Source organism: Pseudomonas sp. ESBL9, from assembly GCF_036668715.1.
In the GTDB taxonomy this organism is placed as follows: domain Bacteria; phylum Pseudomonadota; class Gammaproteobacteria; order Pseudomonadales; family Pseudomonadaceae; genus Aquipseudomonas; species Aquipseudomonas lundensis.
This window is the reverse complement of record NZ_JAZEVV010000005.1, coordinates 286,760-343,237: the sequence shown is the minus strand read 5'-3', so window position 1 is coordinate 343,237 and position 56,478 is coordinate 286,760. Positions and strand designations below refer to the sequence as shown.

58 protein-coding genes, 1 other RNA gene and 1 riboswitch (2 of these 60 only partly in view) are annotated in these 56,478 nt (G+C 57.8%); of the genes, 23 read left to right on the top strand and 36 right to left on the bottom strand.

From position 1 onward, the window contains the following. The 11 genes from ftsW to rsmI all read right to left on the bottom strand — a co-directional run. Positions 1–106 carry the 5' end (the start) of a putative lipid II flippase FtsW gene (gene ftsW, locus V6F78_RS16520; protein ID WP_169838967.1) on the bottom strand. Its footprint begins 1,106 nt before the window's first position, so only the first 106 of its 1,212 coding nucleotides appear in the window; its start codon is at positions 104–106; its stop codon lies off the left edge, out of view. Beyond that, entirely contained in the window at positions 106–1,452 is a 1,347-nt protein-coding gene (gene murD / locus V6F78_RS16515) for a UDP-N-acetylmuramoyl-L-alanine--D-glutamate ligase (RefSeq protein ID WP_047273784.1), read from the bottom strand. The genes ftsW and murD overlap by 1 nt, the downstream gene beginning before the upstream one ends. 5 nt (positions 1,453–1,457) lie before the next feature. Then, entirely contained in the window at positions 1,458–2,540 is a 1,083-nt protein-coding gene (mraY, locus tag V6F78_RS16510) for a phospho-N-acetylmuramoyl-pentapeptide-transferase (RefSeq protein WP_047273782.1), read from the bottom strand. Next, a complete protein-coding gene (locus V6F78_RS16505) occupies positions 2,540–3,907 on the bottom strand; it encodes a UDP-N-acetylmuramoyl-tripeptide--D-alanyl-D-alanine ligase (RefSeq protein ID WP_273416918.1) in 1,368 nt (455 codons plus the stop codon). The genes mraY and V6F78_RS16505 overlap by 1 nt, the downstream gene beginning before the upstream one ends. Next, on the bottom strand, positions 3,900–5,363 hold the full coding sequence (locus tag V6F78_RS16500) for a UDP-N-acetylmuramoyl-L-alanyl-D-glutamate--2,6-diaminopimelate ligase (RefSeq protein ID WP_094990601.1): 1,464 nt from the start codon (positions 5,361–5,363) through the stop codon (positions 3,900–3,902). Before V6F78_RS16500 ends, V6F78_RS16505 begins: the two co-directional genes overlap by 8 nt. After that, a complete protein-coding gene (locus V6F78_RS16495) occupies positions 5,363–7,105 on the bottom strand; it encodes a peptidoglycan D,D-transpeptidase FtsI family protein (RefSeq protein WP_048374480.1) in 1,743 nt (580 codons plus the stop codon). The genes V6F78_RS16500 and V6F78_RS16495 overlap by 1 nt, the downstream gene beginning before the upstream one ends. Beyond that, positions 7,102–7,395, bottom strand: coding sequence for a cell division protein FtsL (gene ftsL / locus V6F78_RS16490; protein WP_019823808.1), 294 nt, complete (start codon positions 7,393–7,395; stop codon positions 7,102–7,104). Before ftsL ends, V6F78_RS16495 begins: the two co-directional genes overlap by 4 nt. Next, entirely contained in the window at positions 7,392–8,339 is a 948-nt protein-coding gene (rsmH, locus tag V6F78_RS16485) for a 16S rRNA (cytosine(1402)-N(4))-methyltransferase RsmH (protein WP_047278903.1), read from the bottom strand. The genes ftsL and rsmH overlap by 4 nt, the downstream gene beginning before the upstream one ends. Continuing rightward, on the bottom strand, positions 8,336–8,791 hold the full coding sequence (mraZ, locus tag V6F78_RS16480) for a division/cell wall cluster transcriptional repressor MraZ (protein WP_047273774.1): 456 nt from the start codon (positions 8,789–8,791) through the stop codon (positions 8,336–8,338). Before mraZ ends, rsmH begins: the two co-directional genes overlap by 4 nt. A gap of 355 nt (positions 8,792–9,146) precedes the next feature. Further along, an RNA gene (gene rnpB, locus V6F78_RS16475) (RNase P RNA component class A) lies at positions 9,147–9,500 on the bottom strand. A gap of 140 nt (positions 9,501–9,640) precedes the next feature. After that, positions 9,641–10,513 (bottom strand): 16S rRNA (cytidine(1402)-2'-O)-methyltransferase, encoded by an 873-nt coding sequence (gene rsmI / locus V6F78_RS16470; protein ID WP_047273773.1) that lies wholly within the window; start codon positions 10,511–10,513, stop codon positions 9,641–9,643. Positions 10,514–10,731: 218 nt separating this feature from the next. Between rsmI and V6F78_RS16465 the strand changes: the two genes are divergently transcribed. From V6F78_RS16465 to V6F78_RS16450, 4 genes are all read left to right on the top strand, one after another. Beyond that, complete coding sequence (locus tag V6F78_RS16465) at positions 10,732–12,504, top strand: penicillin-binding protein activator (protein ID WP_332727848.1); 1,773 nt, start codon at positions 10,732–10,734, stop codon at positions 12,502–12,504. Then, a complete protein-coding gene (locus V6F78_RS16460) occupies positions 12,504–12,866 on the top strand; it encodes a YraN family protein (protein WP_047273771.1) in 363 nt (120 codons plus the stop codon). Before V6F78_RS16465 ends, V6F78_RS16460 begins: the two co-directional genes overlap by 1 nt. A 138-nt stretch (positions 12,867–13,004) precedes the next feature. After that, positions 13,005–13,598 (top strand): phosphoheptose isomerase, encoded by a 594-nt coding sequence (locus tag V6F78_RS16455; protein ID WP_047273770.1) that lies wholly within the window; start codon positions 13,005–13,007, stop codon positions 13,596–13,598. Next, positions 13,595–14,176, top strand: a complete 582-nt coding sequence (locus tag V6F78_RS16450; protein ID WP_047273769.1) for a BON domain-containing protein — start codon at positions 13,595–13,597, stop codon at positions 14,174–14,176. The genes V6F78_RS16455 and V6F78_RS16450 overlap by 4 nt, the downstream gene beginning before the upstream one ends. Positions 14,177–14,296: 120 nt before the next feature. On the opposite strand, the gene V6F78_RS16445 is transcribed toward V6F78_RS16450, so the two are convergent. The 7 genes from V6F78_RS16445 to rplM all read right to left on the bottom strand — a co-directional run bounded on the left by V6F78_RS16445 (position 14,297) and on the right by rplM (position 19,208). Continuing rightward, positions 14,297–14,710: a ClpXP protease specificity-enhancing factor gene (locus V6F78_RS16445; protein WP_047273768.1), complete on the bottom strand. Its 414-nt coding sequence runs from the start codon at positions 14,708–14,710 to the stop codon at positions 14,297–14,299. A 17-nt stretch (positions 14,711–14,727) separates the two neighbouring features. Next, positions 14,728–15,345, bottom strand: a complete 618-nt coding sequence (locus V6F78_RS16440; protein ID WP_016779514.1) for a glutathione S-transferase N-terminal domain-containing protein — start codon at positions 15,343–15,345, stop codon at positions 14,728–14,730. Positions 15,346–15,529: 184 nt separating this feature from the next. Further along, a complete protein-coding gene (locus tag V6F78_RS16435) occupies positions 15,530–16,309 on the bottom strand; it encodes a cytochrome c1 (protein WP_047273767.1) in 780 nt (259 codons plus the stop codon). Further along, the gene (locus V6F78_RS16430) at positions 16,309–17,520 is read right to left on the bottom strand and encodes a cytochrome b (protein WP_047273766.1); all 1,212 of its coding nucleotides are present in this window, start codon (positions 17,518–17,520) and stop codon (positions 16,309–16,311) included. The genes V6F78_RS16435 and V6F78_RS16430 overlap by 1 nt, the downstream gene beginning before the upstream one ends. Beyond that, positions 17,520–18,119 carry a ubiquinol-cytochrome c reductase iron-sulfur subunit gene (gene petA, locus V6F78_RS16425; protein ID WP_169838898.1) on the bottom strand — a complete coding sequence of 200 codons (600 nt, stop codon included), beginning with the start codon at positions 18,117–18,119 and terminating at the stop codon, positions 17,520–17,522. The genes V6F78_RS16430 and petA overlap by 1 nt, the downstream gene beginning before the upstream one ends. A 253-nt stretch (positions 18,120–18,372) precedes the next feature. Further along, positions 18,373–18,765: a 30S ribosomal protein S9 gene (gene rpsI / locus V6F78_RS16420; protein WP_047273763.1), complete on the bottom strand. Its 393-nt coding sequence runs from the start codon at positions 18,763–18,765 to the stop codon at positions 18,373–18,375. Between the two features lie 14 nt (positions 18,766–18,779). Continuing rightward, complete coding sequence (rplM, locus tag V6F78_RS16415) at positions 18,780–19,208, bottom strand: 50S ribosomal protein L13 (RefSeq protein WP_047273761.1); 429 nt, start codon at positions 19,206–19,208, stop codon at positions 18,780–18,782. Positions 19,209–19,454: 246 nt separating this feature from the next. Between rplM and V6F78_RS16410 the strand changes: the two genes are divergently transcribed. Beyond that, on the top strand, positions 19,455–20,495 hold the full coding sequence (locus V6F78_RS16410) for an NADP(H)-dependent aldo-keto reductase (RefSeq protein ID WP_047273759.1): 1,041 nt from the start codon (positions 19,455–19,457) through the stop codon (positions 20,493–20,495). Positions 20,496–20,781: 286 nt separating this feature from the next. Beyond that, on the top strand, positions 20,782–21,702 hold the full coding sequence (locus V6F78_RS16405; protein ID WP_169836400.1) for a GlxA family transcriptional regulator: 921 nt from the start codon (positions 20,782–20,784) through the stop codon (positions 21,700–21,702). 69 nt (positions 21,703–21,771) lie between these two features. On the opposite strand, the gene zapE is transcribed toward V6F78_RS16405, so the two are convergent. From zapE to V6F78_RS16390, 3 genes are all read right to left on the bottom strand, one after another. Continuing rightward, the gene (gene zapE / locus V6F78_RS16400; RefSeq protein WP_047273757.1) at positions 21,772–22,866 is read right to left on the bottom strand and encodes a cell division protein ZapE; all 1,095 of its coding nucleotides are present in this window, start codon (positions 22,864–22,866) and stop codon (positions 21,772–21,774) included. A 91-nt stretch (positions 22,867–22,957) separates the two neighbouring features. Continuing rightward, entirely contained in the window at positions 22,958–24,313 is a 1,356-nt protein-coding gene (locus V6F78_RS16395) for a tryptophan--tRNA ligase (protein WP_047278916.1), read from the bottom strand. A 24-nt stretch (positions 24,314–24,337) separates the two neighbouring features. After that, the gene (locus tag V6F78_RS16390; protein ID WP_048374468.1) at positions 24,338–24,973 is read right to left on the bottom strand and encodes an alpha/beta hydrolase; all 636 of its coding nucleotides are present in this window, start codon (positions 24,971–24,973) and stop codon (positions 24,338–24,340) included. Between the two features lie 139 nt (positions 24,974–25,112). Here V6F78_RS16390 and V6F78_RS16385 point away from each other — a divergent pair, with 139 nt between their 5' ends. Beyond that, the gene (locus V6F78_RS16385; protein ID WP_047273751.1) at positions 25,113–25,547 is read left to right on the top strand and encodes a YhcB family protein; all 435 of its coding nucleotides are present in this window, start codon (positions 25,113–25,115) and stop codon (positions 25,545–25,547) included. A gap of 149 nt (positions 25,548–25,696) precedes the next feature. Here the strand turns inward: V6F78_RS16385 and V6F78_RS16380 are convergent, their stop codons facing one another. The 5 genes from V6F78_RS16380 to V6F78_RS16360 form a co-directional block, all read right to left on the bottom strand. Beyond that, positions 25,697–26,413: an OmpA family protein gene (locus V6F78_RS16380; protein ID WP_047292152.1), complete on the bottom strand. Its 717-nt coding sequence runs from the start codon at positions 26,411–26,413 to the stop codon at positions 25,697–25,699. 100 nt (positions 26,414–26,513) lie between these two features. Beyond that, positions 26,514–27,155: an MBL fold metallo-hydrolase gene (locus V6F78_RS16375; protein WP_169840006.1), complete on the bottom strand. Its 642-nt coding sequence runs from the start codon at positions 27,153–27,155 to the stop codon at positions 26,514–26,516. A gap of 30 nt (positions 27,156–27,185) precedes the next feature. Continuing rightward, positions 27,186–28,952 carry a DUF1302 domain-containing protein gene (locus tag V6F78_RS16370; RefSeq protein ID WP_332727835.1) on the bottom strand — a complete coding sequence of 589 codons (1,767 nt, stop codon included), beginning with the start codon at positions 28,950–28,952 and terminating at the stop codon, positions 27,186–27,188. A 115-nt stretch (positions 28,953–29,067) separates the two neighbouring features. Then, complete coding sequence (locus V6F78_RS16365; RefSeq protein WP_332727834.1) at positions 29,068–30,720, bottom strand: fatty acid--CoA ligase; 1,653 nt, start codon at positions 30,718–30,720, stop codon at positions 29,068–29,070. A 103-nt stretch (positions 30,721–30,823) separates the two neighbouring features. Further along, positions 30,824–31,453 carry a LysE family translocator gene (locus V6F78_RS16360; RefSeq protein ID WP_047292148.1) on the bottom strand — a complete coding sequence of 210 codons (630 nt, stop codon included), beginning with the start codon at positions 31,451–31,453 and terminating at the stop codon, positions 30,824–30,826. Between the two features lie 80 nt (positions 31,454–31,533). Here V6F78_RS16360 and V6F78_RS16355 point away from each other — a divergent pair, with 80 nt between their 5' ends. The 3 genes from V6F78_RS16355 (at position 31,534) to V6F78_RS16345 (ending at position 34,374) form a co-directional block, all read left to right on the top strand. After that, the gene (locus V6F78_RS16355; protein ID WP_097191707.1) at positions 31,534–32,499 is read left to right on the top strand and encodes a 2-hydroxyacid dehydrogenase; all 966 of its coding nucleotides are present in this window, start codon (positions 31,534–31,536) and stop codon (positions 32,497–32,499) included. A gap of 30 nt (positions 32,500–32,529) precedes the next feature. Then, a complete protein-coding gene (locus tag V6F78_RS16350; RefSeq protein ID WP_047278928.1) occupies positions 32,530–33,528 on the top strand; it encodes a class I SAM-dependent methyltransferase in 999 nt (332 codons plus the stop codon). 49 nt (positions 33,529–33,577) lie between these two features. Beyond that, positions 33,578–33,699, top strand: a riboswitch (yybP-ykoY riboswitch). A 90-nt stretch (positions 33,700–33,789) separates the two neighbouring features. After that, complete coding sequence (locus V6F78_RS16345) at positions 33,790–34,374, top strand: TMEM165/GDT1 family protein (RefSeq protein WP_332727942.1); 585 nt, start codon at positions 33,790–33,792, stop codon at positions 34,372–34,374. 51 nt (positions 34,375–34,425) lie between these two features. Here the strand turns inward: V6F78_RS16345 and V6F78_RS16340 are convergent, their stop codons facing one another. From V6F78_RS16340 to V6F78_RS16325, 4 genes are read right to left on the bottom strand one after another with little or no spacing between them, the layout of a single operon-like run. Further along, a complete protein-coding gene (locus V6F78_RS16340; protein WP_047292144.1) occupies positions 34,426–35,247 on the bottom strand; it encodes a M48 family metallopeptidase in 822 nt (273 codons plus the stop codon). Between the two features lie 45 nt (positions 35,248–35,292). Continuing rightward, positions 35,293–35,919 carry an SOS response-associated peptidase gene (locus V6F78_RS16335; RefSeq protein ID WP_047292143.1) on the bottom strand — a complete coding sequence of 209 codons (627 nt, stop codon included), beginning with the start codon at positions 35,917–35,919 and terminating at the stop codon, positions 35,293–35,295. 44 nt (positions 35,920–35,963) lie between these two features. After that, on the bottom strand, positions 35,964–36,224 hold the full coding sequence (locus V6F78_RS16330; RefSeq protein WP_047273733.1) for a putative signal transducing protein: 261 nt from the start codon (positions 36,222–36,224) through the stop codon (positions 35,964–35,966). A 5-nt stretch (positions 36,225–36,229) separates the two neighbouring features. After that, positions 36,230–36,412 (bottom strand): CPXCG motif-containing cysteine-rich protein, encoded by a 183-nt coding sequence (locus V6F78_RS16325; RefSeq protein WP_047292141.1) that lies wholly within the window; start codon positions 36,410–36,412, stop codon positions 36,230–36,232. Positions 36,413–36,517: 105 nt separating this feature from the next. On the opposite strand from V6F78_RS16325, the gene V6F78_RS16320 reads away from it, so the two are divergent. Continuing rightward, the gene (locus V6F78_RS16320; RefSeq protein ID WP_047273729.1) at positions 36,518–37,684 is read left to right on the top strand and encodes a 1-acyl-sn-glycerol-3-phosphate acyltransferase; all 1,167 of its coding nucleotides are present in this window, start codon (positions 36,518–36,520) and stop codon (positions 37,682–37,684) included. A gap of 132 nt (positions 37,685–37,816) precedes the next feature. Continuing rightward, on the top strand, positions 37,817–38,023 hold the full coding sequence (locus V6F78_RS16315) for a hypothetical protein (protein WP_047273727.1): 207 nt from the start codon (positions 37,817–37,819) through the stop codon (positions 38,021–38,023). Between the two features lie 58 nt (positions 38,024–38,081). Here V6F78_RS16315 and V6F78_RS16310 read toward each other — a convergent pair whose 3' ends face one another. Then, positions 38,082–38,666 carry a YajG family lipoprotein gene (locus V6F78_RS16310; RefSeq protein ID WP_047273725.1) on the bottom strand — a complete coding sequence of 195 codons (585 nt, stop codon included), beginning with the start codon at positions 38,664–38,666 and terminating at the stop codon, positions 38,082–38,084. Positions 38,667–38,823: 157 nt separating this feature from the next. Between V6F78_RS16310 and V6F78_RS16305 the strand changes: the two genes are divergently transcribed. Both V6F78_RS16305 and mqo read left to right on the top strand, forming a co-directional pair. After that, positions 38,824–39,057 carry a hypothetical protein gene (locus tag V6F78_RS16305; RefSeq protein ID WP_047274279.1) on the top strand — a complete coding sequence of 78 codons (234 nt, stop codon included), beginning with the start codon at positions 38,824–38,826 and terminating at the stop codon, positions 39,055–39,057. 739 nt (positions 39,058–39,796) lie between these two features. After that, positions 39,797–41,296 (top strand): malate dehydrogenase (quinone), encoded by a 1,500-nt coding sequence (gene mqo / locus V6F78_RS16300; protein WP_047273723.1) that lies wholly within the window; start codon positions 39,797–39,799, stop codon positions 41,294–41,296. A gap of 87 nt (positions 41,297–41,383) precedes the next feature. On the opposite strand, the gene V6F78_RS16295 is transcribed toward mqo, so the two are convergent. The 5 genes from V6F78_RS16295 to V6F78_RS16275 all read right to left on the bottom strand — a co-directional run bounded on the left by V6F78_RS16295 (position 41,384) and on the right by V6F78_RS16275 (position 44,826). Then, positions 41,384–41,839 (bottom strand): hypothetical protein, encoded by a 456-nt coding sequence (locus tag V6F78_RS16295; RefSeq protein ID WP_332727830.1) that lies wholly within the window; start codon positions 41,837–41,839, stop codon positions 41,384–41,386. Positions 41,840–42,032: 193 nt separating this feature from the next. After that, positions 42,033–42,320, bottom strand: coding sequence for a PA4642 family protein (locus V6F78_RS16290; protein WP_047273721.1), 288 nt, complete (start codon positions 42,318–42,320; stop codon positions 42,033–42,035). Positions 42,321–42,371: 51 nt separating this feature from the next. Continuing rightward, complete coding sequence (locus V6F78_RS16285) at positions 42,372–42,866, bottom strand: hypothetical protein (protein WP_048374454.1); 495 nt, start codon at positions 42,864–42,866, stop codon at positions 42,372–42,374. Between the two features lie 144 nt (positions 42,867–43,010). Beyond that, positions 43,011–43,571 (bottom strand): response regulator transcription factor, encoded by a 561-nt coding sequence (locus V6F78_RS16280; RefSeq protein ID WP_094990612.1) that lies wholly within the window; start codon positions 43,569–43,571, stop codon positions 43,011–43,013. Next, a complete protein-coding gene (locus tag V6F78_RS16275) occupies positions 43,564–44,826 on the bottom strand; it encodes an ATP-binding protein (protein ID WP_047273714.1) in 1,263 nt (420 codons plus the stop codon). The genes V6F78_RS16280 and V6F78_RS16275 overlap by 8 nt, the downstream gene beginning before the upstream one ends. A gap of 270 nt (positions 44,827–45,096) precedes the next feature. On the opposite strand from V6F78_RS16275, the gene V6F78_RS16270 reads away from it, so the two are divergent. The 9 genes from V6F78_RS16270 to V6F78_RS16230 form a co-directional block, all read left to right on the top strand. After that, positions 45,097–45,816, top strand: coding sequence for an SIMPL domain-containing protein (locus V6F78_RS16270; protein ID WP_094990619.1), 720 nt, complete (start codon positions 45,097–45,099; stop codon positions 45,814–45,816). A 420-nt stretch (positions 45,817–46,236) separates the two neighbouring features. Next, entirely contained in the window at positions 46,237–47,862 is a 1,626-nt protein-coding gene (locus V6F78_RS16265) for an ABC transporter substrate-binding protein (RefSeq protein ID WP_047292192.1), read from the top strand. A 299-nt stretch (positions 47,863–48,161) separates the two neighbouring features. Next, entirely contained in the window at positions 48,162–49,760 is a 1,599-nt protein-coding gene (locus tag V6F78_RS16260; RefSeq protein ID WP_332727823.1) for an ABC transporter substrate-binding protein, read from the top strand. A gap of 166 nt (positions 49,761–49,926) precedes the next feature. Continuing rightward, positions 49,927–51,306, top strand: coding sequence for an OprD family porin (locus V6F78_RS16255; RefSeq protein WP_332727821.1), 1,380 nt, complete (start codon positions 49,927–49,929; stop codon positions 51,304–51,306). 76 nt (positions 51,307–51,382) lie between these two features. Next, positions 51,383–52,978: an ABC transporter substrate-binding protein gene (locus V6F78_RS16250; RefSeq protein WP_332727819.1), complete on the top strand. Its 1,596-nt coding sequence runs from the start codon at positions 51,383–51,385 to the stop codon at positions 52,976–52,978. A 75-nt stretch (positions 52,979–53,053) separates the two neighbouring features. Next, positions 53,054–54,064: an ABC transporter permease subunit gene (locus V6F78_RS16245; protein ID WP_047273705.1), complete on the top strand. Its 1,011-nt coding sequence runs from the start codon at positions 53,054–53,056 to the stop codon at positions 54,062–54,064. A gap of 10 nt (positions 54,065–54,074) precedes the next feature. Continuing rightward, positions 54,075–54,986, top strand: coding sequence for an ABC transporter permease subunit (locus V6F78_RS16240; RefSeq protein ID WP_047292127.1), 912 nt, complete (start codon positions 54,075–54,077; stop codon positions 54,984–54,986). Positions 54,987–54,996: 10 nt separating this feature from the next. Next, entirely contained in the window at positions 54,997–55,965 is a 969-nt protein-coding gene (locus V6F78_RS16235) for an ABC transporter ATP-binding protein (protein ID WP_047292125.1), read from the top strand. Continuing rightward, positions 55,965–56,478, top strand: the 5' portion of a protein-coding gene (locus V6F78_RS16230; protein WP_332727814.1) for a peptide ABC transporter ATP-binding protein. 458 nt of this gene lie beyond the right edge of the window; 514 of the gene's 972 nt are visible here — the first part of the coding sequence; it begins with the start codon at positions 55,965–55,967; its stop codon lies beyond the right edge, outside the window. Before V6F78_RS16235 ends, V6F78_RS16230 begins: the two co-directional genes overlap by 1 nt.

Sequence of the window (56,478 nt, the reverse complement as noted above, 5' to 3'; positions counted from 1 at the left end):
GACCCAGGCCCAGCAAGGCCAGGCAACCGGCGAGCAGCGGGAAGTCGAGGTCAATGCCACGGCCCGTGATCAGCGGTGAAGGATAGGGTTTGAGGACGCCGAAGATCATGCCAGGGCCCCCACTGCACGGGCGAACAACTGGCCGCGCTCTTCGTAGTTTTTGAACATGTCGAAACTGGCGCAGGCGGGCGATAGCAAGACAGCATCACCGGGCTGGGCCAGCGCGCGGCATTGGGCAATGGCCTCATCCAGCGAAGCGGCGCGTACTTGAGGCACAGCATCGCCCAGTGCGTCGGCAATCAGGTCGGCATCCCGGCCGATCAGTACTACGGCACGGCAGTAACGCGTCACGGAATCACGCAGACCGCTAAAATCGGCGCCTTTGCCGTCCCCCCCGGCGATCAGGACGAGCTTGCCGTCCATGTCCATGCCCAGACCGTCGATGGCGGCCAATGCCGCGCCTACGTTGGTCGCTTTGGAATCGTTGTAGTAACTCACGCCGTCCAGCTCGCGAACCCACTGGCAGCGATGCTCAAGGCCGGTGAAAGTGCGCAAGCTCGACAGCATCGCGTCGAACGGCAACCCCACCGCATGGCCCAGCGCCAGAGCAGCCAGGGCGTTGGCCTGATTGTGGGCACCGCGCACTTTCAGCTCACGCACGGGCATGAGGTTTTGAAATTCAAAGGCGAGGTATTTTTCGCCGTTTTCTTCACGCAAGCCGAACGCTTTGAAATCCGGTGCGCCAAGACCGAATGTCCAGCACGGCAGGCCGTCACTCATCAGTGGGCGGGTCAGCGCGTCCTGACGATTGACCACCACTTGGCGGGCCCCCCGGAAGATCCGGTGCTTGGCCAAGTGATACGCGGGCAAGCCACTGTAACGGTCCATGTGGTCTTCGCTGACGTTGAGCACGGTGGCCACTTCAGCGCCCAACTGATGGGTGGTTTCAAGCTGGAAGCTCGACAGTTCCATCACGTACAACTCAACGTCGTCGCTGAGCAGGTCGAGTGCGGGCATGCCGAGGTTGCCCCCGACCGCCACACGCTTGCCTGCCGCCACTGCCATCTCGCCAACCAGTGTCGTTACGGTGCTCTTGGCGTTGGAACCGCTGATTGCAACGATGGGCGCTTTCGCGTTACGCGCGAACAGGTCAATGTCACCCGACAGCTTCACGCCGCGGGCAGCCGCTGCTTGCAAAGCCGGGGTAGCCAGCGCCAGGCCCGGGCTTACATACAGCTCGTCGGCACGGCACAGAAACTCGACATCCAGCTCGCCACAACGCACTTCCACTTGCGGGTAGTCACGGCGCAGCGTGGCCAGCTCCGGTGGGTTTTCCCGCGTGTCGGCGACGGCAAACGACACGCCCTGACGCGCCAGGAAGCGCACCAGGGACATGCCGCTCTTGCCGAGGCCGACAACGATGCGGAAGTGGTCAGAAGCGATCAGAGACACAGGTTCTACCTCAGCTTCAATGTGGCAAGGCCGATCAACACAAGAATCACGGTGATGATCCAGAAACGGACGATCACACGCGGCTCTGGCCAGCCCTTGAGTTCAAAGTGGTGGTGAATGGGCGCCATACGGAACACACGCTTGCCGGTCAGCTTGAAAGACGCGACCTGGATCACCACGGAAAGGGTCTCCATCACGAACACGCCCCCCATGATGAACAGCACGATTTCCTGACGCACGATGACCGCGATGGTGCCCAACGCGGCGCCCAGCGCCAGCGCGCCGACGTCGCCCATGAAGACTTGGGCCGGGTATGTGTTGAACCACAGAAACCCAAGACCGGCGCCGATCAACGCACCGCAGAAGACGATCAATTCGCCGGCACCCGGCACGTAAGGGATCAGCAGGTAGTCGGCAAACTTCACGTTGCCCGACAGGTAGCAGAAGATGCCCAGCGCCCCACCCACCATCACCGTCGGCATGATTGCCAGGCCATCGAGGCCGTCAGTCAGGTTGACTGCGTTGCTTGAGCCCACAATCACGAAGTAGGTCAGCACCACGAAGCCAATGCCCAACGGAATGCTGGCATCTTTGAGGATCGGCAGGATCAGGGTGGTTTCGACCGCGCTCGGTGCTGTCATGTACAGGAAGATCGCGGCGCCCAGGCCGAACACCGATTGCCAGAAATACTTCCAGCGGCTCGGAAGGCCGCGGGAGTTTTTCTCGATCACTTTGCGGTAGTCATCGACCCAGCCGATGGCACCGAACAGCAGGGTGACCAGCATCACCACCCACACATAACGGTTGCTCAGGTCTGCCCACAGCAGGGTGCTGATGGTGATGGCGGACAGAATCAATGCGCCGCCCATGGTGGGGGTGCCGGATTTTGACAAGTGCGATTGCGGACCGTCGTTACGCACAGATTGGCCGATTTGACGGTTTTGCAGGGTGCGGATCATCCACGGCCCGAGGCACAGTGACAAAGACAGCGCGGTCAGTACCCCGAGAATTCCCCGCAGGGACAAGTACTGGAAGACCGCGAAGCCCTTGTAGAACTGTTGCAGATACTCCGCTAGCAGCAGCAGCATTAATGTTTCTCCCCGCTGGAACCGCACAGCGCCGCAACGACGTTTTCCATCGCAGCGCTACGCGAGCCCTTGATCAAAATAGTGGTGTTTGTTTCGTGCTCAGCGCGAAGCGCCTTGATCAGGTCAGCCTGATTGGCGAAGTGACGAGCCTGGTGTCCAAATGCAGCGACGGCATGAGCCATCATCGGCCCCACCGCATAGAGCGCTGAAACCTTGTCGGCGGCATAAGCGCCTACTTCACGATGTCCTTGCTCCGCCCACTCACCCAGCTCGCCAATATCTCCGAGCACCAGGACGGTGCGGCCGGAAAAGGCGGCGAGTATATCAACGGCAGCGCACATTGAGGTGGGGTTTGCGTTGTAAGTGTCATCAATAATTCGTAGCCCGGACGGGGTCAGTTGAGCCACAGCCCGCCCCTTGACCGGTTGCACCGCGTTCAAGCCAGAAACGATGCCAAACAGCGAGACGCCCAGCGCATGAGCCGCCGCCGCTGCGGCCAGGGCATTGGCCACGTTATGACTGCCCAATAGGTTGAGCTGAAGGTGTTCCACGCCCGCCGGGCTGTGCAACATGAACCCCGGGCAACCCCGTGCATCACGGGTCAATTGGCTGGCATGAAAATCCGCTTGAACATTGCTCAGAGCGAACGTCAGGACCTTGCGCTCACCGGCCCGGGCCTTCCAGATACCAAATGCCTTGTCATCCAGATTGAGCACAGCAACGCCATCAGCCGCCAGCCCTTCGATGATTTCACCTTTGGCTTCGACGATTTTTTCCGGGCCGCCAAATTCACCGACATGCGCAGTGCCTGCGTTGTTCAGCACCGCCACGTGCGGGCGCGTGAGACCGACGGTGTACGCGATTTCACCCAGACGCGACGCGCCCAATTCAATCACGGCGGCTGTATGCTCGGGCGCCAGCTCCATGAGGGTCAATGGCACACCGAGGTCGTTATTCAAATTACCTTTGGTTGCCAACACGGGTCCGCGCGTGCGCAGGATGCATGCGAGCATTTCCTTGACCGTGGTTTTGCCGCTGGAACCTGTAATCGCAGCCACCGGCTTGTCATAGCCAGCACGATTCAGCGCACCCAGTTGGCCCAACGCAACGCGGGTGTCTTTGACGATCAATTGGGGCAAGGCCGACTCAGGCACTTCCCGCTCGACCAGCGCGGCAACAGCGCCCTTGGCCGCCACTTCGTTCAAGTAGTCATGCCCGTCAAAACGCGGGCCTGTCAGGGCAATGAACAATTGCCCCTTGGTAATCGCACGGCTGTCGATGCTGACACCCTTAAAGGTTGCATCCGCGTTAAGCAGATGCCCCGCGAGGGATGTGCTGACTTCGCTCAACAACAAAGGCTTAAGCATGGTCGGCCTCCCAGGCGAGCAAGGCACTTTCGGCTTCGACCAGATCGGAGAAAGCATGGCGTTCGCCGTTGATTTCCTGATAGTCCTCGTGCCCTTTACCCGCCAGGACGATTACGTCATCTGCATTGGCGCGGGCAATGATCTGCGCAATGGCTTTGCCACGCCCGGCAACGAAGGTGACGTTGGAGTCGTCGGCAAAACCGGTGCGGATATCAGCGAAAATCTGCGCAGGGTCTTCAGTGCGTGGGTTGTCGTCGGTGACCAGTACGGTGTCAGCCAAACGCTCCACCACCTCAGCCATCAGCGGGCGCTTACCGCGATCGCGATCACCGCCGCAGCCAAACAGGCACTGCAATTGGCCTTTGGCATGAGGACGCAGGGCCAGCAGAACTTTTTCCAGCGCGTCAGGGGTATGCGCGTAATCAACCACGACCAACGGCTTGGAACCGCCGCCCAAACGCTGCATGCGACCGACCGGACCTTCCAGCTTTGGCAGCACGTTTAAAATTTCATCCAGCGGGTAATCCAGCCCCATCAAGGCACCAATGGCGGCCAATACGTTGCTCAGGTTAAAACGACCGAGCAACGCACTGCGCAGCAGGTGCTCACCTTGAGCCGTTCTCACCGTGGCACGCACACCGTCATCGTCAAACGTTGCGTCGAAACAATACAAAGAGGCACTGCTGTCTTCGAGGCTATAGCTGATCAGGCGGGAGTCGTGCTGTTCAGCGGCAAGCTCGCGACCAAACGCATCATCCAGATTCAGTACCCGGCAGCGCAGGGTAGACCATGCAAACAGCCGGGCCTTGGCCTGCGCATACGCCTGCATCGTGCCGTGGTAGTCCAGATGATCGCGCGACAGGTTAGTGAGGACTGCCACATCAAATGCCAATGCACTGACCCGCCCCTGATCCAGACCATGGGAGGAGACTTCCATTGCCACCGCTTTCGCACCGGCTTTTTTCAGGTCCGCCAGCATGGCCTGTACGGCAATCGGATCGGGCGTGGTGTGGCGTCCGCTCTGCAGCGCGCCATAAAAGCCGGTGCCTAACGTGCCGACGATGCCGCAGTGCTGGCCTAACAAATCAAGCGCTTGCGCCACCAGTTGTGTAACGCTGGTTTTACCATTGGTGCCAGTGACACCCACCAGATTGAGGTGATGGCTCGGCTCGCCATAAAAGCGCCCGGCGATGTCCGACAACTGCGCAGCAAGGCCTTTGACCGGAATTAAAGGCACGGAGGTGATGGGCAGTACGGAAGCGCCATCCACTTCATAAGCAACAGCGGCCGCGCCTCGGGTCAAGGCATCAGCGATGTGTTCGCGACCATCGAGCTTGCCGCCCGGCACGGCAAGGAACAGGTCGCCCGCACGCACGTTACGGCTATCAAGGGTCAACTCGCGGATCAACAAATCGTGACCGGCGTGAGGAAAAATTTTGTTCAGGCTCAAGGACATTAGCCGCGCCCTCCTTTGGCTGCCGCAGCGGCCGCCGCTGCTTGTTGCTCTGCCGCAGTCGGCAGGTTATCGGGCGTGACGTTCATCAGGCGCAGGGTGCCGGACATAACCTTGCTGAATACCGGCGCCGATACCAGACCACCGAAGTAACCGGCTTTGCTCGGCTCGTCGATCACCACCACGATGGCGTAACGCGGGTCGTTCATTGGGCCGAAGCCTGCAAACAACGAGCGATAGGAGTTCACGGCGTAGCCTTTGACGCCGCCAGACGAAGTCTTGCGCGCCGTCCCTGATTTGCCGCCCACATGGTAAGCCGGCACTTTGGCACGCCACACACCACGGGGGTTTTCGATCACTTCCTGCAGCATGCCCTGCACTGTTTTTGCAACTTGTTCGGGCATCACTTGGGTGGACTGAACCGGTTTGTCGGTTTTAAGCAGTGTCAGGGGCGCCAGTTTGCCGTTGTTGGCCAGTGCCGAGAACGCATGCACCAGCTGAATCGCTGTCACCGACACACCGTAGCCATAAGACAGCGTGGCGGTTTCGGCTTTGCGCCATTCGCGGTAGTTCGGCAGGTTGCCTACACGCTCGCCGGGAAAGCCGAGCCCGGTGTCTTGCCCCAGGCCCATTTTCGCCATCTGACGGAAAATCGCCTCACCGCCGATATCGAACGCGACTTTACTCATGCCCACGTTACTGGAGTTGATCAGGATGCCCGTCAGGTCGAGAATCGGCCCTTCGGTACGCGATACGTCACGAATGGTGTATTTGCCGAGCTGCAACGTACCGGGATAAACCTCAACCTTGTCGGTCGGTTTCCAGCGACCGGTTTCCAACGCAGCACTCATGGAAATCGGCTTCACCGTCGAACCCGGCTCGAACACGTCGATCATGGCGCGGTTACGCATCATTGCCGGTTGCAGGTTGCGACGATTGTTCGGGTTGTACGTAGGCTGATTGACCATGGCCAGAATCTCGCCGGTTTTTACGTCCATGATCACAAGGCTGCCTGCCTTGGCACCGTTTTCGACCAGCGCGTTGCGCAGCTCCCGGTTAGCCAGGTATTGGAGGCGCAGGTCAATCGACAACGCCAAGGTCTTCCCTGCCTTGGCGTTTTTGGTCACTTGCACGTCTTTGATCAGTCGCCCGCGTCGGTCCTTGATGACCTGACGCTTGCCCGCCACGCCCGCCAGCCACTCGTCGTAAGCCAGTTCAACGCCTTCCCGGCCTTTATCGTCGATATCTGTAAAGCCGACCATGTGGGCTGTCACTTCACCCGCCGGGTAGAAGCGACGGAACTCTTCAATGCCATAAACACCTGGCACCTTCAGGTCGAGAACGGCCTGGCCCTGCTCCGGGGTCAAGCCGCGCACCAGGTAGATAAATTCTTTGTTGGCTTGCTGCTCAAGACGCGCCGTCAGGACCTTTGGATCCTGGCCCAGCGCTTGGGCCAGAGCCGGCCAGCGATCTTTGGCAACCTGCATTTCCTTGGCGTTGGCCCACAAGGTGGTTACAGGTGTACTGACCGCCAACGGCTCGCCATTGCGGTCGGTAATCAGGCCACGGTGAGCAGGAATCGGAATATGGCGAACGCTGCGCGCGTCGCCCTGACCTTTAAGGAAGTCATGGTCGATCACTTGCAGGTAGATGATCTGGCAAGCGATCGCGCCTACCAGCAGTGCCAGCAAAGCCAGCACCAAGCGAAAACGCCACGGGAAGAGTGCGCCTTCGAGTTTGATCATGGCGCCACCATCCGAACTTCTGCTGCGCCAGGAATGCGCATCTTCAGCTGTTCGCTGGCCAGGGTTTCAATACGGCTGTGGGCCGTCCACGTACTTTGCTCAAGGATCAGGCGGCCCCATTCGGCCTGTGCTTTATCACGCACACTCAATTCGCCGTACAGGGTGTTGAGCAGTTGCCGGTTCCAGTGCGCGCTGTATGAAACGCCGACAGCCGAAACCAGCACGCCAATAAACAACAGCAGCATGAAGAAGCTTCCGCCGGGAAGTGGCTTGGCAAAGAGCTTGTTCAACGAAGCTTCTCCGCAACGCGCATGACAGCACTGCGTGAGCGCGGGTTGGCTTTTAGCTCTGCATCGGAGGCCGTCAGGGCCTTGCCATGAATTTTGATTTTAGGAACAAAAGCAACGTGCTGAATGGGCAGGTCGCGAGGCAGGTTGTCTGACTCGCCCTTAACCAGCTTGCGCATGAACTGCTTGACGATGCGGTCTTCCAGGGAGTGGAAACTGATGACGACCAGACGGCCGCCGATTTCCAGCGATTCCAAAGCGGCCTCAAGGCCCGCTTCCAGATCACCCAGTTCGTTATTGACGTGAATGCGCAAGCCCTGGAACGTGCGGGTTGCCGGGTTCTTGCCCTTTTCCCACGCAGGGTTAGCCACTTTCAGGACTTCAGCAAGATCAGCCGTGCGCTCGAACGGCTTGCTTTCACGCCGATCGACCACTGCACCCGCCATACGCCAGGCGTGACGCTCTTCGCCATATTCTTTGAAAACGCGGGCTATTTCTTCACGGGTCGCCGTGTTCACGAATTCGGCAGCGCTTACACCTTGCGAAGGGTCCATACGCATATCCAGCGGACCGTCGTTCATGAAGCTGAAACCACGCTGCGGGTCATCGAGTTGAGGCGAGGACACACCCAAATCCAGCAAAACGCCGCTGACTTTGCCAGCCAGCCCACGCTCAGCCACCTCAGCGCCCATCTCGGCAAAGCTGCGCTGCACAATGACAAAGCGGCCGTCTTCGGCCGCCAGCGCTTGCCCTGTGGCAATCGCTTGTGGATCTTTATCAAACCCGAGCAGGCGTCCCTGCGGACCCAGCTTCTGGAGTATCAAACGGCTATGTCCGCCGCGACCGAAGGTGCCATCCAGATAGCATCCATCAGGACGTACGGCGAGAGCCTCTACGGCTTCGTCGAGCAGTACGGTGATGTGGTTGAAGCCGCTATCTATAGTCACAGAATTAAATCACGCAGTTCGTCAGGCATCGCGCCCGGTTGTTGAATAGCTGCAAGGTCAGCGGCAGAAACAGCTTCCCAGGCATCCTCGTCCCACAGTTGAAACTTGTTCAGCTGGCCCACCAACATCGCGCGTTTTTCCAACTTGGCATATTCACGCAAGCGCGGCGGCACCAGAAAACGACCACTGCCATCGAGCTCAAGGTCGACGGCATTACCAATCAGCAAGCGTTGCAGCCGGCGGTTCTCTTCACGCAACGAAGGCAATGCCCGCAGCTTGGTTTCTATCAATTCCCACTCATCGAGCGGGTACACACATAAGCAGGGATCTACCGCATCAATCGTCACAATCAGCTGCCCGGAGCTACGCGAAATCAACTCGTCACGGTACCGGCTCGGCATTGCGAGACGGCCCTTTGCATCGAGACTGATTGCATTGGCTCCACGAAACACGGCTGCGTTTCTCCAAATATTAGCGTTTTACGTCTAGAAAACCCACTTTATGCCACTTTTCGCCACTTGCGCACACTATAGGAATGCGCCCACCACACCGTCAAGGCGCGACCCGAAGGAAAACCCTTACAGAACTGAGATTTAGGTGGGTAAATAGACGTACAGCAGCAAGGCGAAGGAATATTTGACGAGCGATAGCCAATGAACTCAAAGCTCTGGACTTCAAACTTAAAGTAGTTTGTTAAGACTAAGAACTTTTTGTCATTACTTCGTGAAATTTTCGTGTGTTTGAAGCGAGGGGGTTAGAGCGGGTCTTGAATATTGCCAACTGCTCGCAGTGCAAGCAGAAAAAAAGGTGGAGAGTCGATCTGTAAGCCGGGTTCTGTCGTGAACAGTCATTCGTCTACGATGGCCATCACTGGACATCTTTAGCAACCTACCCGGTTCCAGCGCGGGCCACGCCTTGGAACCCTATTTGGTCTTGCTCCAAGTGGGGTTTACCTAGCCACGAACTGTTGCCAGACGTGCGGTGCGCTCTTACCGCACCTTTTCACCCTTACCGGCGCCGAAGCGCTTAGGCGGTTATTTTCTGTGGCACTTTCCGTAGGCTCACGCCTCCCAGGCATTACCTGGCACTTCGCCCTATGGAGCCCGGACTTTCCTCCCCCCCCTAATTTTCATAGAAGGCAGCGACTGTCCAATCGACTCTCCGCCGCGAAGATTAACGGCACAAAGCGTATAGGACAAGCTTTAAAAGCCGTAAAAGGCGCACAACCGCCGATCAGAAAACGGCGCGCGCGCCGGCAGAACATCAAAAACACGCTATGGCCGACCGAACACACCGGGCTTTCAATTCACTTTTTGCTTCTCAAGTGCCACTTGATAGAGCACGTTCTTGCGCTCACCGGTAATTTCAGCGGCCAACGCTGCCGCACGTTTGAGGGGCATTTCCTTGAGCAAGAGATCAAGAATACGCATGGCTTCGCTGCTGATTGCCTCTTCGCTTTCAGGGGCGGTCCAACCAGCCACCAACACGACACACTCTCCGCGCTGCTGATTGCTGTCACTTTCGACGAACTCACGCAGCTCAGCCAATGGCAAACCCTTGAGCGTCTCGAAGGTCTTGGTCAGTTCACGGGCCAATAACGCCGGACGATCCGGACCAAACACCAGTTCCATATCTTGCAGACACTCAAGAATGCGATGTGGCGCTTCATAAAAAATCAAGGTCCGTGGTTCTTCTTTAAGCCGTTCAAGTCGCGTCCGACGGCCAACCGCCTTGGCAGGCAGGAAGCCTTCGAAGATGAAGCGATCAGAAGGCAGCCCGGCAGCCGATAAAGCCGCAATCAGGGCGCAGGCTCCTGGCACGGGGACGACAGGAATGCCTGCAGCACGCGCCTGGCGAACGAGGTGATAGCCCGGATCAGAAATCAACGGCGTTCCGGCATCCGAGATCAGCGCGACGTCTTCGCCTGCCAGCAACCGCTGAATAAAGCGACTGCCTTCATCGCGCTCGTTGTGTTCGTGACACGCACCCAGCGGCGTCGAAATACCGAAATGCTGCATCAGACGTAGCGAATGGCGCGTGTCTTCCGCTGCAATAAGCGAGACATCACGCAATACTTTGAGCGCCCGCGCACTGATATCGTCCAGGTTACCGATGGGCGTGGCCACCACATAAAGTGAGCCAACAACGGAATTCACAACACCTGGAGCAGTCAAAACGCACACCTCAAAAGAGTTAAAGGCGCCATTGTAGCGCGTAGAGCCGTGCTCGCAGCACCTTTGAGGCATGACAGAAAAGACATATACGGAAAAGATTGTCCGCCACAGACGCCTGAAGTCATCTAAATTTAAGCTTTATGGTCTGTAACATCGCACCCCGGCCAGCGCTTGGGTACACTTCGCCCCCTTATTTGATCGAGTATCAGGAACACTACATGATCGCTTGCCTGCGGCTGTTCACTGCCCTCTGCCTCGCTGCCCTGTTGGCGGCTTGTGCCAGCTCGCCCTCCTCTAGCCTTGGCGAACTTCCACGCACGCCTGATGCCAGCCTTGAGCAGTTGCTCCAGCAGGCAGCGCAGAGCCAGAACCCGGAACAGGCTGCGCTGCTGAGACTGTCTGCTGCCGACCTGGCTTATAAACAGCATAACTTTGATCGAGCCCAGCAGATCCTTGCACAGGTTACGCTGGAGCAACTCAAACCTGCCCAGCAAGTATTTGCCAGCACGCTGTCTGCCGAGCTGGCCATGAGCCGCAAACAAACCAAAGAAGCGCTGGTCGCCCTGAGCCATCCAAGCGTCGCGCGACTCAATGAAATGCCTGCCGATTTGCAGGTACGCAGCCACACCGTCCACGCTCGCGCACTGGAAGCGGACGGCCAGACACTGGCAGCAGCTCGCGAACGCGCGCCAATGAGCCAACTGCTGACCGGTGATGCCGCCAACAGCAACAACGATGCAATTTGGTCACTGGTGGCAGCACTGCCCGCCGATCAGTTGCAACCCCAAAGCAACGACGTGCTGGGCGGCTGGATGTCACTTGCCCTCGCCGTTAAAAGCGCAGGCACACTGGCAGACCAGCAAAACGCAATCGATCAATGGCGCGCTCAAAACCCGGCGCACCCTGCAGCCATCCAACTTCCGACCCCGCTGGTCAAGCTCAAAGAACTGGCCAACCAACCCTTGAGCAAAATCGCCCTGCTGTTGCCTCAGGAAGGGCAACTGGCTTCGGTAAGCAAGGCATTGCGCGACGGTTTCGTGGCAGCCCACTACCAGGCCCAGCAAGCCGGTCAGAACCCGCCCGAGATTCTGTTCTATGACAGCTCGCGCATTGGCTCACTCGACAGTTTCTACAGCAAAGCCCAGGCTGACGGCGTTCAACTGGTCGTCGGCCCGCTGGAGAAGCCACTGGTCAAACAACTGAGTGCGCGTTCACAACTTCCTATTACCACCCTCGCACTCAATTACAGCGAGGCGTCGCAAACACCACCGCAACTCTTCCAATTCGGCCTGGCCGCTGAAGATGAGGCCCGTGAGGTTGCACGTCGCGCCCGAGCAGACGGCCTGACACGCGCAGGCGCCATGGTGCCGCAAGGTGAGTGGGGCAACCGCGTACTCAAAGCTTTCCGTCAAGAATGGGAAGCCAATGGCGGCACCATCGTTGGAGTCGAGCACATCGACAAGCCTGTCGCACTGGCCCAGCAAGTGGCTGACCTGGTGCAACTGCGCAAAAGCGGCAACTCAAGCGATCCTTCCCGCCGTCAGGACATGGAATTCATTTTCCTGGCCGCGACCCCGCAACAGGCACAGCAGATCAAACCTACGCTCAACTACCAATATGCAGGTGACCTGCCTGTGTACGCCACGTCTCACGTCTTCAGCGCCAGTGGCGATCAGAACCAATACAACGACATGAATGGCATCCGCTTTTGCGAAACACCTTGGCTGCTAAACCCGTCCAACCCTTTGCGTCAGCAAGTAGCTGCCCAATGGCCACAAGCAGGCGGCAGCCTGGGACGTCTGTATGCAATGGGCGTTGACGCCTATCGCCTGACACCCAGCCTGGGTCAGTTGAAAGCACTACCAGACAGCCGCATTGACGGCCTGTCAGGCAGTCTGAGCATGAGCCAGAGCCAACGGATCGAACGCCAGCTGCCTTGGGCTGAATTCGTCAATGGCCAGGTTCAAAATCTGCCAGACACTCAACACTGATGCCCCAGCGCTCACGCCAACAAACAGGCAAAGATGCCGAGCGCCTGGCGCAACGGCATCTTGAGCAGCACGGATTACGCTTGCTGGCACACAATTGGCTATGCAAGCGCGGGGAGCTGGATCTGGTCATGCTCGACGGCGATACAGTAGTATTCGTCGAAGTTCGTTACCGGCAACATGCGCAGTGGGGCGGAGCCTTGGCCAGCATCGATGCGCGCAAGCGACAAAAGTTGATTCTGGCCGCTCAAACCTTTTTGCAGCAAGAATCCCGGTGGGCCAATAACCCTTGCAGGTTTGACGTTATTGCCATCGACAGCTCGACACCCGACATGAACTGGCTACGCAACGCCTTCGACAGCTGAAGGGCTGGCGGGCCGATTCAAAAACCCTTTATTCAACGATTTTGCTTTGCTTGGCAGGCTGTACATTTTTTGTACCGGGAAGTCACTCAGGAATACCTGGATCACGCCCGAACTGCCGCCCTACTTAAGGTCACATAGATGGACATGCAATCCCGGATTCGCCTGCTTTTTCAGGCCAGTATCGATACCAAGCAGCAGGCAATGGAAGTGCTTGCACCGCACATCGAACAAGCCAGCCAGGTGATGGTTAATGCCCTGCTAAACGAAGGCAAAATGCTGTCATGCGGCAATGGTGGTTCGGCGGGCGATGCTCAGCACTTCTCATCCGAACTGCTTAACCGTTTCGAGCGCGAACGTCCGAGCCTGCCCGCCATCGCATTGACGACTGACAGCTCGACCCTCACCTCAATCGCCAATGACTACAGCTTCAACGAGATTTTCTCCAAGCAGATACGCGCCTTGGGCCAACCGGGTGACGTACTGCTGGCAATCTCCACAAGCGGCAACTCGGCCAACATCATTCAGGCCATTCAGGCCGCGCACGACCGTGAAATGACGGTCGTGGCCCTGACCGGTCGTGATGGCGGCGGCATGGCCTCGCTGTTGCTGCCCGAAGACGTTGAGATCCGCGTGCCCTCTCTGGTCACCGCACGCATCCAAGAAGTCCACCTGCTGGCGATCCACTGCTTGTGCGATCTGATCGACAGCCAACTGTTCGGGAGTGAAGAATGACTTTTAATCGCCTTGGCTTAGTAGCCCTGACCTTATGCCTGGGTTTGACTGCCGGCTGCAGCTCGGTGCTGACGGCGACCCGCGACAAACCTATTGAAGATGATCGCGGCACGCGCACCTTCGGCAGCAAGATCGACGATTCATTGATCGAAACCAAAGTGGCGGTGAATATCGCGAAAGCCAATCCTGACCTGGATAATGGCTCACACATCGTTGTCACCAGCTACAACGGCATCGTTCTGCTGGCCGGGCAAACACCGCGCGCCGATCTCAAGGCACAAGCCGAACAGGCAGCCGCCGCTGTTCAGCGCGTTAAAAAGGTCAACAACGAACTGCAGGTCATGGCCCCCTCTTCGATCCTGGCCCGCAATAACGACGCCTGGCTAACGACCAAGATCAAATCGCAAATGCTGACTGATGGCGCGATCCCGGGCTCCAGAATCAAAGTCGTCACCGAAAATGGCATTGTTTACCTGCTGGGCCTGGTAACCAAACAGGAAGCCACCCGCGCGACAAACCTGGTTCAAGGCGTATCCGGCGTGCAAAAAATCGTCAAACTGTTTGAATACATCGACTGAACCAACCCGAACGCTGGTGCCGAGCCACAAAGCAGATGACGGATCGGCACACGTTCGACAGACAAGACCCTGAAAAACAACACGCACAAAAAAGGCGACCTCGTAAGGTCGCCTTTTTTATTACTTCACCACTTTCAGACTTGGCCGACCGCTAGGACGCGGAGGCTCGCTGCCCGGAGGCGGCAAATCATCATCCGGTTCGATCTCATCATCAGCCTCAAGAGCTTCTTCCAGATCAAACACCATGCCTTGGCCATTCTCACGGGCGTAGATCCCCAGAATGGCTGAAATTGGCACGTACAGCGTGTGAGGCACCCCCCCGAACCGCGCTTCGAAACTGACTGCTTCGTTATCCATGTGCAGATTACGCACAGCGGCAGGCGCAACGTTCAACACGATTTGCCCTTCACTGGCAAAACCCTGAGGCACTTGCACCTTCGGGTATTCGGAATTTACCAACATGTGCGGCGTGCAGTCGTTATCAACAATCCACTCATAGAGCGCACGCACCAGATAAGGTCGACTTGAATTCATCAAGGGCTCCTAAAGCCTTAGCGCATGTCGCGTTCGACACCAGACAAGCTTGCCTGGAAAGCCTCACGCGCAAACTGGCGCTCCATATAATCAAGCAGCGGCTTGGCAGGCCGCGGCAGTTCAATACCCAAAACAGGCAAACGCCAGAGTATCGGCAATAGACAGCAGTCGACCAGACTTTGCTCGTCACTGAGGAAAAAAGGTTTGTCAGCAAATAACGCCGACACACCCGTCAAGCTCTCGCGCAGCTCTTTACGTGCCTGTACACGCGCAGGCTCTTTGGTGCGCGAATCCAGAATCAGGTCCACCAAGGCGCACCAGTCACGCTGGATACGATGGATCAGCAGACGGCTGTTGGCACGTGCGACCGGATAGACCGGCAGCAAAGGCGGATGCGGATAACGCTCATCCAGGTATTCCATCACTACAGTCGATTCCCACAACGCAAGGTCACGATCGACCAGCGTTGGCAAACTGCCGTATGGGTTCACTTCGATCAGTTTTGGCGGTTGACGACCCGCCTCCACACTAATGATCTCGGCGCTGACACCTTTCTCGGCGAGCACAATGCGCACTCGATGGGAATAGTGGTCGGCGGGGTCGGAGTAACAGGCCAACCGATTGGTCACGCCCATGGCGGTCCTCCTCGCTTGTTGAAATGATCAGAAGCAGAAAAACGAAAGCGCCCGAGGTGCGTCTCCAGTAACTGCATGATGATGGCACACACGATCAAACGACCTTGCGTACCACAACCAGCCCAGCTACCTGTTCAGAGACACCCTCGGGCGCACACGTTAAACAGCAATGCGTGTAACGATATCAGTGCACGTCTTTCCAGTACTCACGCTTGAGCAAATAAGCGAATACAAAGAAGAACGCCAGATAGAGCAGAACGTACGTGCCGATGCGCTGATGCTCCAGCTTCACCGGGTTGGCCGAATAGGCCAGGAAGGTCACGAGGTTCTTGATCTTCTCGTCGAACTGCTCTTCAGTCAGCGTGCCGGTTTTTGGCAGTACTGTCAGCTGGTCGCACGCTTCGTGTGTCAAAGGCGTGCCGGTGAGCGGATCATACTGCTTCTTGCCGTCTTCGACGATCTGAACTTGCTTGCAGCCAATCACCTGACGCCCTTGAAGCGGCGCCAGAACGTTTGGCATGCCCACGTTCGGGAAGACCTTGTTGTTCACACCCCAAGGGCGCGACGGGTCCTCATAGAACGAGCGCAAGTAGCTGTAGAGCCAGTCAGTACCACGTACACGCGCCACCAGGGTTAGATCGGGCGGTGCCGCGCCGAACCACGCTTTGGCATCTTCAGGCTTCATGCCGATGTCCATGTGATCACCGATCTTGGCACCGGTCATCACCAGGTTTTCGAGCATGACGTCGTGAGGAATGCCCAGGTCGTCAGCAACCCGCTCATAGCGCTGGAACTTGGCACTGTGACAGCCCATGCAGTAGTTGGCGAACGTACGTGCGCCGTCCTGCATGGCAGCCTTGTCAGACACATCAATGTCGACTTTGTCGAGCTGAACACCTTGCTCCGCAGCGAAAGACAGTGCAGGCATAACAGCAAGCATCAATACAGCAAATAGCTTTTTCATCAGCCAGTCACCCTTTCCGGAACCGGTTTGGTCTTCTCAAGCCTGGTGTAGAACGGCATCAAAATGAAGTAGGCGAAGTACAGGAAGGTACACACCTGCGACAGCAACGTGCGGCCCGGGGTCGGCGCCAATACGCCCAACACACCCAGAATCACGAAGGAGATGCAGAATACCCACAGCCAAATTTTGCTCATCCAGCCTTTGTAGCGCATGGATTTGACAGGGCTACGGTCCAGCCATGGCAACACGAACAGCACCGCGATCGCTGCACCCATGGCAATAACGCCCATGAGCTTGTCAGGGATAGCACGCAAAATCGCGTAGAACGGAGTGAAGTACCAGACAGGCGCGATATGTTCCGGTGTTTTAAAGGCGTTCGCTTGTTCGAAGTTCGGCTTTTCGAGGAAATAACCACCCATTTCCGGGAAGAAGAACACGATCGAGCAGAAGACAAACAGGAACACCACTACGCCGACAATGTCCTTAACCGTGTAGTACGGATGGAAAGGAATGCCGTCCAGCGGGATACCGTTTTCATCTTTGTGCTTCTTGATATCCACGCCATCCGGGTTGTTTGACCCGACTTCGTGCAAGGCAAGAATGTGCAGCACTACCAGCCCCAGAATCACGATAGGCAGAGCCACGACGTGCAAGGCAAAGAAACGGTTCAGGGTAATACCGGAGATCAGGTAGTCACCACGAATCCACTGAGTCAGGTCGTTGCCGATGACCGGAATTGCACCAAACAGCGAGATGATCACCTGGGCGCCCCAGTAGGACATTTGTCCCCAAGGCAGCAAGTAACCCATGAAGGCTTCAGCCATCAGGGCCAGATAGATCATCATGCCGAACAGCCAGACCAGCTCACGCGGCTTCTGGTACGAACCGTAGAGCAGGCCACGGAACATGTGCAGATACACCACGATAAAGAACGCAGATGCACCCGTAGAGTGCAGCAGGCGCAAGATCGAGCCGTATTCAACGTCACGCATGATGTATTCGACAGAAGCAAATGCTTCTTCTGCCGACGGCGTGTAGCTCATGGTCAACCACACACCGGTTACGATCTGGTTAACCAGAACCAGTAACGCGAGCGAGCCGAAAAAGTAGAAGAAGTTGAAGTTCTTCGGTGCGTAATACTTGCTGAGATGGTCTTCCCACATCTTTGTGGCCGGGAAGCGTGCATCTACCCAATCCATGAACTTGCTCATTACGCGTTCTCCCCTTCGAGACCAACAACAATGATGTTGTCACTGCCCTCTACGTAGTAGTAAGGCGGCACTGGCAGGTTCAGTGGAGCAGGCTGTGCCTTGTAGACGCGACCGGCCAGGTCGTAGTGCGAACCATGGCAAGGACAGAAATAACCACCCACCCAATCTTTGCCCAGGTCGGCAGGTGCGACTTCAGGACGGAACGTCGGCGAGCAACCCAAGTGCGTACAAATACCGATCAACACCAGAATTTCCGGCTTGATGGAACGGTATTCATTTGTTGAGCTTTCGGGTTGGTCAGATTGTTTGGATTCCGGGTCAGCAAGCTGGCCGTCAATCTTTTTGAGATTCGCCAGAATCTCGTCAGTGCGGCGGACAATGAATACCGGCTGACCACGCCACTCAGCAATCATCTGCTGACCTGGCTCAACCTTAGCAATATTGACCTTCACCGGTGCGCCAGCGGCTTTCGCCTTGGCACTGGGGAACCACGACCCCACAAACGGGACTGCCGCCCCCACCGCTCCTGCAGCACCCACCACGGATGTGGCTGCTACGAGGAAGCGACGCCGGCCGACATTTACGCCGTCATTGCTCATTCAGTCCTCTCCCATCAGCTTTGTGGCCTGTTAAATCAGGCATCTACTAAGTAAAAATCTGAACTTATAAAAATTTTGCAGAATGGTAATGAAAAGCCCCTACTCTGACAAGGTAATTACCGATCTCAGTCGGCTACAAGCCTTGTAGTATAGGCATTTGCTGGATGTGGCAAGTTGTCACACGCATAAATCATCACCCATAAAAAACGCCCAGCTCCGAAGGAGACTGGGCGCTTTTGAACGAAGCTGCGAATTAACGCTTCGAGTACTGCGGACGCTTACGCGCTTTACGCAGACCGACTTTCTTACGTTCAACTTCACGAGCATCGCGAGTTACGAAGCCTGCTTTGCGCAGAGCACCACGCAGAGTTTCGTCGTATTGCATCAGTGCGCGAGTGATACCGTGGCGGATTGCGCCAGCTTGACCACTTACACCACCGCCGATCACGGTAACGAAGATGTCGAATTTCTCAACAGTCTCAGTCAATTCCAGCGGCTGACGAACTACCATGCGGGCAGTTTCGCGACCGAAGAAATTATCCAGGGAGCGGTTGTTGATGGAGATGTTACCAGTACCCGGACGCAGGAAAACGCGTGCGGTTGCAGTCTTACGACGGCCAGTGCCGTAGTTTTGAGTCGCCGACATAATGAACTATTCCGTTAAAACTTCAGTTCTTGGGGCTGCTGAGCAGTATGAGGGTGAGCAGCGCCCGCATAGACTTTCAGCTTACGGTACATGTCGCGACCCAGCGGGTTTTTAGGCAGCATGCCTTTAACCGCGGTCTCGATCACGCGCTCAGGAGCTTTGGCGATCAGCTTTTCGAAGTTGATCGACTTAATCCCGCCCGGGAAACCGGAGTGAGAGTAGTACATTTTGTCAGAGGTTTTGGCACCAGTGACACGGATCTGCTCAGCATTGATAACAACGATGTAGTCACCGGTGTCAACGTGCGGAGTGTATTCCGGCTTGTGCTTGCCACGCAGACGGCTCGCGATCTCGGTGGCCAGACGACCCAGGGTCTGACCAGCAGCGTCGACGACAAACCAGTCGCGCTTTACTGTTTCTGGTTTAGCAGTAAAAGTTTTCATTCTTTATAGCCTCAGGGGCCGCCCTGTAAATTAGACGGCGGATCTTACTGAATAGTGCGTACTTTGACAAGTCAAAGGCAGCCGGGTACAGACGCTATCGGGGGCTCGGGTCAGCGCGTCCGTTCAACGGCAAGATTCTTCGGCAGGCGGCGCATCACTTCCACTGCAGAAAGAGGTCGGCAATTATCCAGATTGCGGAAAAAATTACAACCTGCTTTTATGATTCTTTCCCCCAAGGAGCACCCTATGGACTACCGCCAGCTAGGCCGAACCGACCTGAATGTCAGCGCAATTGCCCTCGGAACCATGACCTGGGGCGAGCAGAACACCCAGGATGAAGCCTTCGCGCAGATTGAGTACGCAAAAAACGCAGGGATCAATTTCATCGACACCGCCGAAATGTACCCGGTGCCACCCAAGGCCGAGACCTACGCCACCACCGAGCGTTACATAGGCAACTGGTTCAAGGCCCGCGGCGATCGTGCCGACTGGATACTGGCCAGTAAAATCGCCGGCCCCGGCAATGGTATCGACTACATCCGCGATGGCCAGCTCAAACACAACCGCACCCATATCGTCCAGGCGCTGGATGCGAGCCTCAAACGCTTGCAAACCGACTGGATCGACCTCTACCAGCTGCATTGGCCCGAGCGCAGCACCAATTTCTTTGGCCAACTGGGCTATACGCACCATGCTGACGAGCAGTTCACTCCGCTTGAAGACACCCTCGAAGCCCTCGACGAGCAAGTAAAAGCGGGCAAAATCCGACACATCGGCCTGTCCAACGAAACCCCGTGGGCCACGATGAAATTCCTGCAACTGGCCGAGAGCCGGGGCTGGCCGCGAGCCGTTTCAATCCAGAACCCCTACAACTTGCTCAATCGCAGCTTTGAAGTCGGCCTGGCTGAAATCGCCATTCGCGAACAGTGCGGCCTGCTCGCCTACTCCCCGCTGGCGTTCGGGATGCTCTCCGGCAAGTACAACGCAGGCGCCCGCCCTCCAAAGGGCCGCCTGAGCCTCTACAGCCGCTTCTCGCGCTATTCCAACCCGCAGGCCGTGGCTGCCAGCGAGCGCTATGTGGCGCTAGCTCGTCAACACGGCTTGGATCCGGCGCAAATGGCCCTGGCTTATGTGACGCAACAGCCGTTCGTCACCAGCAATATCATTGGCGCAACCACGATGGCGCAACTTGAGAGCAACATCGACAGCATCAAAATAAAACTCTCGGACGAAGTACTGGCAGGTATCGAGGCCATTCACAAAGCGCAGCCAAACCCCGCGCCTTGACACCCTCCCCGTAGCGGCGGCTGGCGATGGCTTGCGCCGCTACCGGCCGCCGCTGCGTCGCTGGCCAGGTGACACGCGACTTGAACGGACGAAAGTCCACGTGGCGCAGGGCGGCTGCCATGAAACGGGAACAGCCCCTAGACACACAGGATAAAAAATAAGACGATCCAGCCGTAAGTTGACCAATTTCACCTATAAGAATAATCAAATCATGTCTACTCATCTCACCGCGCCCTTGCGGCGCGTCAGCATATTGGCCATCGATCGGGTTTTTGCCTCGACACTGATGCAAGCCAAGGATTTCTTTCACCTCGCCAGCCTGCGCCACGGCAAACAGCTTGGCCAAGGCCTCAACGCTACCTTCGAAACACGGCTCGTCAGCCCTGACGGCCTGCCTGTCAGCAGTTTCAGTAATGTGATGCTTCCAGTGGACGGCAGCCTCGAAGACACAGACATCATCATCCTCCCCGCCTTTTGGGACGATTTCGACACACTGTGTGAGCGCTATCCGCAAATTTTGCCCTGGTTACGCGCACAACACGCACGCGGCGCCGTGCTCTGCGCTGAAGCCACTGGCGTGTTCTGGCTGGCAGAAGCCGGCTTACTGGAGGGCAAGGAAGCGACAACCTACTGGCGATTTTTCAACAGCTTCGCCGAGCGCTTCCCGGGCGTTCATCTGAATCAAGACAAACACCTGACAGATGCTGACAATTTGTATTGCGCGGGAGGGCCGACCTCAGCCTGCGACCTTTACATTTACCTGATCGAACGCTTCTGTGGCGCCAATATTGCCCAGGCCGTCGCACGCGACATCCTGTATGAAGTGCAACGCAACTACGCCCCCGGCCGCATCGGGTTTGGCGGGCAGAAGCTGCATCAGGACGTGATCATTCTGCAAATCCAGCACTGGCTCGAAGAACACTTTGCCGACAAGTTCCGCTTCGAGGACGTGGCTCGCGAGCACGGCATGAGCATTCGTAATTTTATGCGGCGCTTCCAGCTGGCGACAGGCGACAAACCCTTGCATTACCTGCAACGCCTGCGCATAGAGACCGCCAAAGGGCTGCTTTCGGCCACCCGCAAAAGCATCAAGACCATCAGTTACGACGTGGGGTACGACGACGCCAGCTTCTTTGCGCGCTTGTTCCGGCAACACACCGAGCTGTCCCCCAACCAATACCGCCAGCAATTTCAACAAGCCGCGTAGCCGGCCGCAACGCACATCGCCAAACAAAAAAAGGCCTGCATCAGCAGGCCTTTCTCATGAAGTGCTCGACTAAGGCTTGTGGGCCCGCGTCAGGTATTCGTGGGATTGCATCTCCAGCAGACGACTCAGGGTGCGCTGGAATTCAAAATTCAGACGCCCACCCTTGTACAAGTCCTTGAGCTCGACTTCAGCGGAAATGATCAGCTTGACGTTGCGGTCGTAAAATTCGTCGACCATGTTGATGAAACGGCGCGCAATGTCATCCGTTTTCACGTCCATCTGCTCAACGCCGCTGAGGATCACCGCATTGAAGATCTTGCCCAGTTCAATGTAATCGTTCTGGCTACGAGGGCCATCACACAGCTCGCGGAACTCAAACCAGGCCACGTCATCGCACGTACGCAAGGCGCGAATGGTGCGGTTCTCGATGATCAAGTCATCGTTTTCCACAGCACGGGTCGAGTTATGTGTGAGCGCTTTAAAGCTCTCGCGCAGAGATTTTTCCGACGCTTCATTGAGCGGAAAGTGAAACAGCTCAGCTTGTTCCAGATGGCGCAGGCGGTAGTCCACACCACTGTCAACGTTGACGATCTCGGTGTTCTGCTTGATCAGTGCAATGGCAGGCAAGAAGCGCGCGCGCTGCAAACCGTCTTTGTACAAACCATCAGGCACGATGTTAGAAGTCGCAACCAGAGTGACACCGTTTTTGAACAGCTCTTCCATCAGCGTCCCGAGAATCATGGCGTCGGTAATGTCCGACACAAAGAACTCATCGAAACAAATCACCCGCGCCTCGTCGGCAAAACGCTTGGCAATGATGGTCAGCGGGTTTTTTTCGCCATTCAGGGTGCGCATTTCTTCATGCACACGCTTCATGAAGCGGTGGAAGTGCGTACGAACCTTCTGCTTAAACGGCAGGGCATCAAAGAACGTATCAACCAGATAAGTCTTGCCCCGCCCTACGCCACCCCAGAAGTACAGGCCTTTGACCGGCGTCTGGTCCTTTTTGCCGAACAGCTTGCCGAACAGGCCCGGCTTACTCTGCGAAGAGGCAACCAGATCGTCGTACAGACGCTGCAAATGGCGTACAGCGTTTTCCTGCGCGGCATCGTGGAAGAAGTCCGGGCGTTTCAGATCAGCTTGATATCGTTCTAGAGGCGTCATAATTCGTTAGCAAGGCAACAAAAACGGGCCGTCACTGTAGCGACGGCCCTGGGGAATGGCAATCGGACCTGAGGCGAATCGCCGCACTTTCTTAATCCTGTGCAGGCACCAGCGCCGCACGCAGGGTCTCGATGGCTGCATCACGGGCGACGCTGTCGGCGAATTCCGGGCTGTCCGCCACGCATTCTCCTGCCAGCCACACACTGAAACTCGAGTCTTGGGTGCGCACGTCCAGCGGCTCGCCGGATTGCAGTTGCTTGGTCACTTGCCCTGCCGCTTTACCATCGGCAAAGCGGCGCGACAGCAACAATTGCTCACCGTCGGTGGCCAGCAAGCGGAAGCGGAAGCTGCCGTCTTCGTCACGGAAGCTGACAAAGCGCGGGCCTTTGCTGGCTTTCTTCTTGGTCGCTGTCGTGGCCTGCGCCGCACTGACAAACGAACGCAGACCGACGGCTTCGCGTAACTGCGCCAGGAAAGGCGTTGCAATGGAGCGAGCCTTGCGGGCTCCGGCCAGCAGAATGTCTTCCATGTCGGATGGGCGCGACATCAATTCGTGATACCGCTCGCGAGCCTCGCCCAATTCGGCGTCCAACAGCTTGAACAGGCGCTCTTTGGCTTCACCCCAACCCAAGCCCTGCAACAGCTCGCTGCGGAACTCTGCCGTCTGCGCGGGCGTGGAGAACGCCTGATACAGCGTGAACAAATGCGAGTTGTCCGGATCCTTGGCTTCGCCGGGCGCACGGGAGTCGGTCACGATGCGCGAGATGGCGTTTTTCATGTCTTTGGCGCTGGTGAACAACGGGATCGTGTTGTCGTAGCTTTTTGACATCTTGCGCCCATCAAGACCGGGCAAGGTGGCAACGCTTTCTTCAATCAGCGCTTCAGGCATGGCGAAAAAATCGTTGCCGTTGCCAAACAGGTGATTGAAACGCTGGCCGATGTCACGGGCCATTTCAACGTGCTGGATCTGGTCGCGACCGACCGGCACCTTGTTGGCATTGAACATCAAAATATCGGCAGCCATCAGCACCGGATAGCTGTACAAGCCCATGCTGATACCGGCGTCCGGGTCTTCGCCGTTTTCCAGGTTTTTATCCACCGACGCCTTGTAAGCGTGGGCGCGGTTGAGCAGGCCTTTAGCCGCTACGCAGGTCAGCAGCCAGGTCAGCTCAGGAATCTCGGGGATGTCTGATTGACGGTAAAACGTCACGCGCTCGACATCCAGACCGGACGCCAGCCAGGTCGCCGCGATTTCCTGACGCGAGCGCTGGATGCGCTGCGGGTCATCGCATTTGATCAGCGCGTGATAGTCCGCCAGGAAGTAAAAGGAGTCGGCGTTGCTGTCACGGCTGGCCACGATGGCCGGGCGAATTGCACCGGCATAGTTGCCCAGGTGCGGCGTACCGGTGGTGGTAATACCGGTGAGGATTCGAGTACGAGTGGTCATAGGTAATCGCTTATCAGACTGCAATCAATTCGAAAGGCGTGGCAGCACCAACTCTTTGAGTTCAGGCAGCTTGCCGTGAAAAAAGTGTCCGCATTCTGCCACTTTCAGCAGCTCATGGGGGCGCGAGAGGTCTTCGGACCAGTCGTAAACCAGATGCGGATCGATCACTTCATCGGTTTGTGGCTGGATCACGGTCAATGCGCATTCGTGGGGCAACGCATCTTCGTCACGCAGACGCATCACCGCCGGTGCAATCATGAACACGTGTTTAAGGGCTTCGCCTTCGGCTTCAAGCCGGCCGCCCAAACTTGCAGCCACAAATCCGCCAAACGAAAAACCCAGCAACGTGATCGGCAGATCCGGGTGTTTGGCACGCAGCCAATGAGCCGCCGCCAACGCATCATCGACTTCGCCGGTGCCCATGTCATGGCGGCCTTGACTGGCGCCGGTGCCACGATAATTAAACCGCAAGGTAGTCAGGCCAGCATCGCGGGCCGTGCGCTGAAGGGTTGAAACCACTTTATTCATCATCGTCCCACCCTGTACCGGGTTGGGATGGCACAGCAGCGCAAGGCCTTTTGCTTCGGGCTGATCGAGGTATAACGCTTCCAGATGGCCCACCGGGCCATCAATCAAAAGGGGGGTTTCGCGGGTAAGCAAGAAGGAACTCCGTGACCTCAAATTGGGTCGACTCGTCTAGCTGATAGATTCTGTCTGACATATTTGCGAGTGCATCGCGGTATACAGCGCAGGTCCGAGCCGTTAACGTAAAGCAAAGCCGTTTATAGAGGAAGGACTCGTGGAACACTCGCTCTTGATTTGGTTGTTGCCGACTCTAGCCTTGGTTGCAGGTGTCGCCATTGGTTTTCTGGTCGCTCGTCTTCTGCCCAATGCCGCGCCTAACCGCACGCAGCGCCAGCTAGATGACATCCAGGAACGTTTTGACAGTTATCAGAATGAAGTGGTGACCCACTTCAACAGCACCGCCAATCTGGTGAAGAAACTCACTCAGAGCTATCAGGATGTGCAAGACCATCTCGCCGAGGGCGCCAACCGTTTGGCCCTCGACGAGCAGACTCGCCAACGCCTGCTGGCCGCACTGCATTCCGAAGCGCCTCAGCCGCACCGCGAGCGCCTTACCCCGCCGCACAGCTCAGAGCCGCCATTGGACTACGCGCCGAAAACCCCGAACGCCCCCGGCATGCTCGACGAGCATTACGGCCTGAAGAAGTAATTCATCCGGTAAAGCGTTCACCAAAAAGCCCCGCGATGAAGATCGCGGGGCTTTTTGTTGTGCATCGGGCTGTGACCGTTGAAGGTTTGCATGGCAAACCGTCTCACAAAACCTGCACGCTCTCCGTCAAAAACGGCTAAAAACGAGGCTTACGGGTATTGCTGAACCTGACCTTGTTGCTGGTAGTTCATGCCTGGAATCGGCGCCAGGGTGATCTGAACACGTCGGTTTTGAGCCCGGCCATCAGGGGTCGCATTGCTGGCAATCGGGTCCGCAGGACCTTTACCTATGACAGACAAATACTGGCCACTGACACCCTGAGACGTCAGATAAGTGGCAACGCTCTGCGCACGCTGCTGAGACAGCTGCATGTTGTAGTTGTAGTTACCGGTGCTGTCGGTGTAACCGACAATTTGAATCTGTTGCTGGTTATTGAGTTGCTTCAGCGAGTTGGCCAGGCTATTGAGCGGCTGGTAGAAGCTGGGCGAAATGTTCGCTGAGCTGGTCGCGAACGTAATATTGCCCGGCATGACCAAAGTGATGTTGTCACCCTGACGCTGAACTTCTACACCGGTGTTGGCCATACTGGCGCGCAGTGCAGCTTCTTGCTTGTCAGCGTAGTAGCCATAACCCGCGGCCCCCAGACCCGCAACGGCAGCGCCGATCAGTGCGCCCTTGCCACGGTTGTTGTGGTCAATGGCAGCCCCCGCCACTGCACCGGCCAACGCGCCCAGTCCGCCATACTTGGCCGTCTTGCTCATGCCCGTCGATGCCTGACCCTGATTGTCATACGGGTTGGGCGAGGCACAGCCGGCCAGCAAAGCAATGGCACTGGCGGCCACGATCAAACGACTCGAAATAAACATGGTGAAGCTCCTACTCAATACTTTCTGGGGGCAGAGGTCGTTGGCAATGGACCTCTGTGGGCGTTGGAACACAGCCAACGTTAAAAATTCCATCGGCTGATCAAGCACGTACAAACGGGTTTTCGCGCATCTCATCGCCCAGACGGGTGTCAGGGCCGTGACCCGTAATCACGGTGGCATCTTCATCCAGCGTATACAGACGCTGCTTGATGGAACGTACGATAGTTGCCTGATCGCCACCCCACAAATCCGTACGGCCAACACCACGACGGAACAGCGTGTCCCCGGCAATCAACAGTTTTGCATCAGCAAACCAGAAGCTCATGGAGCCCGGCGTATGCCCCGGCGTGTGAATCGCCACGCCACACCCGCACGCCAGTTCTTCATCGTCGTCAAGCCAGCGATCCGGTGACGGCACCGGTGTATAGGGGACGCGAAACAACGTGCACTGCATTTCAAGGTTGTCCCACAGGAACTGATCCTCTTTGTGCAGATGCAACGTCGCCCCGGTTTTCTCCTTGAGCTGACCCGATGCCAGGAAATGGTCCAGGTGCGCATGGGTGTGGATGATGCTCACTACCTTCAAACCATGCTTCTCCAGGCGCGCCAGAATCAATTCATGATCGCCACCCGGGTCGACCACAATGGCCTTTTTCGTCACCGGATCGCCGATGATCGTGCAGTTGCACTGCAAAGGGCCGACGGGGAATGTTTCACGGATCAGCGCAGGCAGGTTATTCATGGTTCGGGGTTCCAAAGCGGATAAAACGGTTTAAAACTTGACCCCGACGCTTAACGCCATGAAGTCGCGATCACTCAAGGTGTTGTAGCGGCCGCCAAAAAAATTGGTGTACGACACGCTGCTGGTGTAGGTGTTCTGGAATTCGGCATCCAGGCCGATACTGACCGCTTTTCGGCCTTCTTCGAACGTGGCCGCGGGGCCGGGTGCGTAACCGCTGACGTCGTGGGACCACGCCACAGCGGGTTTGAGATTGATGCCCGGCAGCACGCTGTTGTATTCCCACACGGCCCGCGCCCGATAGCCCCACGAATTGGCCGTGGTAAAGCCATCGTTACCCTCCTGACCGAACACCGGGTCGCGGCCATAGCGCTTATCGGATCGGCTTTCCAACCCGGCAACGTGAGTAATGCCAACTTCCCCGGTCAGAATCAGCCGATTGGCGCCCATGGCGTTGTCCAGAGTGTGCGTCAGCGAGGTCTGAAACTGGGTGATCTCTTTCCGCCGATAGCCTGCGGCATCGGCCCCCGGCGTCACGCTCAACGGGGACGCATCCGCCAACCCCGGCAGCAAGGTGACATTGGCGTACAGCAAATCATCGGTATTGAGTTGCACCGGCGCATTTGGACGATAGCTCAACTCCCCTTTCCACGCCGTGCCTGTGGATAACGTGGTTGCGAAACTCATGCCGTACAGCCGAATGTCTTCGGGGTATTCGACGTAGTAACTGGCATTGCCCGCGACCTGCATCGACCCCAGGCTGCCAGCGGCAGACGCCGCGTTGTACACCGCCTGCGAAGCCGCACGGCCGCTGATGATCGGATCACGACTGTGGTAGTTCATGAAGAACGCGCCGAACTCAGTGTCCAGCGGGTCGAAGCGATAGTGCATGGCCAGTCCGAACTGCCCGCTGTTGCGCGCGTTACGATCCGCATCCCGACGCACCAATACACCTTCGTTGTTGATGTCGACCCCGGCCGAGGTCAGCGCCGCCAGGTCGGCCACCGCCAGGGCTGAACGCGCGCTCATCACCCGGTAGTTGCCGCTACAGCCGTCTGCAATCACATCCGATTGCGAGAAAAATGTCCCGCAGTTGTCGGCCTCGGACTGCTCCCAGTCCAACTGATAAAAACCTTCCACCGATAACCGGTCGGTGAGATTTTGCGACAGGTAGAACAGGTTGACCGGCACCAGACCGTCCTTGTACTCGGTGCCCGGACGGCGATAAGCCGACGCATCAGTCGGATTGATGGCATTGATCCCGCCGCCGATGAAAGCACTTTCCCCCCAACTGACCACTTGCTTGCCCAAACGTACGGCGCCGGGTTGATCGGCAATCACATAGTTGTGGTACACGAACGCATCCAGCCACTGCGCGCCAGCGGATTGCGCCGAGGCACGACGGCCTTTGTCGCTGATGTCCTTGAACGGGCGGCTGTCATCTTGCAGTTCGAAGTCGTACCAATACTTGCCACGCACATAGAGGCCGCTGTCGCCATACTTCAGCTCCAGCCCGTGAACCCCCATGAATAATTTGGAAAAGGTTTCGCCGCGCTTGAAGTTCAATCGGCCATCGTCGGAAATTTGCGAGTGGCCAGTGCCACCATTATTGGCACCGATCAATGACTGATCGGCCTTGGCGGTCGACCAACTGGCGCCAATCGATAACTCGGAATCGAGCTGAGCTTCGACGTCCCCGACGTTAAAGCTCAGCCCCCAGGCGGGCCCGGCGAGCGTCGCGGCAAAGCTGACTGCCAGCGGCAGTTGGGCGCGACGCCAGAACCGGTTGACTGAGGGCATTGATACTTCTCCGAGGGCACGTCGCAATAGGCCCGCAAGGATGAAGGAAAACCAGATTTTGACAAGATCCTCGACGCATATGCCCCTCACCCACGGTCGTTGCATGCTTCAGCGGCTACAGGGTTTGTGAAACCTGATGGCGAATCCTTTTTTTATCGAGCTTGCCGACACTGGTCTTGGGGATTTCAGTCACCAGCACGACCTGAGCGGGCACCGCCCAAGGGCGCAAAGAACCCGCATCGACAAAAGGCTGAAGGTGGTCTTTGAGCGCCTCAGCATCCAAACGGGCATCTTCTGCCAGCACCAGCATTGCCACTGGCCTCTCGCCCCACTGCGCATCGGGCACACCCACCACGGCCACCTCGCGCACCTGCGCGTGACGACCGATCAAGTCCTCCAGTTCCAGCGACGACACCCACTCGCCACCGCTCTTGATGACGTCCTTGATCCGGTCACGAATGTCGATCGCCCCGCGACGGTCGAGGGTTGCCACGTCGCCGGTGTGCAGCCAGCCGCCCGCCCACAACTCGGCGCCCTTTTCGGGCTCATGTAAATAACTGCCGGTCAGCCACGGCGCACGCAACACCAGCTCCCCTTGGGTTTCGCCGTCATGGGCGAGGAACTGCCCGTGCTCATCCACAAGGGCCACTTCCACCAGCGGCCCCGGCACCCCTGCGCGAATTCTGTGACTGATGCGCTCATCCTCCGGCCCCGCGCATGCGTGGTCCTCCAGGTGCGCGCAAGCCACCAGCGGACCGGTTTCAGACATGCCGTAAGCCCCCATCAACTCAATGCCGCGGGCCTTGGCAGCGGCGAATAGCGTACGGCTCAATGCGCTGCCGCCGATAATGATTTTCCACCCCTTGAAGTCAGTGCCCTGGGCGTTTGGTGCGTTAAGCAGCATTTGCAAAATGGTCGGCACGCAATGAGAAAACGTCACCTGTTCGCGTTCCCAGAGCGCAACTAACCGTTCCGGCTCATATCGCCCCGGATACACCTGCTTAAGCCCCAGCAGGGTGGCCAGATACGGCATGCCCCACGCATGCACGTGAAACATCGGTGTGATCGGCATGTACACGTCGCTGCCGCCGAGCAACCGCTCAGCCGGCACGCTGCCGAGAATGGTCGAGATCCCGAGGGTGTGCAGCACCAGTTGCCGGTGGGTGAAATACACCCCTTTGGGATTACCGGTCGTGCCTGTGGTGTAAAACGTGGTGGCCACCGAGTTCTCATCGAACTCTTCAAACCTATAGTCAGGGCTCGCGGCCGCCAGCAGTTGCTCGTACTCCCCGACGCAATTGGGCAACTGCCCTGCGGGCTCAAACGTGTCCGTCAGCAACAGGGTTTTCTCGACCGTGGTCAATTGCGCGGCGATGCTTTGATACAGCGGCACGAAATCACTATTGACCAATACAAACCGGTCTTGCGCGTGGTTCATCGTGTAAAGGATTTGTTCGGCAGATAAACGCACGTTAAGGGTGTGCACCACCGCTCCGAGCATCGGAATGGCGAACATGCATTCCAGGTAACGATGGCTGTCCCAATCCATCACCGCCACGGTGTCACCTGCTTTGACACCGGCAGTTGTCAGCACATTGGCCAACCGGGCAATCCGCTCGTTGAGGGTGTCGTAGGAATAACGCCGCAGGTCGCGATAGACGATTTCCCGCGACGCTTCGTAGCGCCGCCCGGACAACAGCAATTGCTTGATCAGCAGCGGGGCTGCATGCGCCGCTTGGGTGGGCGCAATAATGCGAGTCTGCAACATGAGAAACCCCCAATGAGAAAACGATCAACGTCGCCTTGGGGGTAACTCTAGTCGGCAGTGACAAAAACCCATTAATTCACAGCGGTGATCAGGGCTTAAAGCCTCAATGCATTTCGGTAAAGGCCAGTTTCACGCCCAGCGCGACCAGAACTGCGCCCATGGTGCGATCAAACCAGTGGCCCATGCGCGCAAACCCTGTGCGTACACGTTGATGACTGAACAGCATGGCCACCATGCAGAACCACAGCCCGGTCGCGACAGCCAGGTACACGCCATACCCGGCCTGAATCGACAGCGGCGTATGAGGGTTAATCACTACCGTAAACAGCGACAGGAAAAACAGCGTGGCCTTCGGGTTCAAGCCATTGGTCACAAACCCCGACGTGAACGCGCCGCGCGCCGTACGTTCGCCCACCGGCAGCGAAGAGGCCACGGCGGCAGGATCAGCGGGTTTGGCACGCAGCGCCTTGATCCCGATGTACAGCAAGTAAGCTGCCGCCAGCCATTTGAGTGCGTTAAACAACACAATCGATTGCGACACGATGATGCCGATGCCAAGCAGCGAATAACCGACATGAACAAAAATCGCCGTGCCAACCCCGAACGCCGTGAACATGCCTGCGCGGCGACCGTGGGTCACGCTTTCACGCACCACCACGGCAAAATCCGGGCCCGGGCTGGCCACCGCCAACAGATGAATCAGGGCGACGGTCAAGAATTCTGTCCAATACATGCACGGCTCCATTACAAATTGTTTCTTCTGATAGGCTCGCCACATTACGCCTTCATTTCACCGCACAAAAGGTACAGTTGATGACTAACACTCGCCGCGCCGTGTTCCTGGATCACACCTCACTGGATCTGGGCGATCTGAACCTCAGCCCGTTGCGTGAATGCCTGGGCGATCTGCACCTGTACGCCGACACTACCCCTGAAAACGTCATCGAACGCCTGCAAGGCGCCACCGTGGCCATCAGCAATAAAATCCTGCTGGACGCTGACACCCTCGCGGCGTGCCCGCAGCTAAAACTGATCCTGGTCGCCGCCACAGGCACCAATAACATTGACCTGGAAGCCGCACGTGCCCACGGCATCGTTGTGGCAAATTGCCAGGGTTACGGCACGCCCTCGGTGGCGCAACACACCTTGATGCTGCTGCTCGCACTGGCCACACGCCTGCCCGACTATCAAAAAGCGGTGTCTGCCGGGCAATGGCAAACGGCCAAACAATTCTGCCTGCTGGACTTCCCGATTGTGGAGCTGGAAGGCAAGACCCTTGGCCTGTTGGGTCATGGCGAGCTGGGCAGCGCCGTCGCAAAACTGGCCGAAGCCTTTGGCATGCGCGTGCTGGTCGGGCAAATCCCCGGGCGACCGGCACGCGCTGATCGCCTGCCACTGGATGAACTCTTGCCGCAGGTCGATGCGTTGACGTTTCACTGCCCGCTCAACGAACACACGCGAAATTTGATCGGCGCCCGAGAGTTGGCACTGCTCAAGCCCGGCGCGTTCGTGGTCAACACCGCTCGCGGCGGCATGATCGACGAACAGGCCTTGGCAGACGCCCTGCGTAGCGGCCATTTGGGTGGAGCCGCCACCGACGTGCTGAGCGTAGAACCGCCCCGCGACGGCAACCCGCTGCTGGCGGCAGACATCCCGCGCCTGATCATCACACCCCACAGCGCCTGGGGCAGCCGTGAGGCGCGGCAGCGAATTGTGGGCCAATTGACTGAAAACGCTCACGCGTTCTTCAACGGTACAGCGCTGCGGGTCGTCAGTTGATAAACTGCGCCCCTTTTTGAGGAGCAGATTATGGATCCGCGCAGTGAAGTACTGCTTCGTCAGCCTGATTACTTTCAGGGCGAGGTGCTCTTGGTGGGCCTGCCACCTGACGACGTACTCGGCCGCTTACCGAACGCCCACGGCTGGTGCTGGCATGCTGGCGACCAGGCCGCGCTGGAGGCTCGCTTTGCCGGGCGCGTGCATTTTGGGGTCGATGTTCCGGCGCGCGCGTTCGACACTGCCGTCGTGTATTTGCCCAAGTCCAAAGAGCTGAGCGACTACGTACTCAAGGCCGTGGCCGCACGCCTGCCCAATGCCGATGTGTTTCTGGTGGGCGAGAAGAAAGGCGGCATTGAAGGCGCCTCCAAACAACTGATCCCGTTCGGCAAGCCGCGCAAGCTCGACAGCGCCCGGCATTGCCAGTTGTGGCAAGTCACTGTGGTCAATGCGCCGCAAGCACCGGTCCTGGCAGACCTTGCGCAGCATTACGAACTGGCACTGGAAGAAGGCCCGCTGAACGTGGTCAGCCTGCCCGGCGTGTTCAGCCACGGTCGTCTGGATCGCGGCAGCGCCCTGCTGCTGGAGCACCTCGACAAACTGCCCAGCGGTCACGTACTGGATTTTGGCTGCGGCGCAGGGGTATTGGGCGCAGCGGTCAAGCGTCGCTACCCGCACAACAGCGTCACCCTGCTCGATGTGGATGCGTTTGCTACCGCCAGCAGCCGCCTGACGCTGGCGGCCAACGGCCTGGACGCTGAGGTGATTTGCGCAGACGGTATCGATGCCGCGCCGATGGAGCTCAACACTATTCTGAGTAACCCACCGTTCCATGTGGGCGTCCATACCGATTACCACGCCACGGAAAACTTGCTGCAAAAAGCGGTCAAACATCTGAAAAAAGGTGGCGAACTTCGGATTGTTGCCAATAGCTTCCTGCGCTACCAGCCACTCATTGAAGAGCAATTCGGGGCCTGCACCGTCAAGGCTGAAGGCCAGGGATTTCGGATTTACAGCGCCAAGCGTCGATAAAACAAATTAATAAACAAGGCTTGCCGGATCGGATTTGCATAGGCAGAATCCGCTCCGTCCTAGGGGAGTAGTCTCCCACGAGCGCCATGCTCGTCCGGCATACGTCAACATACTTGGTCAACAGACCATGGCGTATGCGACCCAGGAGTCCGCACAGACGGACCGGGGTTTGACAAGACCTATGACACGAACACCTTACCCGGGGCGGGAAGGATGTACGTGTCATAGCCGTGTCGACCCGCCCCTGGAAACCACCTGATGATGCTCGACTCCTTACTCGTTCCGACCGCAATCGTTGCCTTGGCCGAAATCGGCGACAAGACGCAGCTGCTCGCCCTCATTCTCGCCGCCCGCTTTCGCAAGCCCTGGCCAATCATTGCCGGCATCGTGGCCGCGACCCTGGCCAACCACGCCGCAGCAGGTGCGGTAGGTGCCTGGTTCGGAAGTTTCTTCTCGGGTGTGACCTTGCACTGGATCCTCGCAGCCAGCTTTGCGGCCACCGCACTGTGGACGCTGGTGCCGGACAAAATGGACGATGACGAAGCGAGCACGGCCCGCAAATTTGGCCCGTTCCTGACCACACTGATTGCGTTTTTCATCGCTGAAATCGGCGATAAGACCCAAGTGGCGACCGTGATGCTGGCCGCTCAATACCCGGATCTGTGGCTGGTGATTATCGGCACAACCCTGGGCATGTTGATTGCCAACGTGCCGGTGGTGCTGGCAGGTAACTTTGCAGCCGACAAGTTGCCGCTGACCCTGATTCGCCGGTTGGCGGCGACCGCCTTCTTCGTACTGGCCGCGGTGGCGGTGTACAAGGCAATGGCGATCAGCGGCTGGGTGTAGCCCCCCATCACCGGCCCTCTTGTTCGGGAAAGGGCCGGGCAACGCCAGGGGTTACTGGGTTTTTGGCGCTTGCTGATACAACGGCAACACCTTGGGAATCGCCGCTTCTAACGCGGCGATCCGGCTACTCGACGCCGGGTGGGTGCTCATGAATTCAGGCGGCGCACTTTGCGACGCTTGCGCCATTTTCTGCCACAAGGTGATGGCGGCATTCGGGTTATAGCCCGCACGCGCCGCCAGCTCCAGACCAATCAGGTCTGCTTCGTTTTCGTTACTGCGGCTGTTAGGCAGCGTCAGGCTGTAATTGACCACGGTATCGGCCAGTTGCAGGCTGTCCTGCCCCAGCCCCAGCAATGCACCCGCACCCTGCTTGGCCATTTCGATGCCGTACGCTTTGGACATCGACTCGCGGCCATGTTCGCGCAATGCATGGGCAATCTCGTGGCCCATGACCGCAGCGATTTCATCGTCGTTGAGTTTGAGCTGATCAATGATCCCGTTATAGAAAATGATCTTGCCGCCCGGCCCGCAGCTGGCATTGAGCTCATCACTTTTGATCAGGTTCACTTCCCAATTCCATTGCGCCGCATCCGGGCGAAAGGCCGGGACCTGGGCAATCAGCCGGTTGGCGATCGTTTGCAAGCGCTTGGCATTGGCACTGGTTTTGTCCAGAACACCTTTGGTATTGGCTTCGCTGACGGTTTGTTGGTACGACTGGGCGTACATTTGATCCACTTGCTGACTCGACAGCATGCTGAACATGTACTGCTTGCGCTCAATGCCGACCGCACCGGCATTGGTGGTATTGACCGACTGACAACCGCCGAGCAACAGCCCTGCGCCCACCACGCACACTACCGCTAATTTACCCATCACGACTCTCCATAAAGATGGCGCGCATCGTAGCAGACACGCGCCTCAACCCGGCGTCAGACACTCGGGGGCATTAAGCTTGGGATCATTGACCAGATTGGCCAGCGGGCGCTCCCGCAACGGGGATTGCTGGCTGGCCAGCAGCGCCTGTAACACATGCAAAGGGGTTTGAGGATCCAGCCAGGCTTGCTGACCCGCCTCATCCAGAATCAACGGGCGCCGCTGACTGGCCGCCGCCTGAGTGATGACAGCCGTGCTCAACCATTCGTGGCCTTGCACCGGATAGGCCTCCCAAATCGCCGCAAAAAACAGTGAAGCGCCCTCACCGGGCGTCAGCCAGTACGGGCGTTTGCGCGTGGTGCCGCGCCACTCATAAAACCCATTGGCCGGCAGCAGGCAGCGACGCAAGCGAAAGGCGTCACGAAACATCGGCTGTTGCGCAACGGTTTCAGCTCGGGCATGGGCCGGTGTGCGAGACAGGTCCGTCAGCCAGGCCGGGGTCAGGCCCCAACGCGCCCGGGCCAGGGTTCGCTGGCCCGGCGCTTCGCCTGCGCGCACGATCAACACCGCATCATTGGGCGAGATATTCCATTGCGCCTGCTGATCCGCCGGAAAACCGGGCAAGGCTGCAAATGCAGGGTTCCAGCGAAACAGGGCAAAACGTCCACACATGGGGCTGTACAACTCTTTTCTATATAGCAGTGAACAAAGGGCCGTTAACACTCCAGCACATCGGGGTAGCTATCAGGCTCGTCGCCCTCAAAGGGCGAGGCGGCATTGTACGCATCGATCAGCTCGCGCGCGTAACGGGCGTGATCATCGGCCACGGCCAGTCCCAACAGACCCAGTGCCGGTAATTCGCCCGTGCCGCCGATCAGGTCACGCCCCTGAAGGGTCGCCGTAACCCCTTCGCTGGCGAGCATGCCCAGCAACAGCTCGGCTTCCATCAGGTTTTCAGGCTCGTAGATGCGCTGCATGACGGCTACTCGTTTTCGCTACGGACATCGAGCATCCACTCATGACCGTCGATCTGGAGAGTGAAGACAATCGGCCGGCAGCACACCGGGCAGTCTTCAATGTAGGTCTGATCACCGCCCGAAAGATCCAGCACCGCTTCTGCCGGTTCACCGCAATAAGGGCAATCGTACTGTTCGGTTTCAAGCATCGCGGTCTCCAGAGTGACTTGTGCGTATAATCGCCGGTCTATTTGCAGGGCTATTATTTTTGGCCTGCCTTGTTTACTTACCCTAGCCGTTTCCAACAAGAGAGCATGATGGGCGAATTCGATACCATCCGACCTTACGACGACGCCGAAGTCCCAGCCGTGCTGGCCCGGCTGCTCAGCGACAAGGCGTTTCTAGATATCCTGACCCACTTTCGCTTCCCGCGCCTGGCTGGCGCTTTCGGCTGGCTGTTAAAACCTCTTATAGCGCATCGCCTGCGTAAAGAGTTCGCTGGCGTGACCTCTGTCGCCACCTTGCAAGACAAAGTCGAAGTGTACGTCGACCGCACCATTGAACACGCGACCGATGGGGTGACCTACTCCGGCGTCGAGAATTTGAAGTCCGGCACTGCCTACCTGTTCCTGGCCAACCACCGCGACATCGTGATGGACCCGGCCTTCGTCAATTACGCGGTTTACCACGCAGGCCTGCCGACGCCACGTATTGCCATCGGCGACAACTTGCTGCAAAAGCCGTTTGTCAGCGATCTGATGCGCCTCAACAAAAGTTTCATCGTGCACCGTTCGATCACCGGACGCCGGGAAAAGCTCGCGGCCTATCAATTGCTGTCGGCGTACATCAATCACTCGATCCGCAACGATGGCGTCTCGATCTGGATTGCTCAGGCTGAAGGCCGCGCCAAAGACGGCGACGACCGCACGGATTCGGCCATCCTGAAAATGTTCCACATGAGCCGCAAGAACGAGCCGTTTGGCGAGGTGGTTCAGTCACTGAACATGACCCCCGTGTCGATCAGCTACGAATACGACCCGTGCGATCAGGCCAAGGCACGCGAGCTGTATATCCGAGCCACCACCGGCGCTTACACCAAGGCGCCCGGCGAAGACGACACCAGCATCGCCAACGGCATCACCGGTTACAAAGGCCGCGTGCACGTAAACTTTGCTGCCCCCGTGACTGAGTTTTTCGAAGACAGCAAACTGTTGGCCGCCGAAATGGATCGCCAGATCCTCGGCGGCTATCGCCTGTTCCCGGCGCACTACCTGGCGTATGCGCAGTGGGATGACGCAGACCCGCAACTGCAGGTGCCTGACGCCGCACAGGTGTTCCCGGCAGATGAATTGGCCAAGGCCCGACAAGAGTGGCAGCGCCGTCTGGACGCTTGCCCGGCCGAGCACCGCCCTTACCTGGTGCTGCAATATGCAATGCCGGTGCGCAACCAGTACCGCATCAAGGCAGGCCTGCCCTTGTAAAGCCCGCGTCTGTGGTCGCTGCCTCGTGTTGTACGGCGGCGACTACAGGCCCAACGCCTCAATTCTGCTGTCACCGTATCGTCATGTTAAGCGGTCACTCTGTGGCCCCTCGACACCGACACGGAGCTTGTCATGCTGCACGCAGAAAACCAGGACCGCCTCTATCTGATCGCCCCCAGCGACGAACAGCAGGCGTTGATCGAAGGGTTAGCCTTTAACGTTCAGGATCAGCATTGGCTGGTTTATTGCGCCCTCAGCGGTCACACCCATGTCGACTTGCCCGAACTGGACTTGCTCACGGGCGTCAGCCGTCTGGAGCTATACGCCGAAGCAGCTTGAACCCTTCGCGCACAAAAAAGCCCGAACTCACCGAGTTCGGGCTTTTTGCTTTCTACCGTTACTCGCCCAGCAAACGACCCACTGAAGGGTCTTTGAATACGCGGGTCAAGGCATCGCTCAATACGTCGCTGACCAACTTGGTGTTGGTTTCCTGATTCGGCGCCATGCCGAAACGCTGATCCAGCGACGCACCGTACCGACCGCTGTAAGTACGGCCACCGTTCTTCACATCAGAACGGAACGTGGCACCAATGGTCGCTTCAGTCACGTACATGGAGTCTTTGGGGGACTGGTACTTCAGTTCCGCCAGGGTCACCGTCAATTGCGGGGCATTCATCGCATTGGTGGTCGGGGTGTAACCCAGCAGGCGGACAGCGGCTTCGGCCTGGGCTTGCAGTTTGGGGATCAGGTCCGCACTGCTGACACTGATCGCGCTGGTTTCCGGGTACATGCCACCGCGGGTGCCCAGCGTCGGCGACGGACGGCCATCGACCACGCGGACAACCACTGGCTGGCCGCGGCCGACTGGCGCGAGCTGAGTGGTCAGCTTGGGTTGCGGGCTAAGTTGTTGCGGGCTGTGGGCGCAGCCGACCAGCGTCAAACTGGTCACAGTGATCAAACCGAACAACAGGCGTTGCAACATGCTCATCTCTCCAGGGCAAGGTCAAACTGGTCGCCAGTATAGCGGGGCCACCGGCCTGCAAACCAGCCGCTTGCTGTCACCCGGCTGTCATGCGCAGTACATCAGTGCGTCACGTCAACGTGGCAATCTCGGGGCACTACTGAAAGAGGGGTTTGCCATGAACTGGTTAAAGTCGTTGCTGAGCACCACCCGCCCCCACCGCCACTTTGCACGCCTGGACAGCAGCGGTCGCTGCCGCGCGTTCAAGCACTGCACGCAACCGCCGGTCGGTGATGGCTGGGTCGAAATCTCAGAAGTTCGCCTGAACTGGTTGCACCAGGTTTTACCGCCTGACGCCCGTGTGACCTCGCCTGCAACGCGTTCAAGGGTGCAACCGATGTGGGGTGTTTGACTCAATCACCAATAAAAGTCATTTAACAGGATCAATTGCCGACGTTTCTTCGCTACAATCTCCCCCCGATTATAAGGACGTCTCCTGATCGGGCCCCGCAACACCGTTGATACGCAGGTATCAGCACCCCAAAATCGCCCACAGAGAGCCGCCCACACAGACTGTGTAGAGCTGGCGCTTGCTTTTTTTCATGCAAACCACCACCTGTTAACAGTCTGCAGAGCTGCCATGTTGCTCGGCCACTGCGTTGTTCGCCCGCTATGCCACACCTGCCTTGCAGGTCGTACACGGGTTTGGTGCCAGGCATGCGGCAGCCCTTTTTTGAGGTTCACGTCTTCAAAAGAGCGTGAAAAAAAACGGGTTTTCACAACTTCACAAGAGTGTGGCGAGCAAATGAAAAGTTTTGCGTCTGAACATGCACCATTAGCGTCTGTTACAGCCCCATCCAGCAGGTCTGAAGTCAGCTTTACCGCACACGACTGAAGCCTGTCCGCTTACGGATTTGGTTGCCCAAACGGACGCTCTTGACCTTAAGTCGAATTGCCTCCCGCCCTGTGAAGTGCGTTCATATGAACCTTCAAGGCCCGGTTGGTGGCGTCCGCTGAAGCAGCAAGCAATTGCGATGAATCGGACATGGCGATCCTGGCCACGCGTGACCCGAGGCTCCACCTGATCCACGCCTCGGACCACCTGGCAGCTATGCCGTCAATTTGGTGCCGTAGATTTTGGAGACGCGTTAATGGCGCATAACGAAGCAGTCGACGTAGTACTGGTTGGAGCGGGCATCATGAGTGCCACCCTCGCCGTACTGCTCAAAGAGCTCGACCCCGGCATTTCGCTGGAAGTAGTAGAGCAAATGGACTCAGGTGCTGCGGAGAGTTCCAACCCGTGGAACAACGCAGGCACCGGCCATGCCGGGCTGTGTGAGTTGAACTACACGCCCCAGGCGGCCGACGGTTCGATCGACATCAAAAAAGCTGTGCACATCAATGCGCAGTTCGAAGTCTCGAAACAGTTTTGGGCCCACCTGGCGCAACAGGGGACCTTCGGTTCCTGCAAGTCCTTCATTAGCCCGGTGCCTCACCTGAGCTTTGTGCAAGGCGAAAAAGGCGTGTCCTTCCTGAAAAAACGTTTTGACGTGCTGAGCCAGCACCATGCGTTTGCAGACATGGAATACACCGAAGACAAAGCCAAAATGGCCGAGTGGATGCCGCTGATGATGCCGGGCCGCCCGGCAGATGAAGTCATTTCGGCGACCCGTGTGATGCACGGTACAGACGTCAACTTCGGCGCCTTGACCAAGCAGTTGCTCAAGCATCTGGCCAGCGCTGCGGACACGCAAATCAAGTACAGCCAAAAAGTCACTGGCCTCAAACGCAATGGCAGCGGCTGGACGGTGAGCGTCAAGGACATCAATAGCGGCAACACGCGCCATATCGATGCCAAGTTCGTGTTCCTGGGCGCAGGCGGTGCCGCCTTGCCATTGCTGCAAGCCTCGGGCATCGAAGAAAGTAAAGGGTACGGCGGCTTCCCGGTGAGCGGCCAATGGCTGCGTTGCGACAACCCGGAAGTGGTCAAGCACCACCAGGCCAAGGTGTATAGCCAGGCCGCAGTGGGCTCGCCGCCGATGTCGGTCCCACACCTGGACACCCGTGTCGTGGACGGCAAAAAATCCCTGCTGTTCGGGCCTTATGCCGGCTTCACCACCAAGTTCCTCAAGCATGGCTCGTTCCTCGACCTGCCGATGTCGATTCGCCTGGGCAACATCGGGCCAATGCTCGCCGTTGCGCGCGACAACATGGACCTGACCAAGTACCTGGTCAGCGAAGTGCGTCAATCGATGGAACAGCGCCTGGAATCCCTGCGCCGTTTCTATCCACAGGCCAAAGCCGAAGACTGGCGCCTTGAGATTGCGGGCCAGCGGGTTCAGATCATCAAGAAAGACCCGAAAAAAGGCGGTGTGCTGCAATTCGGTACCGAACTGGTCGCAGCCAAAGACGGTTCCCTGGCGGCACTGCTGGGTGCGTCACCGGGCGCATCGGTGACGGTATCGATCATGCTGGACCTGATCGAACGTTGCTTCGCGCAAAAAGCCACGGGGGAATGGGCTGCCAAGCTCAAGGAAATTTTCCCGGCACGGGAAAAGGTGCTGGAAACAGACGCCGAGCTGTACCGTGAAATCAGCACTCGTAACTCCGAGTTGCTGGAGCTGGTGGCGCCGAACACAAGCATCGCGTAACGCGACCTTCGAGTTTCAGCATCACGCTTAAACCCTCACCCTTTTTTGGGGGTGAGGGTTTTTTATGGCTTACGCACCGCTGCCGGATCACGGCCCCATGGTGAACAGGATGCGCGTTCCGCCGTTCCTCACAAAGTCATCGTCGTCAGTGACGGGGATCAACTCCGCGCTACAGAGGCTCAATACCTGCCCCGTCGAACGGGCATTGACCTGACGATTGCCTCTCGGATTGTCCGGGGTGAGATGGCTAAAACTGAACACACACACGCGCTCACCCTGGCGATAACTGAACGACTCATTGCCACGCGATTGCGGCAAATAGTAGGTCAACTCCTGACTGCCACCCGGCTCAATGACAAAGTCATGCCCGGCATTGGCCGGGCTTTCCAACCACGAAAAATCCTTCCTGGGGACAATCGCCGCAGAGGTCGCATTGTGAATCTCGACCTCAAGCACCTCATCCAGGGCCATTGCCGGCGAGGCCATCACCCCCAGGCTCACCCCCATCAACAGCCGAGTAATAAACCGTTTTATCGCTTTCAACGTTGAAATCCTTTCACTGTTTTTTGCACCGCCCATCCTCCTGATGAGCAGCGAACAGACTGCCTGTCGACTTGAGTATTGATCGCCCACGAAAAAATACCCGGCGATCAAGGCTGCCAGGGATGTAAGACAAATCGGTAATAAGCGAAGAGTTTGGCGTCGCAGCCTTACAGGCCGCGACAAACGGCATACGTCAGGCGCGGGCGTTAGCGATCAGTTCGATGTACTCGGCAGCGTTGCGCTGATCCTTGATCACATCCACGAAGGTCTGGCCGTGTTCGTCCTTGCCATCGAGGTCAAAACCGGCTTCTTTAAAGAACGTGAGAAAACGCTCGAAATCGTCGATGCGCAATCCGCGATAGGCCTTGATCAATTTGTGCAGCGAAGGGGACGTCGCGTCCACGGGCTCGAAGTCCAGGAACAACTTGATCTGCTCATCGCCGATCTCATCGCCAATCAACTGTTTCTTGTCTTTACGCATGTCCGACTCCAGCTTGCTGATACTTCACGGGGCCCGCAGTTTACCCAAGCCTCAACGAGCGCGCACGCTGCCGGTGTGCAAGTCCGCCCAGATATGGCCGTTGGCATAGGTCAAAAACTGGCAATACACCGTGTCATTGCGCAGCAGATCCATCACCACGCGATACTGCGACATGGGGTACGACAGCGTCAGGGTTCTGGTTGTGCTGTCAAACGCGGGTTTTTTCAGGCTTTTGCTTTCTCCGTCAAACGAGATCAACACCTCGCGCACCGTCGCGCCCTGGCTCATCGGCTTGCCTTTCAAGCGGACAAATAATGGCGAGGTCACGGGAATCGGCTGTTGATTGGACTGGCGTTGACTGCCCACAACCACCGAATAAGACGTCACCAGCATCAACTGCTGCTGCTCAGGTTTTTCGGTGCGCAACTGCAGGTCATCAGCAGGCAAAAACTGCGAGTGCAACAGTTGAGTTGTCGCGGGCGCAGCAGCCAAAGGCAGGCTGGCCATCAACACAAGAGGTAGAACGTAACGCGATAAACGGCTCATGACGTGCTCCGCAAGTCGAAGCCAGCACTCTAGCACGCACTTGGGCGAGACTCGCGAACGCGGCTGACATCAGCCTTAATGGCGAGTGCAGGGCCGTATGGACTAACCGGCCAATACGGCCGGCTTCATTGATAACCATAAGGCTCAGCGACGTACTGGTCGCTTCTGCAATTTGCGCTGCAAGGTGCGGCGGTGCATGCCCAAGGCACGGGCGGTGGCCGAAATATTGCCTTCATGCTCGCCCAATACGCGCTGGATGTGCTCCCACTGCAGGCGGTCAACCGACATGGGGTTGTCCGGCACCAGAGCATCCAGATCAGCATGCTGGGTCAACAGGGCTGCCAGTACGTCGTCAGCATCCGCAGGTTTGCACAAGTAGTTGCACGCGCCCCGCTTGATCGCTTCAACGGCAGTGGCAATGCTCGAATACCCCGTCAGAATCACCACCCGCATTTCCGGGTCAAGCTCCAGCAACTTGGGCAGCAACACCAGCCCCGAATCACCGTCCATTTTCAAATCCAGCGCAGCAAAATCAGGCAGATCCTGCTTGGCCAGCTCTAACCCTTCCTCCGCAGAACCCGCCGAGCTGACGCGGAAACCGCGCCGGCTCATGGCGCGCGCCATCACACGGGTGAACGTTGCGTCATCATCCACCAACAACAGATGCGGCAGTTCTTCGCCTTCGACCTGGATTTCTTCACTCATTTTCGTTTCCTCGGGCGACACGAGGCAGGCGCAGCTCGGTGAGCGTACCGCCATCCTCATGACTGTAGAGTTTTACCGAGCCGCCGGCGCGTGTCACGCTGGCTTTGCTCAAAAATAGGCCAAGGCCGAAACCTTTGCCCTTGGTGGTAAAAAAGGGTTTGCCAATTTGCTCGGCGATAGCCAACGGTACACCTGCACCGTGGTCGCGGATACTGATGGTCAAGTCCACCGCATCCCAGTCCACCGTGACTTCAAGGCCTTCCGGACAGGCGTCTGCTGCATTGTTGAGCAGATTAAGCAAGGCCTGAGTCAAATCCGGCGGTGGCGCCAGGCGCGGAACCGGGGCATGCCCCAGGCACTTGAAGCGATAGGTCGCTTCAGGGCGCATCAAATGCCAGCGGTTCAAGGCTTCGTCCAGCCACTGGGTAACGTCCTGAACTTCAACCGCCAAGCGCCGATTTGCTTCTGCCGCGCGCACCAGCTGTTGCAGGGTTTCCTTGCACAATTTGACCTGATCTTGCAACACGCTCAGGTCGTCCTGTAACTCTGGGTCCGGGTGTTCGCGGCGCATTTCCTTGAGCAATACGCTCATGGTCGACAGCGGCGTACCCAGCTCGTGAGCCGCGCCTGCTGCCTGGGTCGCCACGGCCAACAATTGCTTGTCACGTAGCCCCTCCTCTCGGCGCAGCGCCCGCAGCTCCTCCTGACGCCGCAGCTCTTCGGCCATACGCGCAGCGAAGAAGGTGATGACGGCTGCCGAGAGGGCAAAACTCAACCACATTCCGTAGATCTGTAATTTTTCGCGGAAGAATGCGCCCGTATCCAGCGGATAAGACTGCACCAGCAGCAACGTGTAGAGCGCCAGCGCGATCCCGGACAATGCCACGGAAAACCGCCACGGCAGCGTCACGGCAGCAATGGTCAACGGCACCAGATAATAAGAAACGAAAGGATTGGTCGAGCCGCCCGAGAAATACAACAGTGCACTGTGGATAAACAGGTCACACGTCAGTTGCAGCGCGTATTCCAGCTCGGTGACAGGCCAGGTGGTGCGCAAGCGGATGGCGGTAAACGCGCACAACAGCATCGAGCACCCGAGGGTTATACACAGCTGAAACCAGGGCAGGGGCAGCCAGTCAAACAGGTAGGCGATCCCCACCGAACCCGCTTGGGCAGCGAGGACCAAGGTGCGGATAATCGTAAGGCGCCAGAGGTTCTGACGGGCAGCAGACATTAACTGTACGGGGGCGAGCATGAGCTCTCCTGATGAGCGCTCCAGGCGGATCGCCGGGAGTATAACCAAGCTGATGGCCCCGCAGGCAAAAGTGCGGCAATGGGCCACAGTGTTTTTTCACAAATACGGGCTACTCACTCCGCGCTTGCACGCGGTATGCCGTCTGAAACCCGACAAGCCGCATATGTATTGAAAATGTAAATGGGCGAACTGAATCCGGCGTTCTACAGTCTCATGCTTCAGATGCAGGCCCGCACGCCTACGCCTGCCGATCTCATTCAAGGAGCCTTCATGTCCACCTTCCCTCGCACTGCCGCCCTTCTGACGCTGAGCCTCGGCGCACTGGCCAGCCTGCCCGCACTGGCTGCCGATGATTTGCATTACAACCAGGTGTCTTTACGCGCCGAAGCCAGTCAGGAAGTAGCGCGCGACTTGATGATCGTCACGCTCTATACCGAGGCGCAAAACGCCGACGCCGCCAAACTGGCCGCTGAAATCACCACGGCCATGAACAAGGCGATTGGCCAGGCCAAGCAGGTTAAGGACGTGACGCTGCGCCAGGGCAGTCGCAACAGTTACCCGGTCTACGACAACAAATCGCAAAAGATCACCGGCTGGCGTGAACGCGCGGAGCTGCGTCTGGAAAGCTCTGATTTCGCAGCCCTGTCCAAGCTCACTGGCGAGCTGATGCAAACCCTGAAAATGGGCAACATGCAGTTCGCCGTCGGTCATGCCGCGCGCAAAACCAGCGAAGATGCGCTGCTCAAAGAGGCGGTCAATGCATTCAAGGCTCGCGCCCAATTGGCCACAGACGCGTTGGGCGGCAAGGGCTACAAAATTGTCAGCCTGAACCTCAACAGCAACGGCTATCCGCAGCCGTTCATGCGTGGCCCGATGATGATGAAAGCGGCCGCCGCCGACATGGAATCCGCACCGACCCCGGACATCGAAGCAGGCACCAGTGAAGTCAGCATGAGTGCCGACGGTGTGATTGAAGTGCAGATGCCGTAACCGCTCGATTCGCAACCTGTAAGCCCCTGAGACGGCCACGCTTCAGGAGCTTTTTTGCGCGCGCGAAAAACCCTACAGATACTTCATGCGTGTTAACCAGTGAAGACTTACGCAACAAATCATCTCTGACTGACAGCTTTTTAACGACAGAGTCTAGATAAGTAACAGCTACGCCCCAAAACCGTGCAACGACTGTTTCACCGCTGCCTACAAACATTACTAAATGCGTCAAAAAGCCGGACGCAAACGATCAAATGCGTCATAAATTACATAAAAGCGACATTCTTGTACGATCGTTCCACGAATTACCGGTTCAAGGCAGAAGGCATCTTGCAATGGGTATGGGCCGTGCATAAGTATCGCCGGGTCGACTCACAAGGTCGCCCTCAAACCAAAAATGACAAAAATCATGAGGCCACCATGTTCAAACACGCGGTCATTCCGTTTTTAGTGGGCGCCAGCCTGCTGGCAAGTGCACCTTTCGCTCAAGCAGCGACCAATCTGGTGTTTTGCTCTGAAGGCAGTCCAGCCGGTTTTGACCCGGGCCAGTACACCACCGGGACCGACTTCGATGCCTCGGCCGAGACCATCTACAACCGTCTGAGCCAATTCGAACGCGGCGGCACCAAGGTTGAACCCGGCCTCGCCACGAGCTGGGACATTTCCCCCGACAACCTGACCTACACCTTCCATCTGCGTGACGGGGTCAAGTTCCACACCACCCCGTACTTTAAGCCCACCCGCGAATTCAATGCAGACGACGTGGTCTTCACCTTCACCCGCATGCTCGACAAGGACATGCCGTTCCGCAAGGCTTACCCGACCGAATTCCCTTACTTCACCGACATGGGCATGGATAAAAACATCGCCAAGGTGGAGAAAATCGACGACAAGACCGTCAAGTTCACGCTCAACGGGGTCGATGCCGCGTTCATTCAAAACCTGGCCATGAGCTTTGCCTCTGTGCAATCTGCCGAGTACGCCGAAAAACTGTTGAAAGAAGGCAAACCGTCGGACATCAACCAGAAACCGGTAGGAACAGGCCCGTTCGTATTCAAGAGCTACCAAAAAGACTCGAACATCCGCTACACCGGCAACAAGGACTACTGGAAGCCAGAAGACGTCAAAATCGACAACCTGATTTTTGCCATCACCACTGACCCTTCGGTGCGTATCCAGAAGCTCAAAAAGAACGAATGCCAGGTCACCCTCTTCCCGCGTCCAGCCGACCTTAAGGCACTCAAAGAAGACCCGAATCTGAAAATGCCCGACCAGGCGGGCTTCAACGTTGGCTACATCGCCTACAACGTGATGGACAAAATCAAGGGCAGTAACGAGCCAAACCCAATGGCTCAACTCAAAGTCCGCCAGGCGCTGGACATGGCGGTCAACAAACAGCAAATCATTGACTCGGTTTATCAAGGCGCGGGGCAGTTAGCCGTCAACGGCATGCCACCGACCCAATGGTCGTACGACGACACCATCAAGGACGTCCCGTACAACCCCGCAAAAGCCAAAGAACTGCTCAAGGAAGCGGGCATCAAGGAAGGCACCGAAATCGTCCTATGGGCCATGCCGGTACAACGCCCGTACAACCCCAATGCCAAGCTGATGGCCGAAATGCTGCAGTCCGACTGGGACAAAATTGGCATCAAGGCCAAGATCATCAGCTATGAATGGGGCGAGTACATCAAGCGTTCCAAAGGCGGCGAAAACGGCGCGATGATCATTGGCTGGAGCGGCGACAACGGTGACCCGGACAACTGGCTCGGCGTATTGTTTGGCTGCGACGCACTGAGTGGTAACAACTTTTCCAAGTGGTGCAACCTTGATTACGAAAAGCTGATCAAAGCGGCCAAAGGCACGACGGATGTTGAAGAGCGCACAAAACTGTACAAACAGGCGCAGCAACTGCTCAAGGCACAAGTGCCGATGACACCTATCGCGCACTCGACGGTGTATCAACCCATGCGCAGCAACGTGCAGGACTTCAAAATCAGCCCATTTGGCTTGAACTCGTTCTACGGGGTCAGCGTGACCAAGTAAGCAAGGACCTGGCAGTGCGGTTCAGCACCGCACTGCTATCTCTGCCAGGACGGCGGAAATCCCCTTCATCCTGAAGCCACTCTGTACTACAGCAGAGGCTATAGGACGCCGAGACATTTCCTACGCTCCTGTCAGGCCCGACGCATTTACGCATGTCCATCGACCGCTTATGGTTTTTGAACACATGTTGTATTGCGCCGAGGTAAACGCCGTAGCTGATGATGTCGACGCCCTGAGAACAACGACCGTGCAAGGCGTTTGCTCAGGACTCAATAACAAGAAAAAGGATTGGGATCGCAATGCGTAACCATTTGGTTTTATCGGCTTTGCTCAGCGCAGGCGTCATAGCAGGCAGCCCTCTGGCACACGCTGCAAACAGCCTGGTGTTCTGCTCTGAAGGCAGCCCGGCCGGATTTGACACCGCGCAGTACACCACCGCCACGGACAACGATGCCTCCAACCCGATTTACAACCGCCTGGCCGAATTTGAAAAAGGCGGCACCGCCGCCGAGCCCGCGCTGGCGACCCGCTGGGACATTTCCGAAGATGGCCTGACGTACACCTTCCATCTGCGCCCGAACGTAAAGTTTCACACCACCAAATGGTTTACCCCGACGCGCGACTTCAACGCGGACGACGTGCTGTTCACGTTCAACCGCATGCTTGATCCCGAACACCCGTTTCGCAAGGCGTATCCCACGGAGTTCCCTTACTTCAGCAGCATGAGCCTGGACAAGAACATCGCCAGCGTTAAAAAGACCGACCCGATGACCGTCGTCATGACACTCAACTCGGTCGACGCTGCATTCATCCAGAACATCGCCATGAACTTTGCCGCGATTCTGTCTGCCGAATACGCCGATCAACTGCTCAAGAAGCGCAAGCCAAGCGAGATCAATCAAAAACCGGTCGGCACCGGCCCTTATGCGTTTCAGCGCTATCAGAAAGACTCGAACATTCGCTACGTCGCCAACAAGGGCTATTGGGACCCGAGTCAGGTCAAGCTCGACAACCTGATTTTCTCAATCAACACCGACGCCTCGGCGCGCATGCAAAAGCTGCGTAAAAACGAATGCCAGGTCTCGCTCAATCCCCGCCCCGCCGACGTGGCCAGCCTCAAAAGCGACCCCACACTGCAGGTCATCGAAAAGCCCGGGTTTAACCTTGGCTACATCGCCTACAACGTGCAGCACAAACCGTTCGATCAGCTTGAAGTACGTCAGGCGCTGGACATGGCCGTGAACAAGGACAGCATCCTGCAGGCCGTGTATCAAGGCGCTGGCCAGAAAGCCGTGAACGCCATGCCGCCGACGCAGTGGTCCTACGACGACACCATCAAGGACGCGCCTTATAACCCTGAAAAAGCCCGCGAAATGCTCCGCGCCGCCGGGGTCAAAGAAGGGACTGAAATCACGCTGTGGGCCATGCCGGTGCAACGCCCGTATAACCCCAATGCCAAGCTGATGGCTGAAATGCTGCAATCGGACTGGGGCAATGTCGGGCTCAAGGTCAAGATCGTCAGCTACGAATGGGGCGAGTACATCAAACGCACCAAAAATGGCGAGCACGACATCAGCCTGATTGGCTGGACCGGCGATAACGGTGACCCGGATAACTGGCTGGGCACCCTGTACAACTGCGACGCCATTGGCGGCAACAACTACTCCATGTGGTGCAACAAAGAGTACGACGCACTGGTCAAGAGCGCCAAGATCGTCACCGACCGCGATCAGCGCACGGTCTTGTACAAACAGGCCCAGCAGTTACTCAAACAGCACGTCCCGATCACCCCCATTGCCCACTCGACGGTTAACCAGCCGCTGAGCGCCAAAGTGCAAGGGTTCGCCGTGAGCCCGTTTGGCCGTAACGCGTTCTCCGGCGTGAGCATCGCCGACTAACCCCTACCCGACTCTTGTCAGTGTCTTCAGGCCGCTTGGGGCGGCCTGGAGAACACTGTAGCCAAGTGACCCTTGGCAAACGTTTGCAATGTGCTAACTCGTTCCACAACAGCCAGCTCAATTCATAAAGAGCGGCAATAAAAAAAGAAGCAGAGGAGCCTCAACCATGAGAGTCACAAGCAGCGCGTTACTGGCGTTATCCATCAGCAGCCTTGCGGCGATGGCGAATGCCGAAGAGGTCAGTCAGACATTTGTGCCCACGCAATTGAAAACCGGTGCCAGCAGCCAAAGCGAAGCCAACGGCTTCATCGAAGGGCAAAGCCTGAGCGGCACAACCCGCAACTGGTACGCCAACGAACTCAAGCGCAATAACGGCCGCTTCACGTACAACGATCACGGCGTCGAAAAAACCACACCGCGCCGTATCAACTGGGTGCAAGGCACCATTCTTGATTACAGCTCGGGGTTCACTCAAGGCACCGTTGGCTTCAGCACCGAGGTCGCGGCCTACAACGCGATCGCCCTTGATCGCGATGTGAATGACATTGCTGGCAAGAACAACCGCACCCTGACCCACAGTGACGGCGATGCCGTTGGCCAGTGGAGCAAGCTCGGGCTGGCGAACGTCAAGGCCCGTATTTCCAACACCACGCTGGTGGTGGGCCGACAGAACTTCAGCAGTCCGACCATCGATGTGATCGGCAACCGTGCCTTGCCGTCCAGCTTCCAGGGTGTGGCCCTGCACAGCGAAGAATTCAACAACCTGTCCTTCGACGCAGGCTCTTTTGACCGCGTCTCGCCGCGTACCGAACAAGGCTTGAAGAAGTTTCGCAGCGAATACGGCGCAACCGGGGTCGAGACTGATCGCGCCAGCGTCGCCGGCCTCAATTATCAACCGCTGCAAAGCCTGAAGACTTCGCTGTACGCCACGCATGTTGAAGACTTCTGGAACCAGTATTACTTCGGTGCCGTGCATGACCTGGGCGACAACGCCGTGCTGGGGTTGAATACCAACTTCAACTACTACAAGACCCTGGACACGGGCAGCAAGGCCATGGGGGACATCAACAATGACACCTTCAGCCTGGCATTCGGCCTGACCCATCAGGCGCATACCGTGACCCTGTCCTACCAGCAAGTGATCGGCGAAGAGTACTTCGACTACCTGCATGAAACCAACGGTATCTACCTGGCCAACTCCCTGCTGTCGGACTTCAACGGCCCGAACGAGAAGTCGGTGCAACTGGCCTACAGCATCAACATGGCGCAGTACGGCATCCCGGGCCTGAAGTTCAACGCCTACCACGCGCGCGGCTTTGACATCGACGGCACCAAATACAAAGGCACCGCCTACGACGTCAAGAACATGAACGGCGAAGACCACTCCGAATACAGCATTGGCACGTCATATGCTATTCAAAGCGGACCACTGAAAGCCACGGCGATTCGTGCGACCTACACCACGCACCGCGCCAGCCGGTTCCAGGCCGATGGAAACATCAACGAGTTCCGTTTGGTTACCACCATTCCGTTCAACATCCTTTAACCACTTGGCGGCTGTGCCTGGCGCAACACGTCAGGCACAGCCGCTACGCTGGCCCAACCGATTGAAGAGGGTTGCCATGAAACGACTTCCACTACGCTCGGCCCTTGCCGTGGCAGTGTTCAGCACCGCGCTCAGCGTTTCAGCCAAACCGTTGGTGGTCTGCACTGAAGCCAGCCCCGAAGGTTTCGACATCGTTCAGTACACCACTGCCGTGACCGCCGATGCTTCGGCCGAAACCATCCTCAATCGTCTGGCAGACTTCAAACCCGGCACCACCGACGTAGAACCCGCCCTCGCGGAACGTTGGGAGATCAGCCCTGACGGGTTGGAGTACACCTTTTACCTACGCCCCGGTGTGAAATTTCACACCACCAGTTACTTCAAACCGACCCGCACCCTGAACGCCGATGATGTGATCTGGAGCTTTCAGCGCCAGCTGGACCCGAATCACCCGTGGCACGACAAATCGCTGGTCGGCTACCCCTACTTTGAAAGCATGGGGTTTAAAAACCTGCTCAAGAGCGTCGAAAAAGTCGACGACATGACGGTCAAAATCACGCTCAACCATGCCGAATCGCCCTTCTTGCGCGACATCGCCATGCCGTTCAACTCGATCTATTCGGCCGAATACGCCGATCAACTGCTCAAAGCCGGCAAAACCAGCGAGCTGAATAGCAAACCCATCGGCACCGGCCCGTTTATTTTTGTGCGCTACAACAAGGACGCGCAGGTCCGCTTCAAAGCCAACCCTGAGTACTTTCGTGGCAAACCACCGAGTGATGTGCTGATTTTCGCTGTCACCACCGACAGCAACGTGCGCCAGCAAAAACTCAAAGCCAACGAATGCCAGATCGCGCTGTACCCAAAGCCGGATGAAGTCGGCAACATCAAGAAAGATCCGAACCTGAAAGTCGACGAAATGGCAGCGCTGATGACCAGCTACATCGCCATGAACACCCGCCACAAATACCTGGACGATGTGCGCGTGCGCAAAGCCATCGACATGGCATTCGACAAACAGACGTACCTGACTTCCGTCCACGGCAAAGGTAACGCGATACTGGCCATCAACCCCTACCCGCCCACAATGTTGGGGTTCAACACCGCCTTCGAACAACCGCCCCGCGACCTGGACAAAGCCCGCGCCCTGCTCAAGGAAGCCGGGGTGCCTGAGGGGCAGGTCTTTACCCTCTTTACTCGCAACGGCGGCGGCCCGACCAACCCTAATCCGATGCTCGGGGCCCAGCTATTGCAGTCAGACCTTGCCAAGATCGGCATCAAACTGGACATTCGCGTCATGGAATGGGGCGAAATGCTCAAGCGCGCCAAAAATGGCGAACATGATCTGGTCTCGACCGGCTGGGGCGGCGACAACGGCGATCCGGACAACTTCCTGACCCCGCTGCTCAGCTGCGAAGCCGCCAAAAATGGCGAAAACTACGCCCGCTGGTGCAACAAGGACTTTGAAGCCCTGATCACCAAGGCCCGTAACATCACTGAACCCGCCGAACGAGCGGCACTCTATGAACAGGCCCAGGTGCTCTTTAATCAGGACCAGCCCTGGATCAACGTCGTACACCCCATGCTCTTTACCGCCCGACGCAACAACGTCGAGGGTTATGTACTTAGCCCGCTGACGAACAACAACTTCGCCACCACCCGGGCGAAGTAGAACAATAAAACACCCGCCAGCGTTCACCCGGGCCCTGGCGGTCCTGCCTAACCGGCTGATGAGGTACACCACACGATGTTTAGTTTTATTGCCCGCCGAATAGGGCTCCTGATCCCTACGTTCTTCGGCATCACCCTGCTGACGTTCGCCCTGATTCGCATGATCCCCGGCGATCCGGTCGAAGTCATGATGGGCGAACGTCGAGTCGATCCAGAGATGCATGCTCAGGCCATGGAACGACTGGGCCTGAACAAACCGCTCTACGAACAGTATTTCGACTACGTGACCAAGCTCGCCCACGGCGATCTGGGCGAATCGTTGAGAACCCGTGAAAGCGTGTGGACCGAATTTACCGCGCTGTTCCCCGCCACCCTTGAACTGTCGATGGCCGCGCTGTTGTTCGCCGGCGTACTCGGCCTGCTGGCCGGGGTCATCGCTGCGCTCAAGCGAGGCTCGTTATTTGACCATGGGGTGATGGGCATCTCCCTCGCGGGGTACTCGATGCCGATCTTCTGGTGGGGCCTGATCCTCATCATGTTCTTCTCCGTGAGCCTGGGCTGGACCCCGGTGTCCGGGCGTATCGACCTGCTCTACGACATCGAGCCCAAAACCGGCTTCATGCTGATTGACACCTTGCTCAGCGATGAACCCGAAGCCTTCTGGGATGCGTTGCACCACATGATTCTGCCCGCCATCGTGCTGGGCACCATCCCGCTGGCCGTGATCGCGCGCATGACCCGCTCCTCCATGCTCGAGGTGCTGCGCGAAGACTACATCCGTACCGCCCGCGCCAAAGGCCTGTCACCCGCACGCGTGGTTTTCGTACACGGTTTGCGCAATGCACTGATCCCGGTATTGACCGTGGTCGGCCTGCAAGTCGGCACCCTGCTGGCGGGCGCTGTACTGACTGAAACCATCTTCTCGTGGCCGGGCATCGGCAAATGGCTGATCGAAGCCATTGGCGCCCGGGACTATCCCGTGGTGCAAAACGGCATCCTGTTAATCGCCTGCCTGGTGATTCTGGTCAACTTCGTGGTGGACATCCTCTACGGCTTTGCCAACCCTCGCATCCGTCATCAGCGCTGAGATCATGACCATGAGCACACCTACCCCTGCTACCGCCGTGGATCAAAGCCTGCTTTATCCATCGCCTTACAAAGAATTCTGGCACGCGTTTTCCCGCAATAAGGGCGCCGTGGCCGGCCTGATCTTCATGAGCATCATCGTGTTCTGCGCGATTTTTGCCCCGTGGGTCGCCCCGCATAACCCGAGCGAGCAATACCGCGACTTCCTGCTGACGCCACCAGCGTGGCTTGAAGGCGGGCACCTGCAATTTCTGCTGGGCACCGATGAACTGGGCCGTGACTTGCTGTCGCGACTGATCGAAGGCTCGCGCCTGTCCCTGCTGATCGGTCTGTCGTCAGTGGTCATTTCGTTGATTCCGGGCGTGATCCTGGGCCTGTTCGCCGGATTCTTCCCGCGTTTTCTCGGCCCCGGCATCATGCGCCTGATGGACATCATGCTGGCCCTGCCTTCGTTGCTGCTGGCGGTGGCGATTGTCGCCATCCTCGGCCCTGGCCTGATTAACACCGTGATCGCCATTGCCGTGGTGTCGCTGCCCTCTTACGTGCGCCTGACCCGCGCAGCCGTCATGGGAGAACTGAACCGCGACTACGTAACCGCCGCCCGTCTGGCGGGCGCCAGCCTGCCGCGCCTGATGTTCATCACGGTACTGCCCAACTGCATGGCGCCGCTGATCGTTCAGGCCACCCTGAGTTTCTCTTCAGCGATTCTCGATGCTGCGGCACTGGGCTTTCTGGGCCTGGGCGTACAGCCACCAACCCCCGAGTGGGGCACCATGCTGGCCTCGGCCCGCGACTACATCGAACGCGCCTGGTGGGTCGTCAGCCTGCCCGGCCTGACCATTTTGCTCAGCGTGCTGGCAATCAACCTGATGGGCGACGGCCTGCGCGATGCGCTGGACCCGAAACTCAAAAATGCCGCCTGAGGAGATTCCCATGTCACTGTTAGAAATCAAGAATCTCAACGTCCGTTTTGGCGACGCCAAGGCGGTGCCAGTGGTCGACGGGTTGAGCCTGTCTGTGGATAAAGGCGAAGTCCTGGCCATCGTCGGCGAATCGGGTTCGGGCAAATCCGTGACCATGATGGCGCTGATGGGGTTGATCGAGCACCCTGGCATCGTCACCGCCGACGCACTGAACTTCGACGGTAAGAACCTGCTGACCCTGAACCCGCGTCAACGGCGGCAAATTGTCGGCAAGGACATGGCCATGGTCTTTCAAGACCCCATGACCGCACTCAACCCCAGCTACACCGTGGGCTTTCAAATCGAAGAAGTGCTGCGCCTGCACCTGAAAATGTCCGGCAGGGCCGCACGCAAACGCGCCATCGAGTTGCTGGAAAAAGTTGAAATCCCCGGCGCGGCCAGCCGCATGGACGCCTACCCGCACCAATTGTCCGGGGGCATGAGCCAGCGCGTGGCCATCGCCATGGCCATTGCGGGCGAGCCCAAATTGTTAATTGCCGACGAACCCACAACGGCACTCGACGTGACCATTCAGGCGCAAATCATGGACCTGCTGCTCAACCTGCAACGCGAGCAGAACATGGGCCTGGTGCTCATCACCCACGACCTGGCGGTCGTGGCTGAAACCGCCCAGCGCGTGTGCGTGATGTATGCAGGCCAGGCGGTGGAAATCGGTCAGGTGCCAGGGTTGTTTGATGTCCCTGCGCACCCTTATAGCGAGGCGTTGCTGGCCGCCATTCCGGAACACAGCATGGGCGCTTCACGTCTGTCTACCCTGCCCGGCATCGTGCCGGGCCGCTATGACCGCCCGCAAGGCTGCCTGCTGTCGCCGCGCTGCCCGTACGTTCAGGACACCTGCCGTCAACAGCGTCCGGCGCTGGAACCCAAAGCCAACAGCCAGGTGCGTTGCTTCTTCCCCTTGAATCAGGAGGTGGCGTAATGACTGTCGTTCTTACCGCCCGCGACCTAACCCGTCACTACGAAGTGTCCCGTGGCCTGTTCAAGGGTCGTGCACTGGTGCGCGCCCTCAATGGCGTGTCGTTTGAACTGGAAGCGGGTAAAACCCTGGCCGTGGTGGGAGAGTCCGGATGCGGCAAGTCCACCCTTGCCCGCGCGCTGACGCTGATTGAAGAGCCGTCGTCCGGCTCGCTGAAAATCGCCGGGCACGAGGTCGCCGGGGCTAACAAGGCAGAGCGCAAACAGCTGCGTAAAGACGTGCAGATGGTGTTCCAAAGCCCCTATGCGTCCCTTAACCCCCGTCAGAAAATCGGTGATCAACTGGCCGAACCCCTGCTGATCAATACCTCGCTGAGCGCTGCCGAGCGGCGTGAAAAAGTGCAGGCGATGATGAAGCAAGTCGGCTTGCGGCCTGAGCATTATCAGCGCTATCCGCACATGTTCTCCGGCGGTCAACGCCAGCGAATCGCCCTGGCCCGCGCCATGATGCTGCAAC

Bases quoted from the DNA above. Each gene is read 5' to 3' on its own strand.
- V6F78_RS16260 (WP_332727823.1), top strand. From the start codon at position 48,162: ATGCGTAACCATTTGGTTTTATCGGCTTTGCTCAGCGCAGGCGTCATA.
- V6F78_RS16495 (WP_048374480.1), bottom strand. From the start codon at position 7,105: ATGATCAAACTCGAAGGCGCACTCTTCCCGTGGCGTTTTCGCTTGGTG.
- V6F78_RS16240 (WP_047292127.1), top strand. From the start codon at position 54,075: ATGAGCACACCTACCCCTGCTACCGCCGTGGATCAAAGCCTGCTTTAT.
- V6F78_RS16440 (WP_016779514.1), bottom strand. From the start codon at position 15,345: ATGGGCGTGACCAATCGGTTGGCCTGTTACTCCGACCCCGCCGACCAC.
- V6F78_RS16285 (WP_048374454.1), bottom strand. From the start codon at position 42,866: ATGAGCCGTTTATCGCGTTACGTTCTACCTCTTGTGTTGATGGCCAGC.
- V6F78_RS16265 (WP_047292192.1), top strand. From the start codon at position 46,237: ATGTTCAAACACGCGGTCATTCCGTTTTTAGTGGGCGCCAGCCTGCTG.
- V6F78_RS16410 (WP_047273759.1), top strand. From the start codon at position 19,455: ATGGACTACCGCCAGCTAGGCCGAACCGACCTGAATGTCAGCGCAATT.
- rplM (WP_047273761.1), bottom strand. From the start codon at position 19,208: ATGAAAACTTTTACTGCTAAACCAGAAACAGTAAAGCGCGACTGGTTT.
- V6F78_RS16235 (WP_047292125.1), top strand. From the start codon at position 54,997: ATGTCACTGTTAGAAATCAAGAATCTCAACGTCCGTTTTGGCGACGCC.
- mraY (WP_047273782.1), bottom strand. From the start codon at position 2,540: ATGCTGCTGCTGCTAGCGGAGTATCTGCAACAGTTCTACAAGGGCTTC.
- V6F78_RS16245 (WP_047273705.1), top strand. From the start codon at position 53,054: ATGTTTAGTTTTATTGCCCGCCGAATAGGGCTCCTGATCCCTACGTTC.
- V6F78_RS16360 (WP_047292148.1), bottom strand. From the start codon at position 31,453: ATGTATTGGACAGAATTCTTGACCGTCGCCCTGATTCATCTGTTGGCG.
- V6F78_RS16370 (WP_332727835.1), bottom strand. From the start codon at position 28,952: ATGCCCTCAGTCAACCGGTTCTGGCGTCGCGCCCAACTGCCGCTGGCA.
- V6F78_RS16430 (WP_047273766.1), bottom strand. From the start codon at position 17,520: ATGAGCAAGTTCATGGATTGGGTAGATGCACGCTTCCCGGCCACAAAG.
- V6F78_RS16315 (WP_047273727.1), top strand. From the start codon at position 37,817: ATGCTGCACGCAGAAAACCAGGACCGCCTCTATCTGATCGCCCCCAGC.
- V6F78_RS16435 (WP_047273767.1), bottom strand. From the start codon at position 16,309: ATGAAAAAGCTATTTGCTGTATTGATGCTTGCTGTTATGCCTGCACTG.
- V6F78_RS16380 (WP_047292152.1), bottom strand. From the start codon at position 26,413: ATGTTTATTTCGAGTCGTTTGATCGTGGCCGCCAGTGCCATTGCTTTG.
- V6F78_RS16325 (WP_047292141.1), bottom strand. From the start codon at position 36,412: ATGCTTGAAACCGAACAGTACGATTGCCCTTATTGCGGTGAACCGGCA.
- V6F78_RS16335 (WP_047292143.1), bottom strand. From the start codon at position 35,919: ATGTGTGGACGTTTTGCCCTGTTTCGCTGGAACCCTGCATTTGCAGCC.
- V6F78_RS16375 (WP_169840006.1), bottom strand. From the start codon at position 27,155: ATGAATAACCTGCCTGCGCTGATCCGTGAAACATTCCCCGTCGGCCCT.
- mqo (WP_047273723.1), top strand. From the start codon at position 39,797: ATGGCGCATAACGAAGCAGTCGACGTAGTACTGGTTGGAGCGGGCATC.
- V6F78_RS16455 (WP_047273770.1), top strand. From the start codon at position 13,005: ATGGACATGCAATCCCGGATTCGCCTGCTTTTTCAGGCCAGTATCGAT.
- V6F78_RS16505 (WP_273416918.1), bottom strand. From the start codon at position 3,907: ATGCTTAAGCCTTTGTTGTTGAGCGAAGTCAGCACATCCCTCGCGGGG.
- V6F78_RS16275 (WP_047273714.1), bottom strand. From the start codon at position 44,826: ATGCTCGCCCCCGTACAGTTAATGTCTGCTGCCCGTCAGAACCTCTGG.
- V6F78_RS16310 (WP_047273725.1), bottom strand. From the start codon at position 38,666: ATGTTGCAACGCCTGTTGTTCGGTTTGATCACTGTGACCAGTTTGACG.
- zapE (WP_047273757.1), bottom strand. From the start codon at position 22,866: ATGACGCCTCTAGAACGATATCAAGCTGATCTGAAACGCCCGGACTTC.
- V6F78_RS16500 (WP_094990601.1), bottom strand. From the start codon at position 5,363: ATGTCCTTGAGCCTGAACAAAATTTTTCCTCACGCCGGTCACGATTTG.
- V6F78_RS16340 (WP_047292144.1), bottom strand. From the start codon at position 35,247: ATGGGTAAATTAGCGGTAGTGTGCGTGGTGGGCGCAGGGCTGTTGCTC.
- petA (WP_169838898.1), bottom strand. From the start codon at position 18,119: ATGAGCAATGACGGCGTAAATGTCGGCCGGCGTCGCTTCCTCGTAGCA.
- V6F78_RS16350 (WP_047278928.1), top strand. From the start codon at position 32,530: ATGGATCCGCGCAGTGAAGTACTGCTTCGTCAGCCTGATTACTTTCAG.
- V6F78_RS16355 (WP_097191707.1), top strand. From the start codon at position 31,534: ATGACTAACACTCGCCGCGCCGTGTTCCTGGATCACACCTCACTGGAT.
- V6F78_RS16345 (WP_332727942.1), top strand. From the start codon at position 33,790: ATGCTCGACTCCTTACTCGTTCCGACCGCAATCGTTGCCTTGGCCGAA.
- V6F78_RS16330 (WP_047273733.1), bottom strand. From the start codon at position 36,224: ATGCAGCGCATCTACGAGCCTGAAAACCTGATGGAAGCCGAGCTGTTG.
- V6F78_RS16460 (WP_047273771.1), top strand. From the start codon at position 12,504: ATGCCCCAGCGCTCACGCCAACAAACAGGCAAAGATGCCGAGCGCCTG.
- V6F78_RS16395 (WP_047278916.1), bottom strand. From the start codon at position 24,313: ATGACCACTCGTACTCGAATCCTCACCGGTATTACCACCACCGGTACG.
- V6F78_RS16445 (WP_047273768.1), bottom strand. From the start codon at position 14,710: ATGAATTCAAGTCGACCTTATCTGGTGCGTGCGCTCTATGAGTGGATT.
- V6F78_RS16255 (WP_332727821.1), top strand. From the start codon at position 49,927: ATGAGAGTCACAAGCAGCGCGTTACTGGCGTTATCCATCAGCAGCCTT.
- V6F78_RS16250 (WP_332727819.1), top strand. From the start codon at position 51,383: ATGAAACGACTTCCACTACGCTCGGCCCTTGCCGTGGCAGTGTTCAGC.
- rpsI (WP_047273763.1), bottom strand. From the start codon at position 18,765: ATGTCGGCGACTCAAAACTACGGCACTGGCCGTCGTAAGACTGCAACC.
- V6F78_RS16465 (WP_332727848.1), top strand. From the start codon at position 10,732: ATGATCGCTTGCCTGCGGCTGTTCACTGCCCTCTGCCTCGCTGCCCTG.
- V6F78_RS16270 (WP_094990619.1), top strand. From the start codon at position 45,097: ATGTCCACCTTCCCTCGCACTGCCGCCCTTCTGACGCTGAGCCTCGGC.
- V6F78_RS16320 (WP_047273729.1), top strand. From the start codon at position 36,518: ATGATGGGCGAATTCGATACCATCCGACCTTACGACGACGCCGAAGTC.
- V6F78_RS16305 (WP_047274279.1), top strand. From the start codon at position 38,824: ATGAACTGGTTAAAGTCGTTGCTGAGCACCACCCGCCCCCACCGCCAC.
- V6F78_RS16405 (WP_169836400.1), top strand. From the start codon at position 20,782: ATGCAAGCCAAGGATTTCTTTCACCTCGCCAGCCTGCGCCACGGCAAA.
- V6F78_RS16290 (WP_047273721.1), bottom strand. From the start codon at position 42,320: ATGCGTAAAGACAAGAAACAGTTGATTGGCGATGAGATCGGCGATGAG.
- V6F78_RS16450 (WP_047273769.1), top strand. From the start codon at position 13,595: ATGACTTTTAATCGCCTTGGCTTAGTAGCCCTGACCTTATGCCTGGGT.
- V6F78_RS16280 (WP_094990612.1), bottom strand. From the start codon at position 43,571: ATGAGTGAAGAAATCCAGGTCGAAGGCGAAGAACTGCCGCATCTGTTG.
- V6F78_RS16365 (WP_332727834.1), bottom strand. From the start codon at position 30,720: ATGTTGCAGACTCGCATTATTGCGCCCACCCAAGCGGCGCATGCAGCC.